Annotated in this window: 52 protein-coding genes (2 of these 52 cut by a window edge); 26 read left to right on the forward strand and 26 right to left on the reverse strand. The window is 54.9% G+C overall.

Translation table 11 applies throughout. The features are described from left to right. From ACZ5FM_RS11350 to ACZ5FM_RS11365, 4 genes are all read left to right on the forward strand, one after another. Window positions 1-359, forward strand: the 3' end of a protein-coding gene (locus tag ACZ5FM_RS11350; protein WP_464038710.1) for a choline ABC transporter substrate-binding protein. 598 nt of this gene lie to the left of the window's left edge; only the last 359 of its 957 coding nucleotides appear in the window; its start codon lies beyond the left edge, outside the window; it ends in the stop codon at window positions 357-359. A 62-nt stretch (window positions 360-421) separates the two neighbouring features. Continuing rightward, a complete protein-coding gene (gene choW, locus ACZ5FM_RS11355; RefSeq protein WP_250982397.1) occupies window positions 422-1306 on the forward strand; it encodes a choline ABC transporter permease subunit in 885 nt (294 codons plus the stop codon). Beyond that, the gene (gene choV / locus ACZ5FM_RS11360; RefSeq protein ID WP_192488370.1) at window positions 1303-2349 is read left to right on the forward strand and encodes a choline ABC transporter ATP-binding protein; all 1047 of its coding nucleotides are present in this window, start codon (window positions 1303-1305) and stop codon (window positions 2347-2349) included. Before choW ends, choV begins: the two co-directional genes overlap by 4 nt. 412 nt (window positions 2350-2761) lie before the next feature. After that, the gene (locus ACZ5FM_RS11365; RefSeq protein ID WP_192488369.1) at window positions 2762-3079 is read left to right on the forward strand and encodes an ArsR/SmtB family transcription factor; all 318 of its coding nucleotides are present in this window, start codon (window positions 2762-2764) and stop codon (window positions 3077-3079) included. Between the two features lie 226 nt (window positions 3080-3305). Here ACZ5FM_RS11365 and ACZ5FM_RS11370 read toward each other — a convergent pair whose 3' ends face one another. Then, window positions 3306-4466, reverse strand: coding sequence for a DUF3095 domain-containing protein (locus ACZ5FM_RS11370; protein WP_464040457.1), 1161 nt, complete (start codon window positions 4464-4466; stop codon window positions 3306-3308). A gap of 264 nt (window positions 4467-4730) precedes the next feature. Between ACZ5FM_RS11370 and ACZ5FM_RS11375 the strand changes: the two genes are divergently transcribed. After that, window positions 4731-5837, forward strand: coding sequence for a branched-chain amino acid ABC transporter substrate-binding protein (locus ACZ5FM_RS11375; RefSeq protein WP_192488368.1), 1107 nt, complete (start codon window positions 4731-4733; stop codon window positions 5835-5837). Between the two features lie 118 nt (window positions 5838-5955). Next, the gene (gene ade, locus ACZ5FM_RS11380) at window positions 5956-7650 is read left to right on the forward strand and encodes an adenine deaminase (protein ID WP_464038711.1); all 1695 of its coding nucleotides are present in this window, start codon (window positions 5956-5958) and stop codon (window positions 7648-7650) included. Between the two features lie 46 nt (window positions 7651-7696). Here ade and bglA read toward each other — a convergent pair whose 3' ends face one another. Further along, on the reverse strand, window positions 7697-9361 hold the full coding sequence (gene bglA / locus ACZ5FM_RS11385) for a beta-galactosidase BglA (protein ID WP_464038712.1): 1665 nt from the start codon (window positions 9359-9361) through the stop codon (window positions 7697-7699). Window positions 9362-9530: 169 nt separating this feature from the next. On the opposite strand from bglA, the gene ACZ5FM_RS11390 reads away from it, so the two are divergent. From ACZ5FM_RS11390 to ACZ5FM_RS11400, 3 genes are all read left to right on the forward strand, one after another. Then, the gene (locus ACZ5FM_RS11390; RefSeq protein ID WP_464038713.1) at window positions 9531-10451 is read left to right on the forward strand and encodes a sugar kinase; all 921 of its coding nucleotides are present in this window, start codon (window positions 9531-9533) and stop codon (window positions 10449-10451) included. A gap of 108 nt (window positions 10452-10559) precedes the next feature. Further along, window positions 10560-11609, forward strand: coding sequence for a bifunctional monoglucosyl/glucuronosyl diacylglycerol synthase (locus ACZ5FM_RS11395; RefSeq protein WP_464038714.1), 1050 nt, complete (start codon window positions 10560-10562; stop codon window positions 11607-11609). A gap of 283 nt (window positions 11610-11892) precedes the next feature. After that, window positions 11893-12642, forward strand: coding sequence for an SDR family oxidoreductase (locus ACZ5FM_RS11400; protein ID WP_464038715.1), 750 nt, complete (start codon window positions 11893-11895; stop codon window positions 12640-12642). Between the two features lie 61 nt (window positions 12643-12703). On the opposite strand, the gene ACZ5FM_RS11405 is transcribed toward ACZ5FM_RS11400, so the two are convergent. The 4 genes from ACZ5FM_RS11405 to ACZ5FM_RS11420 form a co-directional block, all read right to left on the reverse strand. Beyond that, window positions 12704-13312 carry a DUF2026 family protein gene (locus ACZ5FM_RS11405; protein ID WP_464040458.1) on the reverse strand — a complete coding sequence of 203 codons (609 nt, stop codon included), beginning with the start codon at window positions 13310-13312 and terminating at the stop codon, window positions 12704-12706. 167 nt (window positions 13313-13479) lie between these two features. After that, window positions 13480-14913, reverse strand: a complete 1434-nt coding sequence (der, locus tag ACZ5FM_RS11410; RefSeq protein WP_259143640.1) for a ribosome biogenesis GTPase Der — start codon at window positions 14911-14913, stop codon at window positions 13480-13482. 29 nt (window positions 14914-14942) lie between these two features. Then, a complete protein-coding gene (locus ACZ5FM_RS11415) occupies window positions 14943-15614 on the reverse strand; it encodes a tetratricopeptide repeat protein (RefSeq protein ID WP_192488360.1) in 672 nt (223 codons plus the stop codon). 190 nt (window positions 15615-15804) lie between these two features. Continuing rightward, window positions 15805-16389 carry an NnrU family protein gene (locus ACZ5FM_RS11420; RefSeq protein WP_464038716.1) on the reverse strand — a complete coding sequence of 195 codons (585 nt, stop codon included), beginning with the start codon at window positions 16387-16389 and terminating at the stop codon, window positions 15805-15807. A 211-nt stretch (window positions 16390-16600) separates the two neighbouring features. On the opposite strand from ACZ5FM_RS11420, the gene ACZ5FM_RS11425 reads away from it, so the two are divergent. Then, entirely contained in the window at window positions 16601-17605 is a 1005-nt protein-coding gene (locus ACZ5FM_RS11425) for a polysaccharide deacetylase family protein (protein ID WP_464040459.1), read from the forward strand. A 105-nt stretch (window positions 17606-17710) separates the two neighbouring features. Here ACZ5FM_RS11425 and sbmA read toward each other — a convergent pair whose 3' ends face one another. From sbmA to glpK, 9 genes are all read right to left on the reverse strand, one after another. Beyond that, window positions 17711-18988 carry a peptide antibiotic transporter SbmA gene (sbmA, locus tag ACZ5FM_RS11430; RefSeq protein WP_250981997.1) on the reverse strand — a complete coding sequence of 426 codons (1278 nt, stop codon included), beginning with the start codon at window positions 18986-18988 and terminating at the stop codon, window positions 17711-17713. A gap of 159 nt (window positions 18989-19147) precedes the next feature. Further along, a complete protein-coding gene (locus tag ACZ5FM_RS11435) occupies window positions 19148-20332 on the reverse strand; it encodes an MFS transporter (protein ID WP_312945517.1) in 1185 nt (394 codons plus the stop codon). Window positions 20333-20435: 103 nt separating this feature from the next. Further along, a complete protein-coding gene (locus ACZ5FM_RS11440; RefSeq protein ID WP_464038717.1) occupies window positions 20436-20984 on the reverse strand; it encodes an invasion associated locus B family protein in 549 nt (182 codons plus the stop codon). A 71-nt stretch (window positions 20985-21055) separates the two neighbouring features. After that, window positions 21056-23311 carry an autotransporter family protein gene (locus tag ACZ5FM_RS11445; RefSeq protein ID WP_464038718.1) on the reverse strand — a complete coding sequence of 752 codons (2256 nt, stop codon included), beginning with the start codon at window positions 23309-23311 and terminating at the stop codon, window positions 21056-21058. A 41-nt stretch (window positions 23312-23352) separates the two neighbouring features. Then, a complete protein-coding gene (locus ACZ5FM_RS11450; protein ID WP_464038719.1) occupies window positions 23353-23997 on the reverse strand; it encodes a hypothetical protein in 645 nt (214 codons plus the stop codon). Between the two features lie 327 nt (window positions 23998-24324). After that, window positions 24325-25077: a type I methionyl aminopeptidase gene (gene map / locus ACZ5FM_RS11455; RefSeq protein ID WP_250982001.1), complete on the reverse strand. Its 753-nt coding sequence runs from the start codon at window positions 25075-25077 to the stop codon at window positions 24325-24327. 56 nt (window positions 25078-25133) lie between these two features. Further along, complete coding sequence (locus ACZ5FM_RS11460) at window positions 25134-26195, reverse strand: LLM class flavin-dependent oxidoreductase (protein WP_464038720.1); 1062 nt, start codon at window positions 26193-26195, stop codon at window positions 25134-25136. 209 nt (window positions 26196-26404) lie between these two features. Further along, window positions 26405-26872 (reverse strand): SRPBCC family protein, encoded by a 468-nt coding sequence (locus ACZ5FM_RS11465; protein WP_464038721.1) that lies wholly within the window; start codon window positions 26870-26872, stop codon window positions 26405-26407. Between the two features lie 46 nt (window positions 26873-26918). Continuing rightward, window positions 26919-28415 carry a glycerol kinase GlpK gene (gene glpK / locus ACZ5FM_RS11470; protein ID WP_464038722.1) on the reverse strand — a complete coding sequence of 499 codons (1497 nt, stop codon included), beginning with the start codon at window positions 28413-28415 and terminating at the stop codon, window positions 26919-26921. A 161-nt stretch (window positions 28416-28576) separates the two neighbouring features. Here glpK and ACZ5FM_RS11475 point away from each other — a divergent pair, with 161 nt between their 5' ends. From ACZ5FM_RS11475 to ACZ5FM_RS11500, 6 genes are all read left to right on the forward strand, one after another. Continuing rightward, window positions 28577-29353, forward strand: coding sequence for a 3-hydroxybutyrate dehydrogenase (locus tag ACZ5FM_RS11475; RefSeq protein ID WP_464038724.1), 777 nt, complete (start codon window positions 28577-28579; stop codon window positions 29351-29353). 21 nt (window positions 29354-29374) lie between these two features. Then, complete coding sequence (gene xdhA / locus ACZ5FM_RS11480; protein ID WP_275641732.1) at window positions 29375-30844, forward strand: xanthine dehydrogenase small subunit; 1470 nt, start codon at window positions 29375-29377, stop codon at window positions 30842-30844. 4 nt (window positions 30845-30848) lie between these two features. Next, window positions 30849-33188, forward strand: coding sequence for a xanthine dehydrogenase molybdopterin binding subunit (gene xdhB, locus ACZ5FM_RS11485; protein ID WP_275641733.1), 2340 nt, complete (start codon window positions 30849-30851; stop codon window positions 33186-33188). A 12-nt stretch (window positions 33189-33200) separates the two neighbouring features. Continuing rightward, window positions 33201-34046, forward strand: coding sequence for a xanthine dehydrogenase accessory protein XdhC (xdhC, locus tag ACZ5FM_RS11490; protein ID WP_259143576.1), 846 nt, complete (start codon window positions 33201-33203; stop codon window positions 34044-34046). Window positions 34047-34063: 17 nt separating this feature from the next. After that, window positions 34064-34216 (forward strand): hypothetical protein, encoded by a 153-nt coding sequence (locus ACZ5FM_RS11495; RefSeq protein WP_464038725.1) that lies wholly within the window; start codon window positions 34064-34066, stop codon window positions 34214-34216. Window positions 34217-34304: 88 nt separating this feature from the next. Then, window positions 34305-35228, forward strand: a complete 924-nt coding sequence (locus ACZ5FM_RS11500; RefSeq protein WP_464038726.1) for a LysR substrate-binding domain-containing protein — start codon at window positions 34305-34307, stop codon at window positions 35226-35228. Here ACZ5FM_RS11500 and ACZ5FM_RS11505 read toward each other — a convergent pair. After that, complete coding sequence (locus ACZ5FM_RS11505) at window positions 35204-35500, reverse strand: hypothetical protein (RefSeq protein WP_250982400.1); 297 nt, start codon at window positions 35498-35500, stop codon at window positions 35204-35206. The two genes, ACZ5FM_RS11500 and ACZ5FM_RS11505, sit on opposite strands and share 25 nt — an antisense overlap. Window positions 35501-36136: 636 nt before the next feature. Between ACZ5FM_RS11505 and puuD the strand changes: the two genes are divergently transcribed. From puuD to ACZ5FM_RS11540, 7 genes are all read left to right on the forward strand, one after another. Beyond that, on the forward strand, window positions 36137-37381 hold the full coding sequence (gene puuD, locus ACZ5FM_RS11510) for a urate hydroxylase PuuD (protein WP_464038727.1): 1245 nt from the start codon (window positions 36137-36139) through the stop codon (window positions 37379-37381). Continuing rightward, on the forward strand, window positions 37378-38688 hold the full coding sequence (guaD, locus tag ACZ5FM_RS11515; RefSeq protein ID WP_464038728.1) for a guanine deaminase: 1311 nt from the start codon (window positions 37378-37380) through the stop codon (window positions 38686-38688). Before puuD ends, guaD begins: the two co-directional genes overlap by 4 nt. A 57-nt stretch (window positions 38689-38745) precedes the next feature. Beyond that, complete coding sequence (locus ACZ5FM_RS11520; protein WP_250982012.1) at window positions 38746-39243, forward strand: GrpB family protein; 498 nt, start codon at window positions 38746-38748, stop codon at window positions 39241-39243. A 120-nt stretch (window positions 39244-39363) separates the two neighbouring features. Beyond that, on the forward strand, window positions 39364-40119 hold the full coding sequence (locus tag ACZ5FM_RS11525) for a sulfite exporter TauE/SafE family protein (RefSeq protein ID WP_464038729.1): 756 nt from the start codon (window positions 39364-39366) through the stop codon (window positions 40117-40119). A gap of 126 nt (window positions 40120-40245) precedes the next feature. Next, window positions 40246-41379, forward strand: a complete 1134-nt coding sequence (locus ACZ5FM_RS11530) for an alpha-hydroxy acid oxidase (protein WP_464038730.1) — start codon at window positions 40246-40248, stop codon at window positions 41377-41379. Between the two features lie 131 nt (window positions 41380-41510). Further along, complete coding sequence (locus tag ACZ5FM_RS11535; RefSeq protein WP_464038731.1) at window positions 41511-41948, forward strand: hypothetical protein; 438 nt, start codon at window positions 41511-41513, stop codon at window positions 41946-41948. A gap of 96 nt (window positions 41949-42044) precedes the next feature. After that, window positions 42045-42695 (forward strand): glutathione S-transferase family protein, encoded by a 651-nt coding sequence (locus tag ACZ5FM_RS11540; RefSeq protein ID WP_464038732.1) that lies wholly within the window; start codon window positions 42045-42047, stop codon window positions 42693-42695. A gap of 1 nt (window position 42696) precedes the next feature. Here the strand turns inward: ACZ5FM_RS11540 and ACZ5FM_RS11545 are convergent, their stop codons facing one another. The 7 genes from ACZ5FM_RS11545 to ACZ5FM_RS11575 all read right to left on the reverse strand — a co-directional run bounded on the left by ACZ5FM_RS11545 (window position 42697) and on the right by ACZ5FM_RS11575 (window position 48015). Continuing rightward, window positions 42697-43437, reverse strand: coding sequence for a metallophosphoesterase family protein (locus ACZ5FM_RS11545; RefSeq protein WP_259143561.1), 741 nt, complete (start codon window positions 43435-43437; stop codon window positions 42697-42699). A gap of 6 nt (window positions 43438-43443) precedes the next feature. Further along, window positions 43444-43800, reverse strand: a complete 357-nt coding sequence (uraH, locus tag ACZ5FM_RS11550; protein WP_275641743.1) for a hydroxyisourate hydrolase — start codon at window positions 43798-43800, stop codon at window positions 43444-43446. Further along, window positions 43797-44312 carry an ureidoglycolate lyase gene (locus ACZ5FM_RS11555; protein WP_464038733.1) on the reverse strand — a complete coding sequence of 172 codons (516 nt, stop codon included), beginning with the start codon at window positions 44310-44312 and terminating at the stop codon, window positions 43797-43799. Before ACZ5FM_RS11555 ends, uraH begins: the two co-directional genes overlap by 4 nt. Continuing rightward, window positions 44313-44810, reverse strand: coding sequence for a 2-oxo-4-hydroxy-4-carboxy-5-ureidoimidazoline decarboxylase (gene uraD / locus ACZ5FM_RS11560; protein WP_464038734.1), 498 nt, complete (start codon window positions 44808-44810; stop codon window positions 44313-44315). Window position 44811: 1 nt separating this feature from the next. Beyond that, complete coding sequence (gene puuE / locus ACZ5FM_RS11565; RefSeq protein WP_464038735.1) at window positions 44812-45735, reverse strand: allantoinase PuuE; 924 nt, start codon at window positions 45733-45735, stop codon at window positions 44812-44814. Window positions 45736-45868: 133 nt separating this feature from the next. Next, window positions 45869-46612, reverse strand: coding sequence for a DUF1045 domain-containing protein (locus tag ACZ5FM_RS11570; protein WP_464038736.1), 744 nt, complete (start codon window positions 46610-46612; stop codon window positions 45869-45871). 203 nt (window positions 46613-46815) lie between these two features. Next, complete coding sequence (locus tag ACZ5FM_RS11575) at window positions 46816-48015, reverse strand: NAD(P)/FAD-dependent oxidoreductase (protein WP_464038737.1); 1200 nt, start codon at window positions 48013-48015, stop codon at window positions 46816-46818. Between ACZ5FM_RS11575 and mnmC2 the strand changes: the two genes are divergently transcribed. Continuing rightward, window positions 48014-48754 (forward strand): tRNA (5-methylaminomethyl-2-thiouridine)(34)-methyltransferase MnmC2, encoded by a 741-nt coding sequence (mnmC2, locus tag ACZ5FM_RS11580; protein ID WP_464038738.1) that lies wholly within the window; start codon window positions 48014-48016, stop codon window positions 48752-48754. The two genes, ACZ5FM_RS11575 and mnmC2, sit on opposite strands and share 2 nt — an antisense overlap. A 320-nt stretch (window positions 48755-49074) precedes the next feature. Then, the gene (locus ACZ5FM_RS11585; RefSeq protein WP_464038739.1) at window positions 49075-50256 is read left to right on the forward strand and encodes a flagellin N-terminal helical domain-containing protein; all 1182 of its coding nucleotides are present in this window, start codon (window positions 49075-49077) and stop codon (window positions 50254-50256) included. 298 nt (window positions 50257-50554) lie between these two features. Here the strand turns inward: ACZ5FM_RS11585 and ACZ5FM_RS11590 are convergent, their stop codons facing one another. Next, window positions 50555-54202 (reverse strand): response regulator, encoded by a 3648-nt coding sequence (locus tag ACZ5FM_RS11590; RefSeq protein WP_464040460.1) that lies wholly within the window; start codon window positions 54200-54202, stop codon window positions 50555-50557. 470 nt (window positions 54203-54672) lie between these two features. Between ACZ5FM_RS11590 and ACZ5FM_RS11595 the strand changes: the two genes are divergently transcribed. After that, window positions 54673-56250, forward strand: coding sequence for a DEAD/DEAH box helicase (locus ACZ5FM_RS11595; RefSeq protein ID WP_405049372.1), 1578 nt, complete (start codon window positions 54673-54675; stop codon window positions 56248-56250). A gap of 100 nt (window positions 56251-56350) precedes the next feature. Here ACZ5FM_RS11595 and ACZ5FM_RS11600 read toward each other — a convergent pair whose 3' ends face one another. Together ACZ5FM_RS11600 and ACZ5FM_RS11605 are read right to left on the reverse strand one after the other, a co-directional pair. Then, window positions 56351-57259 carry a DMT family transporter gene (locus ACZ5FM_RS11600; protein ID WP_464038740.1) on the reverse strand — a complete coding sequence of 303 codons (909 nt, stop codon included), beginning with the start codon at window positions 57257-57259 and terminating at the stop codon, window positions 56351-56353. A 165-nt stretch (window positions 57260-57424) separates the two neighbouring features. Further along, on the reverse strand, window positions 57425-57671 hold the 3' portion of the coding sequence (locus ACZ5FM_RS11605; protein ID WP_464038741.1) for a DoxX family protein. The gene runs 143 nt beyond the window's last position; only the last 247 of its 390 coding nucleotides appear in the window; its start codon lies beyond the right edge, outside the window; its stop codon occupies window positions 57425-57427.

Below are 57671 nucleotides of genomic sequence, written 5' to 3' on the forward strand. Positions count from 1 at the left end.
TCGTCTTCCTCGGCTGGGAACCGCACCCGATGAATGCCAACTTCAAGCTGACCTATCTCTCGGGCGGCGATGATGTATTTGGCCCGAACTTCGGTGGCGCTACGGTGCACACCAATGTTCGCGCCGGTTACACGCAAGAATGCGCCAATGTCGGCACGTTCCTGAAGAACCTGCAGTTCTCTTTGCCGATGGAGAACGAGATCATGGGCAAGATTCTGAACGACGGACAGGACCCGGAAGCTGCCGCAACCGCATGGATGAAAGCCAATCCGACAGCAATCGAACCATGGCTTGCCGGCGTCACCACCTTCAAGGGTGAAGAAGGCCTGCCTGCTGTAAAAACTGCTCTCGGCCTCTAAAAAACGCTGGATGGAAATCCTGTTGAAACTATAACCGGCCATCGCGGTATGGCCGGGTTTTTATAAGATATTTTATCACGAAAGGCTGTCTTTCTGTGGAATGGATCAGCGCATCTGAAAACCGTCTTCCTGTCGGACGTTATGCAAAAGACGCGATCGACTGGCTGACGACAAATCTGGCTTTCTTTTTTGACTGGCTGTCCTTCATCCTGAAGAGCGTCGTTGATGCGTTGCTGTTTGTTTTACAGGCGCCGCATCCGTTGCTGATCATTGCCATCATCACCGCGCTGTCCTGTTGGGTGCGCCGTTCGATTGGCGTACCGCTGTTTACGGCGCTCGGACTGCTGCTAATCGTCAATCTCGGCTACTGGAAAGCCACCACAGAGACGCTTGCACTGGTTCTGGCCGCAAGCGTTGTCTGCATGAGCATCGGTGTGCCGCTCGGTATTCTCGCCGCCCGTCGCAAATGGTTCTACGTCATTCTGCGTCCGGCATTGGACCTCATGCAGACCATCCCGACCTTCGTCTATCTTATTCCGGCGCTGATCCTGTTCGGGCTTGGCATGGTGCCCGGCTTGATCGCTACGGTCATTTTTGCCATTCCGGCCCCCATTCGTCTGACCCGGCTCGGCATTATCTCGACGCCGCCTGCCCTAGTTGAAGCAGCCGTCGCCTTCGGCGCGACACCGGCGCAGGTGCTGCGCAAGGTCGAACTGCCTTTTGCCATGCCGCAGATCATGGCCGGCCTGACGCAAACCATCATGCTGTCATTGTCCATGGTGGTCATATCAGCACTGGTGGGCGCCAACGGCCTTGGCGTTCCCGTCGTCCGCGCATTGAACACCGTTAATATTGCCATGGGCTTTGAGGCCGGTCTCTGCATCGTGATCCTCGCGATCATTCTCGACCGTCTGTTTCGCCTTCCAGGCTCGGAGGACGAGGCATGAGTGACGCAATCATCTTCGGCAATGTCGATATCATCTTTGGTGACAAACCGGAAAAGGCCCTTCCCCTGATCGACCGCGGCAAAAGTCGTGACCAGATCAACCGCGAAACAGGTCTTGTGCTGGGTGTCGCCAATGCCTCGCTGAGCGTCAAGGAAGGTGAAATTCTCGTCCTGATGGGGCTGTCTGGTTCGGGGAAATCCACCCTGGTGCGCGCGGTAAACGGCCTGGCACCGGTCGTGCGCGGTAATGTCAGCGTTCGCACCGACGATGGTTATGTCGATCCTTACAAGGCGTCGCCTCGCGTACTGCGCGCGTTACGCACTCACACGGTGTCGATGGTATTCCAGCAGTTCAGCCTGCTGCCCTGGCGCAATGTTGCAGATAATATCGGCTTTGGTCTGGAACTGGCCAATGTGCCGGAAGCAGAACGCAAACAGCGCGTCGCCGAGCAGCTTGAGTTGGTCAAGCTTGAACAATGGGCAAACCGCAAGGTTGGCGAGCTTTCCGGTGGAATGCAGCAGCGTGTTGGCCTTGCCCGCGCCTTTGCAACAGGCGCACCAATTCTGTTGATGGACGAACCGTTTTCCGCTCTCGATCCACTGATCCGCAGCCGCCTGCAAGATGAACTGCTCGAATTCCAGAGCCGCTTGAAAAAGACCATCCTGTTTGTCAGTCACGATCTCGACGAAGCATTTCGTATCGGCAACCGTATTGCCATGATGGAAGGTGGCCACATCATCCAGTGCGGCACACCGCAGGAAATCGTCAAAAATCCGGCCACCTCCTATGTCGCCGACTTCGTGCAGAACATGAACCCGATCTCGATGCTCACCGCAGGTGACATCATGAAGCCGGGCATATCGGAGCAGACAGGCAAACGTTCGATTTCCGGCACGGCGCGCGCCTCCGTTCCGCTCATCGACATTCTCGACGCTTTGAGCAAACATCCGGGCATGATTGGCGTGGTTGAAAACGGCGCCATCATTGGCACGATATCAGCAGATGATGTGGTGAGCGGACTGACACGGCACCGTAATCGCTAACGGCGTGACACTGATTCGCAGGTGATTCCACATCAGGACGCGGCGCTCTCTGGAATATGTGACATGTCTTTTTTATCATCAATAAAAGGAATATACGCAAAAATTCGCAGTTGTAACGTTTCAGTAGATGAAATGACCTAGCTGGGAAAAATCACATAATTTGTACACTGCACTGGATGAAACCGGCAAACCCAGCAAAAAATGGCATTTTCAAGCCCGAAACCGGCAAATAGAGTACGTTTTCTTAACAAAATTTGCTGATAAACTATTTTTACATGATAATATAAAACGAAACTAATAAAGTGGTCCTATACCTTAGATTTAGGTATATACAACATTGTGTCCATCTTGCTAAATTGGGCACATCAAATTTAATAAGCCAACGTGACGCGTTCGCAGGAGAGCCTCGCATATGAATACCCAATCTCTTTCAGAGCAATCCAACGCGGCTGCGGGGCTTTTGTCGGCAATGGCAAACCCAAAGCGGCTGATGATCCTTTGCAGCCTTGTCGAAGGTGAAGTCCCCGTTGGTGTTTTGGCAACACAGGTTGGCCTTAGCCAGTCGGCTCTGTCCCAGCACCTTTCCAAGCTGCGTGCACAGAGGCTGGTTAAAACCCGTCGCGACGCACAGACGATCTACTACTCCAGCTCATCTGAAGCTGTGAAGAAAATCCTGGCTTCGCTTGAAGAGATTTATTGTCAGCCGCAGAGCAGCAAGTCTGCTGCCTGAATGATAGCGCGAACATTGCAGCTTTCTTGTGAAAGAAGTCTGCAAAATAATTGCGCCAAATAAGTGTATTTCGATGAAAGCGGTCATTTTTCATGGCCGCTTTTGTCATTTATGGCCTAACGCAGAATAAATATTCATTTCAATCGATATAAATCACATTTTTTACTTCACGTTACGTGAGGTCATAGTCACGGTTGACGGCTACTTTGCCTCAACGCCAGTAGATTTACGCCATTTGCGCCTTGAGGCGGCTTGCCGCCGTGGCGTAACCGCCTGAAGCACCATCGACAAAATGCATGTGATCGTGACTAAGCGCAGTTGGCACGATACAAGTCATCAACGCTGCGTCCTGTTCGTGCATGCCATAATAACAAACGCCGTCGTCCGCCGCCTGCTTTAGCGTATCCTTTATACGAGCGAGACTGGATACCGAGACATCCACAGTCATTTTCAACCCGTCATCGAACTTACGGAAATCGGTATTGCTGGCCACTTCTCGCTTATAGTTTGCCGCATTAAAGCGTCCCAGCGATGCCCCGAAGGCATAAAGCACACGCACCAGAAAAACTTGGCCCAGAATAGACAGGGAGTGCCGCAGCCGCGCGGTCAGATCGCCTTGAGCGGATTGCGCCCGCGCCTCCAAGCCGAGCCCCTCGCGCACAAAACCGAGCTCCGGCCCATCCACGGGTACGGGATGCCCTCCCCGGCCATCTTCATTGGCAAGCATCACCACCCGCGCCACCAGCTTGCGAAAGGCGGTTGGGTCAGCTTTGGGGTGTGGAATGGCAATGATGGAAACAATCTGACCGTGGTTGGATTTGATCGGGTTCCAGCGACAGGAAAGCCCGGTCAGATCCGGCCGCGAACCAGAGGTGGCAGCTTCAATCGTATAAAGCCCTTCCTTCATGCGAGCTTCTGCCCAGCTATTACCGCCGCCCGAAAACATAGCATAGGTCGCATGTTCGCTGGCACGGTAACGGGCGACCCGTACGTCCAGACCATTCGCCCTGATTTCTGACACCGGCACCAGTGCTGCACGTAATACCAGATCCATATCGTCACGCACCCAGCTTTGGGCACGAGATAGCGCGTCTCGCGCTTGATCAAGACCGTCGGGCGGGATTGCAACCACGGCGCCATCGCCACCAAACACGAATGGAAGGTCGGCCTTGCCAAGCACGTTGGCGATGGCCGAGATGACGCCTGCACCCGCCATGTTGACGGCCTTGTAGCGCCCGCTTTCAATTGCCCCGGTAGAGTCGATAATATCAGCAACCGCAAGCGCCCAGCCATCTGGCAATGGCAAGTAGAGGGACGCGTCTGCCACATCCTCAAAATCGAGAATAACAGGCAGCTTTTCAAGGAAATCGTCTGTGGTTTGGCTCATCACTGAAATATCGGTCCATTTCAGTTCAAACACCAGAGGCTGCATGGGAATATTTATCGTGTCGAGCCGACGAAAGAAGCTGTCCAAGATACCACAAACAAAACAATAATCGGCACGAAACACCTTGTGGAATCGTGGTCTAATTTCCTAGACTGCGAACAGGATGCTGCCGAACGCAAAAATGAACGGAGCGACCAACGTCTGGTGGTGTGAAAACCGTCCAGACCACAAACGGGCGAAAAGCCCACCCCAAGGAGACAGCACATGAAAACTAAGCTACTGGCAAGCGTCGCTTTCGCCGCCTCGTTCGCCTTCGCGCCTCTGGCGCACGCAGAAATCGTGATCGGCCTTATCGCCCCATTGACCGGCCCGGTTGCCGCTTATGGCGAGCAGGTCAAGAACGGCGCACAGGTTGCCGTGAACGAGATCAACAAGAAGGGCGGCATTCTCGGTGAGCAAGTCGTGCTCAAGCTGGCGGACGATGCCGGCGAACCAAAGCAGGGCGTTTCTGCCGCCAACCAGCTGGTTGCTGAAGGCATTCGTTTTGTCGTTGGTCCTGTAACGTCGGGCGTTGCCATTCCAGCATCTGACGTCTTTGCTGAAAACGGCATCCTGATGGTGACGCCGACTGCAACGGCTCCAGACCTGACCAATCGTGGTCTCACCAACATTTTGCGCACCTGCGGTCGCGACGATCAGCAGGCTGAAGTTGCAGCTGCTTATGTCATCAAGAACCTCAAGGACAAGCGCGTTGCCGTGCTGAACGACAAGGGCGCTTACGGCAAGGGCCTGGCAGACTCCTTCAAGAAGACCCTGAACGCCGGTGGCGTAACGGAAGTGTTCGATGACGCCCTGACACCAGGCGAAAAGGATTTGAGCGCGCTCGTTTCCCGTCTGAAGTCTGAAAAGGTTGATGTGGTTTACTTCGGTGGTTACCACCCTGAAGCTGGCCTGCTGGTTCGTCAAATCAACGACGCTGGCGCCAAGATCACCGTAATTGGTGGTGACGGCCTCTCCAACTCCGAGTTCTGGAACATAGGTTCTGAAGCAGCTGCTGGCACCGTTTTCACCAACGCTGCTGACGCCCTGAAGAATGCAGACTCCAAGACTGCCGCTGATGCGCTCGCTGCTGCAAACATTCCTGCGGAAGCATTCACCCTGAACGCCTATGCTGCAGTTGAAGTTCTGAAGGCTGGCATCGAAAAGGCTGGCAGCGCGGAAGATTCCGAAGCAGTTACCACAGCCTTGAAGTCCGGTGAGCCTGTTGCAACAGCAATCGGCGCCGTGACCTACGGTGAAGCTGGTGACCTGACCTCGCAGGCATTCTCGCTCTACAAGTGGGAAGGCGGCAAGATCGTTCCAGCTGAATAAGCTGCAACTTTCGTCACTTACGACACAGAAAAGCCGGGTGTTGCAAAGCGCCCGGTTTTGTTTTTTCAGGAATTGTTCTAGGTTGAGAATCCATATTTTTTGAACAGATGAGGCTGCCGTGACCGCTACTCTTGAAAACAGGATCGATCAGGGCACAGGCCGCCAACCGGCAGATATCGTTCTGAAAGGCGGTCGTTTTTTCGATCTGGTCACCGGTGAACTCGTCGCCTCCGACATCGCGATCTGTGGTGATACCATCGTCGGCACCTGCGAAAACTATGTCGGAAAACAGGAAATCGACATCACCGGCAAGATTGTCGTCCCAGGCTTCATCGATACACATCTGCATATCGAATCCTCACTGGTCACACCGCATGAATTTGACCGCTGTGTGCTGCCCTATGGCGTGACAACAGCGATCTGTGATCCGCATGAAATCGCCAATGTGCTGGGCACGGAAGGTATTCAGTTCTTTCTGGATTCAGCGCTGCAGACGGTCATGGATATCCGCGTGCAGTTGTCATCCTGCGTGCCGGCAACCCATTTGGAAACCGCAGGTGCGGATTTGCCGATCGAACGGCTTTTGCCGTTTCGCAGCCATCCCAAGGTCATCGGCCTTGCCGAATTCATGAATTTCCCCGGCGTTATCCACAAAGACCCGGTTTGCATGGCAAAGCTCGAAGCCTTTCAAGGCCAGCACATTGATGGCCATGCCCCGCTTCTGTCTGGCACCGCGCTCAATGGTTACCTGTCGGCTGGCATTCGCACAGAACATGAATGCACCAATGCACCTGAGGCTTTGGAAAAGATCCGCAAAGGCATGCATATTCTGGTACGCGAAGGGTCTGTCTCCAAGGATCTGCACGCGCTGATGCCCATCATCACCGAACGCCTGTCGCCCTATCTGGCGCTCTGCACCGACGACCGAAATCCGCTAGACATCGCCGAGCAGGGCCATCTGGACTATATGATCCGCACGGCAATTGCCCATGGCATTGAGCCTCTGGCGATCTACCGTGCGGCTTCTATCTCCGCAGCGCGCGCCTTCGGCCTGCGCGACCGCGGCCTCGTCGCACCCGGGTGGCGCGCCGATCTGGTGGTGCTGGACAGCCTTGAAAACTGCAAGGCGGAAATGGTCTTTGCTGCCGGCAGGCGGGTATCCGACGCGTTGTTTGATGCCCGTAAACCAATTGAACCCGTCGGTCTGGATAGCGTGAAGGCAAGGCATGTTCTGGCTTCACATTTTGGCGTGCCGGTCAGCGAAGGTGAAACACCCGTCATCGGCGTTATGCCGGGCAAGATCATCACCGAACATCGCCGTTTCCGCCTGCCCTCCAGCGGCAATCAGACGGCCGTTGATCTTGACCGGGATATTATCAAAGTCGCTGTTATCGAGCGCCACGGCAAGAACGGTAACCATGCCAATGGTTTCGTGCAGGGATTTGGTCTGAAGAGCGGTGCGATCGCTTCTACGGTCGGTCATGACAGCCACAATATCTGCGTGGTTGGCGTCAATGAAGACGACATGGCGCTTGCCGCCAACCGACTGGGTGAGATCAAGGGCGGTTTTGTTGTGGTCGCAGACGGCAAGGTCACCGGCGAAATTGCCTTGCCTATCGCTGGTCTGATGAGCCTCGAACCGTATGAAAGCGTGCGCGACACGTTGCACACATTGCGCCAGGCGGCTTACGCACTTGGCACCACGCTCGAAGAGCCGTTCTTGCAGGTGGCATTCCTACCTCTGCCGGTCATCCCTCACCTGAAGATTTCAGACAAGGGCATGGTCGACGTGGATAAATTCGCCCTCATCTAAACGGAGCTGCTTAAATGGGGGCGAGCGAAGTTTCCTTCGCTCACCGTCAAGCGATCAGCGCAGAAAAACCGTCCAGCCCATCCAGCTTGACCACCTGCTGGTTCATCGTTGCGGAGAAACCGGGCATTGGCAGGATATCTTTCACCACGACGCCTTTCGGCAGCAGGAAATCCACTGGCTCCCTCGTCAGGTTGAACACGAAAAGCAGGCTTTCGCCCGCCTTGCTGCGGGTGAATGCCAGAACATCCTGATTGCTGTCCAGGAAGGTCATGTCACCATCAATCAGTGGACCATGGCTTTTGCGGAACGCCAGCGTTTCCCGGTAATGATGCAGCACCGTATCCGGCTTGCGCTCCTGCCCGTCCACCGCCAGCAGACCATGATCATAGGGCACCGGCAACCACGGCTTTTCCGCCGTGGAGAACCCGGCATTGGGGCTGCCTGTTTCCCAGACCATTGGTGTGCGGCATCCATCCCGGCCCTTAAATGCCGGCCAGAAGCGAATGCCATAGGGGTCACGCAAATCCTCAAAGGCAAGTTCGGCTTCCGTCAAACCGAGTTCCTCGCCCTGATAAAGGCAGATAGAACCGCGAAGGCTGGCCAGCACCGAAAATGCCAGTTTGGCAATATGCTCGCGCTCCGCACCGCTTTCGGTGAAACGGCTGACATGCCTGACGACATCATGATTGGAAAAGGCCCAGCACACCCAACCATCCGTTACAGCCTTGTGGAAACCATCGACCGAGTTGCGAATGTGCTCAGCGGTAAAATCCGGGCCTAGAAGGTCGAAGGTGTAACACATGTTCAGCTTGTCATTGCCGGATGTGTAGGCCGCCACAGTTTTGAGTGAGCGCGCACCGTCGCCAACTTCACCCACCGTCATGCGGCCGTCATAGCGGTCCAGCAGCGTGCGGAACCGCTTGAGAAACTCGATATTCTCGCTCTGGGTCTTGTCATAGAGATGGTTCTGCATGCCGTATGGATTGACATCAGGCGCATCCAGACCAAAAGCGCCTTCTTCATCCAGCGGCGGGTTGTTGCGCAGCGCCTTGTCGTGAAAATAATAATTCACCGTGTCCAGACGGAAGCCATCAACGCCGCGATCCAGCCAAAACCGGACGGTGTCCAGCAAGGCATCCTGCACTTCCGTGTTATGGAAATTCAGGTCAGGTTGCGAGGTGAGGAAGTTGTGCATGTAATATTGCTTGCGAACGCCGTCCCACTCCCATGCTGGTCCGCCAAACACTGACAGCCAGTTGTTGGGTGCCGTGCCATCCGGCTTCGGATTGGCCCATACGTACCAGTCCGCCTTGGAGTTCGTCCGGCTGGCTCTGCTGTCCACAAACCACGGATGCTGGTCGGACGTGTGGGATATCACCTGATCGATGATCACTTTCAGTCCAAGACGGTGTGCCTCGGCCACCAAAATATCAAAGTCATCCAGCGTGCCGAAAAGCTTGTCGACGTTGCGGTAATCGGAAACGTCATATCCCATGTCCGCCATGGGCGAGGTAAAGAATGGCGATAGCCAGATACCGTCGACACCAAGAGATGCAATATAGGGCAACCGCTTCGTCACGCCGGGAAGATCACCGTAACCGTCGCCGGTCGTGTCCTGAAAAGACCGTGGATAGACCTGGTAGATAACCGCTCCCCTCCACCAGTCTGCATTGATAACGGGCTTGATAGCGGAGGTATTCGGTTGCGTCATGAAAAGGCTCCCTGAAACAGTGAGGGTAACGATATAGGCGCGCCTCCCATCCGTAAACCACACTTAAGATTGAACAACGCAGAGACCGCAAGAAAATGCCTTTGCCCTTGTCAGCCGGGCCAAGGCATCGTAATGGCCACACGTTCAACATATGCGGGAGGACATGGTTTTGGGCGGACGTTTTCTTTCAATCGGCGAATGCATGGTGGAACTCTCGCAAGCTGGCGACAATCTGCTGCGCAAAGGTTTTGCCGGAGATACGTTCAACACCGCATGGTATGCCCGCGCCTGTCTGTCCCGTGATTGGTCGGTCGATTATTTCACAGCACTGGGTGACGACCCACTCTCCGAAGAGATGCTGGCCTTCATCAAGCAGGCCGATATCGGCACTGACGCGGTAACCCGCATTCCCGGCGGCACACCCGGCCTTTACCTGATCAACCTCAAGAATGGTGAGCGCACCTTCAGCTACTGGCGCGGCATGTCCGCAGCCCGGCAGCTTGCCGCAGATGCAGACCACCTGCGCCGCACGATGGACGCCGCCGACCTCATTTATTTCTCAGGAATTACGCTGGCGGTTCTGGCAACCCCTGCTCATGTCGAAACATTCCTGTCCGAACTGCGCCGCGCCCGTGCGGCGGGCAAGATCGTCGCCTTCGATCCCAACATCCGTCAGCGCCTGTGGGCCAACAAAGATGTGATGTTGCAGACAATCACCGATGGCGCACGCGCCGCCTCCATGGTCATGCCAAGCTTTGATGACGAAGCTACCAATTTTGGTGATGCATCGGTTGAAGCAACGATTGAGCGCTACCGCAGCCTCGGCGTTGCAAACATCGTGGTCAAGGATGGTGCAGCAGGTGCAACGCTGGACTTCGAGGGCGTTCGAAGCTTCGCGCCCGCCCATGAGGTCAGCGATGTCGTTGACACGACCAGCGCTGGCGACAGCTTCAACGGTGCCTTCCTGGCACGTCTCCTGTCCGGCGCGACACCCCAGGATGCAGCGGCATTTGCCGCCAAGGCCGCAGCAACCGTTATCGGCCATCACGGCGCCCTCATAAGCCCTGACCTGCTGCCTCTCATGGGCTAACAAGCCTACCGTTGCCCTGACATGATCCTGTAACACGCGCACGCCATAGAGGGATTAAATCCCGCAGGCGGATTCGCAAGCGCGGGTAAAAACAGGATCGGCGCAGCAATGACGAGAATTACCATTGTCACGGATGCCTGGCACCCGCAGGTCAACGGCGTGGTCCGCTCGATTGAAAACACCAATGCGGAACTACAGCGCATGGGTGTTGAGGTGTGCATGGTCACGCCGCAGAGCTTTCACAACGTGCCTTGCCCGACCTATCCGGAAATTCGCCTCTCGGTCACAAGCTACCGCCACGTTGCGCAGGAAATTGAAAAAAGCCAGCCATCCTATGTGCATATCGCAACAGAAGGCCCGCTTGGTTTTCTGGCACGCCGCTGGTGCATCAAGAACCATATGCGCTTCTCCACCAGCTACCACACCCGCTTTCCAGAATATGTGGCTGCCCGTTTCCCCGTGCCGGAAAGCTGGCTTTATGCCTTCGTGCGCTGGTTCCACAATGGTGGCAATGCCTGCATGGTGGCCACACAAAGCCTTGAAAACGAATTGGAAGATCGCGGCGTTCGCAATCTCAAGCGCTGGAGCCGCGGCATCGATCTGGCGCAATTTCACCCACGCCAGCGACGTGAAGCGCCGTTTGATCTGCCGCGCCCGATTTTCATGACCGTTGGTCGTGTCGCCGTTGAAAAAAACCTGCCGGACTTTTTGAAGCTCGACCTGCCCGGTTCCAAGGTGGTGGTGGGTGATGGCCCAGCCCGCACTGATCTTCAGGCACAATTCCCAAATGTTCACTTCACCGGGACCAAGACAGGTGAAGACCTGGCCGACGCCTATGCGCAGGCTGATGTGTTCGTGTTCCCATCCAGAACAGATACCTTTGGCAATACCATTCTGGAAGCACTGGCCAGCGGCGTGCCGGTTGCCGCCTATCCGGTCACCGGCCCAATCGATATTATCGGCCCGAATTCCAAGGCTGGTGCCCTGAACCGCAATCTGCGGCAGGCCTGCTTGGATGCGCTTGAGTGCTCGCCGAAGGACGCCATAGCTCTTGCCAGAACCTATTCCTGGGAAAAGGCATCCAAGCAGTTTCTGGACAACGTCACGGCTGCCGCCAACAATTGCCTTCCGGATTTTCGAGCAACGCCGGCGATCTAGGATCGTCTGTCAGCAGATTGCAAAATGAAGTGCTGGACGAAACGCTTGCGGGCTGTCACAAGACGGGCTGGACGCGACTGCCGTTATTGAGAACGGGGTCGGGCTGCTGATTGACGTCAGGCGGCTGCCACGAGATCACGATGGCCGTCCAACTTAACTCCCCTTTCCCTGAAAGCTCCGTCTTCTAAATCCCCTTGTTATGTGTGCAGCATGTAGCAATTCATGTGCTCGGCCCTATATAGAGAACCGTAGCTGATTGCGTAATAAAAACAGGGCCATGCATATGAAAGACCTTCAAGGGAAAACCGTTGTTGTCACCGGCGCAGCACGAGGATTGGGGGCGGCCTTTGCACTTGCGTTTGCCGATGCCGGTTGTGATCTGGTGCTGTGTGGCCGGCGTCTTGCCGACCTTGAAGACATGGCCGACATCATCACAAAGCGTGGCGGCACGCGCCCTTTAGTTGTCGTGCTTGATCTTGCCAATTCTGACAGTGTAAGCCGCGCGGTCACAGACATCAGTGAACGCACATCCAAGGTCGATATTCTCATCAACAACGGCGCCATGTGGCTCGAAAGCAGCGATACACCTTACGCCGCAGATGCTGTGCTGACCACGATCAACGCGGCAATATCAGGCACATTTCTGTTCACACAAGGCTTGTTGCCACGCCTGGAAAGCTCAGACAGACCAGATGTCGTCACGATAGGGTCAATTAGCGGCCTGCCCAATGCCGCACTGCAGAGTGTGTCGGTACCGTTTTATGCAGCCAAGCGCGGACAGACAGCGTTGGCTGATGGTTTCCGGCAGAGTTTTGCTGGCACAAGCATTCGCTCGATCGCCGTTCACCCGCCATACCTCGATGATATCAGCCCTGATCAGGACGATTGGCAGCAAGCGGCAGAGCGCCAAAAGGGTGAGCGCGGAACCAGCCGTGATGTAGTGGAAGCGGTGCTCTTTGCCGTGACCAGACCACGTCATGTGACGCTGAACATCACGATTGGTACGGATGATGGCGGTCTGTTTCCCGCTTAAGCCAGAGATCGAGACAATCGCGCGCCGTGTGAACAAATCCACGGCGCTCCACTTGCAGACATCACCAGGCGCCGGTCAGCGCATTACCAGACAGCGGAATGGTGTTTGTTTCACCATTATGATTTTTGGTGGAAATCGACGTCTGCATCTGCTTGGGCGATTTTCTGAACCATGTTGCGGCGATGCTGGCGAGATCACCGATCATCGCATGTTTATGCCAGTCAGCGAAGCGCTTGGCCGTTGCATCCGGTTCCGACTGGAAGAAGAAGTCGCCGGATTGGCCAAGATCGTTGATCGACTGCGCCATCGCGGACAGCGGCCGCTGAAACATCTTGGAAGGCAACGACAATTCTGGCGCAGCCTGGCTAAATGCCGGAGCCATGAAGTCGATCGCCCAGCCATCAGCCTCAACCCAGCAGTGAAAGTTTTCGCCAGCTCCAGTCACGTAACCATCTTCGCGATGGTCGGCAAACAACAGCATCGTCCCACCAAGATTAAAAGCTGCAAGGCCGCCCTTGGGTTTGGCCTTGACCTTGAATTGCTGTTCGAGAATGAACGCACCAAAGGTGCTGAAATACATCGATGCGGATGCCGGATTGGCATTTTCGTTGATCAGCAGACTGTTGATGACACGGTAAATCCGGTGATAGTCGCTCTGCTTGATCAGCATTGTCTTGTCTTCCGTTAGAATGGGACGGTCAGTCTGCACCACCATCATCCCCAGCCCTTTGCCGGGGTTTCGTCATTGCCATGGATCAAACCACCACTGATCTGCGGGTCGAACCCGCAGATGGCACTGAGTGTCTGGCATGCCTGAAGCTTAAATGAAGCGGCAGATTACCGCTTCTTTTTGGCCTTGTTCTCGAACGGGTTGTCCGAGCCACGGTAATGCACACGGATCGGCACACCCGGCATGTCGAAATCATTGCGCAGGTTGTTGACCAGATAACGCGTGTAGGATTCCGGGATCGACTCTGGTCGTGTGCAGGAAATCATGAATGCAGGTGGACGGGCCTTTACCTGCGTCATGTATTTCAGCTTCAGACGACGGCCGGAAACGGCTGGCGGTGGGTGATGCGTGGTCTGCGATTCCAGCCAACGGTTCAGCTTTGCTGTCGAGATACGGCGGTTCCACACCTTGTCCGTATCGACAATATTCTGCATCAACCGGTCAAGTCCGTAGCCAGTCTGGCCCGACATCGGAACAGCGCGAATACCACGCGCCTGTGGCAGCAACCGTTCGGTCTTTTCACGCAAGTCAGCAAGGTACGCCTGAGGGTCTTCAACCAAATCCCACTTGTTGAATGCCAGCACCGCTGCACGACCCTCGCGAATAACGAGGTCCACAAGCTGCAAATCCTGCTTTTCAAATGGGATGGTGGAATCGAATACGATCACCACGGTCTCCGCAAAACGGATGGAACGCAGGGAATCGGCAACCGAGAGCTTTTCCAGCTTTTCCGTAACCTTGGCCTTGCGGCGCATGCCAGCCGTATCAAACATCTTGATGCTGCGTCCGCGCCAGTCCCACTCGACAGAGATACTGTCGCGGGTAATGCCGGCTTCCGGACCAGTCAACAGGCGGTCTTCACCGAGGAAGCGGTTGATAAGTGTCGATTTACCGGCATTTGGGCGGCCGATGATCGCAACGCGAAGCGGCTTGGTTTCATCGTAAACCGGCTCTTCTTCGTCTTCGTCCTCGTCTTCACCGCGTTCGGAGCGAGGAATGACAACGTCGGTTTCCGCCTCATCGTCTTCAGACGGAAAGGCCATGTCTTCGCCAATGGCTTCGATGATCGCGTCGCGCAAATCATGCATGCCTTGGCCGTGTTCAGCGGAAATAGGTGTCGGTTCGCCAAGGCCTAGAGTGAAGGCATCATAATAGCCACCATCAGAACCGCGCGCTTCAGACTTGTTGGCCACCAGCACAACTGGTTTACCACGACGACGCAGCATGGTTGCCAGGGTTTCGTCTGCCGGTGTCAAACCATACTTGGCATCGACCACGAACAGCGTCAGGTCCGCCTCTTCGATCGCAGCCTCGGTTTGTGCCCACATGCGACCCTGCAGTGTCTCGGGGCCGGACTGTTCAAGACCTGCGGTATCAATGATCGTGAAGCGCAGATCATCAAGCCGTGCTGCACCCGGCCTGCGGTCGCGGGTCACGCCGGGCGTGTCGTCCACAAGCGCCAGCTTCTTGCCAACCAGACGGTTGAAAAGCGTCGACTTTCCGACATTGGGGCGCCCTACGATGGCGACGGTGAAGCTCATGGTGCGTTCTTCCTTGGGGTATATGTTTCTTACGGCGCCTTGCCGGAAGCAGCAATGTTGTCGAGCATGATCTGGGCGCGGTTGGCAACATTCCGCGGTGCCTGTGCGTCGGTGGTGATCTGCTGGAACCAGTCTCTGGCCTTCACGAAATCACCCGCCTTATAGGCGGCAAGACCAAGAGCCTCGCGTGCCGAGCTGCGGAACGCCTGGCTTTCGCCAGAGAGAACCTCAACCTGGGCAGACACCTGATCATAGCTGCCATTGTCGACCAGCAGCCATGCCGCGCGGATCTTGGCAGCGTCACGGAACACTTGCGGAGCAGATGTGTCATTGCCGATAGCGGTGAACGCTTCGGTAGCAGCCGTTGCGTCACCCTTCTGGGCCTGTAGTGTTGCCGAGCGGAACTTGGCCAGAACCGGGTAGGATCCGTGGCCAGCCGTCTCAAGTGCAGCCAGTGCTGCCAGTGCATCATCAGGCTTGTTTTCAGAAGCCAGCTTCATAGCAGCGATAAATTGGTCACCGGAGTTGGAGGCACGGTTGCTGTTCCAGTATTCGTAAATACCAGCGCCCGCAGTTCCCAGCACAATCAATACCGCGCCGCCGATAACAACGATGCCGTATCTGCTCCAGAAATTCGTCATCTTCTCCGAACGAAGCTGCTCGTTCACTTCGCGGATGAAGGTGTCATTTTCATTTGCCATCGAATTCTCCGTAGCCGCATATCCGCATCGATATCCATCGAGAAGGATGAACGGTTATGACTTCACGCTGAAACTTGCCTGTCGGGCACTGAACCGCAGGCATTTGTTCGGCCTTCTAGCGCATTTTGCCTTTTATGTAAGGGGGAAAGCGTCACTTTCCTGTCAGTGACGCCCCATCAGTACATAGATTTTAAAGCGCAAGCGGCTGAACGCCAATCAGCCATTCGTGCAACTTGAATATAAACGCCGCCCAAAGTGCAACCCCTCCGACCACGGCAATCAGGTCATAGCGAGCAGAAACGAAGCCCGGGCGCACCAGCAGACCTGCCCGCTCCCGCCGTTTCAGCGCAATACGCATCACCACACCCCAGGCCAGACACGCTGCAAACAGAATGACCGACGATGTTTCGCCATTGGCAAGCAGGTGCGACAGCGCCCAGATTTTAACCGAAAGAACCAGTGGGTGTTTGGTCTTGGTTGCAATGTGCCCCGGCGGAAGAAGGCTTGCCACAAGACAGATCATCGCGATCAACATCAGCGTCAGCGCAATGTGGCTCATCCAGACCGGTGGATAATACAGCATACCCGTGACCTGCCGGGCCTGACCGAAAGCATAGATCACCAGCACAAGCGTTATGACGCTGGCAACGGAATAAAGTCCCTTCCATGCACCAGCGCCCAATCTGGCAATTGCGGCATCCCGAAAGCCCGGTGCAACGATGCGCACCAGGTGGGTGGCGAAGAACAAGCAAAGACAGAGTACGAGCAGCAGCATGGGAAAATCCTCGAAAACAAGCGGCGTTTCAGCCGGATAATTGAGATCGTTAGCACGACCTTGCTATAAGAAAATCACAAAAATGCCAGACAATTCAAAGGTTCGCCTTATTCCGGCGGCACAAGGCCCTGTCACGGCAGTTTTTCTCCTGCTTCAAAACATGGGCGACTTCGCCCGCGCCTTTAGAACATGCATGTCGATTGGTCCTGAAATGTTGCGTAAAATCCTTGTTGCTTCGCTTCTCTGTTCGGTTTTCTCATCTGCGGCACTCGCTGAGGAACAGCCGCGCAAGCAATTTGTCATCGTGTCGTTCGATGGCGCAGGCGACAACACGCTGTGGGACCGCAGCCGTGCGACATCAGCCGAGACTGGTGCAAAATTTACCTACTTCCTGTCATGTACCCTCATCATGGACTACAAAACCGGCAAGGCGACCTACGAGGGACCGGGCAAAAAACTCGGCCGCTCGAATGTCGGTTTCGGCCAGACTGTTCAGGAGGTGGAAACCCGCCTCAACAACATCTGGCAGGCCCATCAGGAAGGCCATGAAATAGCCAGCCACGCCTGCGGCCACTTTGATGGCAAGGACTGGACGGCAGCCGACTGGGAAGCTGAATTCGAGACGTTCAGCAAAACGCTTGAAAACGCGTGGGAGATGATTGGCAAAAAAGATGCCGAGCCGCAAGGTTGGCGGGAATTTGCCAAAACCGACATCAAGGGTTTCCGTGCCCCTTACCTCTCGCAAAGCGATGGCCTGACTGCAGCCGAAAAGAAACACGGTTTCATTTATGATGCGAGCCTTGTGACCAAAGGCCCGCAATATCCTGTTACGGCCAAGGATGGCATGACCCGCTTTGGTCTGCCACTGATCCCCGAAGGACCGAACAGCCGCCCGATCATTGCCATGGATTATAATCTGTTTGTGCGCCATTCCGTCGGCGTAGAAACACCCTCCAAGGCTGCGGAATTCGAGGAGCGCGCCTATAAGGCGTTTCGCGCCGCTTTCGACAAACAATACAATGGCGAGCGCATTCCCCTGCAAATGGGCTTCCACTTCGTGAAAATGAATGGTGGCGCCTATTGGAATGCCTATGAGCGTGTATTGCGGGAAGTCTGCAAAATGCAGGATGTGTCCTGCGTTAATTACGCCAGCTACATGGAAACCTTGAAGGCTGAGAAGGCGGAACAAAAACCTTTGGCAGGTTCGTCTTTCTAAAACCGCATCCCCGCGATCATCCATTAGGGATTCTCAGAATTAATGCCTTGATACAAGGCAATAAAAAACCCGCCTCAAAGGCGGGTTTTTGTTTGATGGAGAGGCTTATGGGCGGTTGGCAGCCATTTCACCGTCTGCAGCTTCACGCTCCAGATAGCGCTGGTCGATCTCAGGCAGAGCATCACCTTCGATTGCAGCTTCAAACGCCACCAGACGTTTGCGGATCGACATGAGTTCGATGATCGTCGACCATGAACTGACCAGATACTGGAAGCTGTCGCTGACCTGACCGAAGGCCGTCGCAATCTGCTGCCAGATGCCCATGGTGATACGGCCTGCAACAAAGGTTGGAATAAGCATGAAGTTCAAGAAAATAGCGTCCAGCTGACCATACGTGTAACGGGCAACGTTAAAGTAGAGATAATGCCAGTACATGCGGAAATAGTTTTTACGCACGTTACCGAACAATTGCGTCATCGTGACAGGATCCGCACGATCCTCATGATCTTCGCCATAGACCAGTTCCTTGCGGAACGCCGCTTCCACGCGCTGATTACGGAATTGCAGACCTGGAAGCTTGATGCCGACTGCCGCCAGCAAAACCGTGCCGAATACAGACCAAATAATCGCCAGCCAGAACAAAGAATGTGGAATTGCACCAAACAGCGGCAGATCACCGACATGTTGTGACATGGCGAACAGAAGTGGCAGGAACACCACCAGCGTCATGATCGAATTAATCAGCGCAACGCCAAGCCCTTCGATGATATTGGCAAACCGCATCGTGTCTTCTTGCACACGCTGGGACGCACCTTCGATGTGGCGCAACCGGTCCCACTTGGACAAATAGAAATTATTCATCGCCGTGCGCCAACGAAAGACATAGTGGTTGGTGAAGAACGCTGTGATAACGTTGAGCGCCACGTTCACCATACCGATTTCCACGAAGCGCAATTGCAGATCGTAGAACTGCCCGGTTGTTATTCCCGGCTGCTTGGACAAGGCATTTTGTAAGAGATCGAAAAACGGACCGCGCCAGTTATTCAGCGCGACGGAAACCTGTACGCTGAAATAAGCAATAAAAATAATAAACGCCGACCCCCAGATAGACCAGTTGGTCCATGGATGATCTTTGGCAATTGTCTTCCACGCCGTTCCAAAGATCAGAACGAAAATGGTGAAGTACATGTAGAACCACAAATTGTCTGGCGAGATGAAATAGGCCAGACCGATCGGTGCTGTTTCACCTGGTGCCAGCGGCGGCATGCCAAGTGCCGCACCCATTTGCGGGCCGACCAGATACCACACGGCTATACATATGGCAGCCCATACGACGGCAGACGTGAAGAACAGTTTCGGATTTGGGAAAAATGAATGGAACACGTTTGGAACTCACGCGGACGTTAGGGAGCGGCCGGAATTGGCGAAGCAGTCAAGGTATGGAAAATACGGCAGAAATCAGCGTACAGCAATCAACCATCCGCATCCTTACCAACTTGTAACTGAAAAACCACCAAAACCTGATGTTTGACGCTTACCGCATCAATCCCGCATACGGGCAACCGGCACCATCAACAGCATGGCAACACCAAGTGCAGCAGCAGCCAATATGGTTGGTAGCGTGAAATTTCCGGTGAACTGCGCCACCCATCCGCCAACCAAAGGCCCGGTAATCTGGCCAATTCCAAATGCAGCCGTCATGAATGAAAAAACGCGCCTCGGGCTGTGCGGCGAAAACTGCCGCCCCAATTGCAGGCCATATGCTGTTACGACCATGAATGTCAGGCCAAACAATAGCCCGCCGAAAAGCGCACCCACGACAGGTGGCAACAGTACGGATGCAAGAACACCGACAACTTCAATTGCGAGGGCCATGACGAAGGTCCAGCGATGCCCGATGAGTTTTGCAACCGGTCGCCAGATGTAAAGAGAAATTGCACTGGCGCTACCCGTGATAAACCATGCCAGACATTCTACCAGTGCGCCCCCATCGGCCATTCGCACAATGGTGATCAGAAAGGTGGCGGTAATCACATAACCAAAACCGAACAGACCATAGGCAATGGTCAGCAACACCAATGGCATGCGCCAGCGTATTGGCGGCTCAACAGTTGCTACTGCGGTGCGAGGTGGACCAGAGGGTAAAACACGCGCCACGAAGATGAAGGCAATAAAAACGAACACCGCCCCGACAATCCATTCCGCTTGCCACGACGCGCCCTCCCCGTGCAGCAGCGAACCGATAACAAAAACGAGAAGTGACGAAACGGCAATGCCGACGCCAACGCCAGCAAAATGCAAAGACTGCACATCTTCCCGCCCGGCTGCAGTGGCGTGGCCGATAACGATCTGCGACGTGAAGATCATTGCCAGAGCGCTGGCCATACCGGCCAGAAAACGAATGAGAATAAAGACTTCGACTGCACGCGTCATGGCCATGGCCAACAGCAGCAGACCGGTGGCCAGCATTCCGCCAAGCGCCACCAGTTTTTCACGTCCGTTCGCCCAACCGTAAGCGGCAAGAATGGCACCCAGCAGATAACCGGCAAAGTTACCTGCGGCAATCAACCCTGCATCAGAAGCCTTGAGCGACAGGTCGCTGATCATGCCGGGCAGGACTGGCGTATACAAAAAACGCCCGAAACCTTGCGAACAGGCCATGGCCAGCGCGCCGGCAAAGCCGATCAGCAGGACACGCGAATGGGATTGTGCGGCACCGTCAGTCATGTCGCGTCTATGGCAGTGCAGCATGGGTCAGGCAAACCATTTATTTTGATGGCACCTGCCAATGCTATTGAACCCGATAAGTTGGCGCTGATAAGCAGCCAGCCTATTTCGAAAGTGCCACCAACCGGTCAAGCGCGGTGGAAAACCCTTTCAATGACAGGCCCAACAGCACATTCTGCCCGCTGTCATGGGCTTTGGCGACCAGCTTGACATTACTGCCACCCCGCAAGGTTTGCAGAGTGGGTGCATCAAGAAGCACTTGTACGATACAGCCCGTTGGCAAGCAGGTTGCAAAAGGTGACGGGTTCGACACCACGCCATCATCGACCTGAACCGTCACACCCGCCGCCAGCTGCAGTCCGAATGGCAGAATAATCGTTCCACGTATTTGGTCATTCTGGTCAGTGCTAATTTCGGCTGCAATGACCAACTGCTTGGTATCGTTCTTGCGTTGTTGTTGCGTCATCAAACAAATTTGTTTTGCCTCAGCCTTTGAACACAGCACGATCCAGTCGCCATGGGTTTCGTTGACGGAGAAGGCATTGTTACCTGCCGCCGCTGGTGTCTCTGTTTGCGCTACCACGATGGATGGCTGTGTCACGAACGACAGCAGAGCGACTGCGGCAGCCGCCTTTATGTTTTTTCCAAGCATGCAGGCACCTGTCATTATTCTGAACGTCCAGCGCCACCTATAAGCGACTGGACGTTCAGAATTGCATTAAATCAAAAACGAACCTGTAACTTGGCGTTGACGCCATGATCATAGGCTTTGGAGCTGAACTGCCCGGTATAGGATATGCTTAAGGTCGAGGCCGACGAAAGTGCAAAATCCATTTCCGTTTGCACAATCGCCGTATTTCTGTCCAGTGGCGTGCCAACCACTCTGAAGCTGTCGCCGGAGGAGAACCGGGCAGTGGTTTCAGGCTCCACATCACCAAAGGCGTAGATCCAGCCAAGGGAGCCACGCAGTGTGGCCGGAACAGACGCGACATCAAGATCGCTCGACGCGCGGACCCCAAGTGTCGTGTAGGTGGTGTTCAAATCGGTCTTACCCATGGTCAGGGCGGAAAGGCCACCGGTTTCGGTAAAGCCATCGGTCTTTACCCGCATATGGCTCAGGCTGACGAAGGGTTCGAATGATGCAGGTGCGACATCGATACGATAGCTCAGTTCGCCAAACATGTTGAGCGTGCTGGCATCATAGTCAGCTCTCAGCGTTTCACCGAGAAAATCAACCTCGCGCACCGTGTCGACCCTGTGCCAAGTGTAGTTGATGCCAGTACGAAACGAGATGGCATCCCATCGGCTACCGGCATAGACACCGAGATGGTAGTTGTTGCTGTCGCCGTCACTATCTGACGTGTCGAATGATGACCGGCTGTAGCCACCAAACACACCGACGCGCCAATTGTCGGAGATGCCAGCGTCGCCACCGATCAACACACCCGCATTGGAAATATCGGTATCGGGACTGCCAGTCAGACCATCAACCTTGCCCCAGGAACCAAAACCGTTTGTCCAGACGGAGAACCGGTCCTGATCGAAAACATCCGTTTTCTTCTCGAAGGATGCAAACTGGCCGCTTTTCGCCGGTCTTGTTTCTTCGGCGTAGCCGAGGGCTGGAACGGAGGGTGCAGCAACCCCATCGGTCATGGAGCGAATACGGCCATTCACCGTGTTGTTGACTGATTGGGCCGTCTGGAAAAAGGCGGCACGCGGTGCGGTATGAGTTTCGCCCGACAATTGCCGCAGTGCCTCTTCCTGCTCACTGTCAGGCACGGAACCGAGCGAAGACCACAGACCACCAGGCGCGCTACCGGATTGCAGAACAGACAGCACCGAAGACTGGTTTGGCGTCAAATCAGACCCGCCATTGCCAACACTGACGGTTGAGAGAAGCGAAACAATACCATTGTCATAGGAGATTTCGTAATTGGACAAGCCACCCCAATCAATGGTGGAAAATGTTCCGGTCACACTCGTTGCCTTCAGGATGGTGTATCGGCTGGCATTCGCAGCCCCGGAAAGCGAAATTTGCAGCGACGTGCCGGGATTGATGGTCACGGCCCCGCCAGTCAACACCACCGCATCGCTGCTAAGACCTGACACCTGCACGACATAGGTTGAGCCGGTCGAAAAGGCGAGATCACCCACAACCGACAATGTCCCTCTGGAACCCACAAGACCGGGCGATAGTGTGCCACCATTGCCGATCGAAAGCGTGGACCCTGACTTGCCAACAGTGCCCGTGCCGCCCAGTGTGCCGTTGCTCAAAACGTCTATCATACCGCCGAGCGAACCGGTAACCAGCGCCGTTCCGCCGGAAATACTGGTGATGCCGCCAAGCGTGGCACTGTTGCCGGAAAACGTCGTCACACCAGAGAGATGATTGATGAAGCCGGTGCCCGAGATAGCGGACGAAAAATCATAGCTAGTATTTGTGTGATTGAAAACGAGCGTGCCTGAACCGGGACCGAACACCACCTGGGGAGACTCGATCTGTCCAGCAACACCAGCCGTATCGCCTGCCGCAGCGCCGATATTCAGCGTACCGGTTGAGCCTGCCAAATATCCAATTCGAACACCAGCAGCACCGGTTACCGCAATGGTGGCCCCATCCCGCACAGTTGCTTCACCGATGCCATAATAACCAACAGCTATGTAATTGGTGTTTACAAATCTGGTATCGGCTCCAGTCAAATCGAGAGTGCCGTTACCGGATGCCAAGAAGCCCAAAACAGCCGTATTGCTATTGAACGATGCTCCATCAGCCAGTTTGACCGTGCCAACACCAGAACTACCGACGGCTAGATAAATGTCAGAGGTCGTACCGTTTATTGTAAAGCTGCTGTCGGCTCCGGTGACTGTGATTGTCCCCTCAGCAGTCGATTTGTCACCGACGATTACTCGCTTGAAAGTATTGGTCGTAGCGCCGCCACCCACAGTCAGGCCACCCTCGCCCTCGTAACCAACAACCAATGCGCCGCCGGTGATAGACCATGTGGAATCGTCGCCGTCGATCAGTGCGGCACCAACGCCCCATCACCATAACCAATCGTTACAGCGTAATCTGTCGCTGTCGCGCCACCGCTGACCGTAAACTTGCCCTCACCTGTATGGCCGATAATTGTGGCTCCACCGCTGGCAGTCCAGGAACTACCATCACCATCAACGGTAAACGTACCCGACGAGCCGGCAAATTGGCCAAGATGCAGTGCATTGACGGTACTTGCAGATCCGCCATCTTCAATAAGGATCGTACCATCGCCGTAAAATCCTGCTGTAAGCCATCCAGTGGCCAAGGATGCATCTGCGCCCGAGATCGTCAGAGTGCCGATTTCACCGACGGCTTCGCCTACATTCAGACTGGTGCCCGTCAGACTGCCGTTACCCGAAATATCTAAGTAAATTTCGCTCACCGAACCAACGTAAAGATTGTTATAGCTCGCGGCATCGGTGATGCTCGTTCGCCCGTCGACGCCGGGAACCTTGATGTTCACAGTGCTTCCCGCCACTGGAATGACACCGCCAACCCAGTTTGCGGGATTGTGCCAATCGCTTGACGTGCCGCCAGCCCAATCAATGGCATAAGCTGGGAAACCGCTGCTAACAGCGACGACGAAAATAGCTGCTGATCCCAGCAACCTGCTTCGGTAGAACCTCATGCTCCCCCCGGAATAGACGATACACAACGCTTAGTGGCTGTCCTCCATCAGGTTTAAATTGATTTAACCTGACCCAACCACTGATTGCGTTAAGGCTTGCATATTTGGAGAGCGGTTGAAAGTTAGCAAATGGGAATATTCACCTTCTGGATGTGGTTATCCGGCGCGTAAAATAGAATTTATTACGCCGACGACTGAACATCTTGATATCACGTAACGGAAGATGGCGCGTATAGACCGGCCAAAAATCGATACAGAAAAGCACAAGTCGAAACGTGAGTCGGTGCGTTCAGCACCGTCTCCATCTCAAATGCAATCACTGCAAAATCAGTCAGCAAGCGTCAAAACGAGCGGACCATTTTTGGTCACCACAATCGTGTGCTCGAACTGGACGGTCGGAGCACTGGGATCGCTGTAAAGCGTCCAGGGATCATTATCGCCGTCTTCCGCCCAATAGGCACCGGTAGACAGGAAGGGCTCTACGGTAAACACCATCCCCTCTTCCATGATCCGGGTTTCATCCTTGTCCGGCCATGTCGCAAGTTCGCGCGGCTCTTCATGCAATGAGCGGCCAATGCCGTGGCTGGCAAGGTTGGTGATGAGGGTGTAGCGGTTCTTGCGGGCAAAGGCGCCAATGGCATTTCCGATATCAGCCATCGGCTTGCCGGTCTTTACCTGCTGCAGACCGGTCCACATGGCGCGTTTACCATCCCGGCACAGACGCTCGATTTCCTTTTTCACGGGCGGCACGGCGAAGGACGCGCCAGTGTCACCAAAGAAGCCATCCTTTACCGCAGAGACGTCGATATTGACGAGGTCACCTGGCTTGATGATGCGCACGCCGGGAATACCATGCGCCACTTCTTCATTGACGCTGATACATGTCGCGCCGGGAAACTGATAACAGAACTCCGGTGCCGATTGCGCACCATTGTCTTCCAGTATTTTACGACCGATATCGTCCAACTCGGCCGTGGTGATACCCGGCTCCAGCGCATCAGCCATGGTATTCAGGGCAACGGCACACAGGCGGCCGATTTCCTTCAGCTTCACCAATTCTTCTTCGGACGAGACGATCATAAAACTACCCGGACATGCGGATTGCGGTAGTTTGGCGCCGCAACCCTATACTTACATCATGCGGTGGCTTTCACCCTATCAGCGCTGCCAGTCAATTCTTTTCTGACAATCGGCGCGACTTTCGTACCGTACAACTCGATACCGCGCATGATCTGATCGTGCGGCATCAGGCCGATGGCCATCTGCAGCAGGAAACGATCATTCTTGAACACGTCATGTGCTTTGATGATTTTTTCCGCAACCAGTTCTGGCTCACCTAAGAAGAGATTGCCTTCCGACCCACGCGCCATGTCGAAATGGGCACGGCTGGTTGGGCCCCATCCGCGTTCACGACCCAGCCGGTTCATAACCTCTGCCTGCGGACCATAGAACTGGTCAGCGGCAAGATCGGTGGTGTCGGCAATAAAGCCATGCACGTTAATGCTGGTTTTCTGTTTGGTCTCCGGCTGGCCAGCGCGGCGGGCCGCTTCGCGGTAAAGATCAAACAGCGGTGCAAACCGACGGTATTCGCCGCCGATAATCGCAAGCGCCACCGGCAGGCCCATTGCTCCTGCTCTTGCGACGGATTGCGGAGTGCCGCCAACGGCAATCCACACCGGCAACCTTTCCTGCAAGGGGCGCGGATAAACACCACGGCCATTGATCGGCGTGTGTTTGTTGCCAGACCATGTGACAATCTCGTTTTCACGCAGGGTCAGTAGCAGGTCGAGTTTTTCAGCAAACAACTCGTCATAGTCTTCCAGATTATAGCCGAACAGCGGATAGGATTCGATGAAGGAGCCGCGACCGGCCATGATCTCTGCGCGGCCATTCGACAGCAGGTCAACTGTTGCGAACTGCTGGAAGACGCGGATCGGATCATCGGAGCTCAAAACCGAAACTGCGCTCGACAGTCGGATATTGTTTGTCTTGACGGCGGCAGCGGCCAGCACGGTGGATGGCGACGACACCGCATAGTCCGGGCGGTGGTGTTCGCCAAGACCGAACACATCCAGCCCGACCTGATCGGCAAGCTCGATTTCCTCGATAAGATTTTTAAGACGTCGTGCACCTTCCGGTCCCTTGCCATCCGGTGCGTTCGGATCGACATCCGCAAATGTGTAAAGACCGAGTTCCATGATCGATGCTCCTGTTTCTTCACGCAGAGATAGGCATCGCAAAAGACTATGGCAATTTCAAAATATGGAACGATCCGTTCGATGAAATGGATAGGAAAACTTTGCCCCGAAGCGGGCCGTAAGATCAGAGATGCGATTCTGTTTTCAAACACTTGGCAGCGTAACTTGAATCACTCTGCCAAGCAGTTTAATCAGAATTTGAAGTCTCTTCAGATTTGCTCCAACAGAGCCTCCAGTTGGTCGGCGGCTTTGCCCCAGCCTTCGTCGAAACCCATTTCTTCATGAGTCTTCTTGTCCTCAGCCGTCCAGTGCAGCGCCTTGGCGGTGTAGCGTGTCTGGCCGTTTCCAGCCTCCTCAAAACTCACATAACCGGTCATGAATGGCTTTTCGCTGGGCACCCATCCATCCTGATAGGCATCGGTAAACACGAGAAGCCGGTTGGGGACAACCTCAAGAAAAATTCCGTTATTGGGATAAACCTCACCATCCGGACCGCGCATGGTTACGTTAAAAACGCCACCGGACCGCAAATCCATTTCCACGTCGGAAACGGTATAGGGTCGCGGTGTGAACCATTCTTTCAAAAGATCAGGATCGGTCCACGCCCGATAAACCTTATTAGGTGGCGCATCAAATATACGGGTTAAGGACAGTTCATGTTCTCCCAGTTTTGGCATGCTGCTTCCTCCTCTGTGTGATGTCGGCCAACCGATACAAGCGCCGTCAGACCTTAACGAGCGTCCTGCGAACGGCGTTCCTCCACCCCTTCACTTTTGTTTTCCGGATACTGGTTTCCATTTTGGGTTCAAACCGCTTATCTCGCGACCACGCCTTTGCAAATGCATCCATGTCTGGCCACACACCAGCCCGGCTGCCCGCAAGCCATGCAGCACCAAGTGCGGTCGTTTCCAGAATGACGGGGCGATCAACCGGCGCATCGATAATGTCCGACAGTCGCTGCATCGTCCAGTCACTTGCGACCATGCCGCCATCCACCCGCAATACAGTCTCACCGTCGCCGTTATTTTTCCAGTCCTTGTGCATCGCATCCAGCAGGTCACCCGTCTGGAAACAAACGGCCTCCAATGCGGCGCGCGCAAACTCCGCGGGGCCAGTGCCGCGCGTCAGACCAAAGATCGCACCACGAGCTTCCGCATCCCACCAGGGCGCACCAAGCCCGACAAAAGCCGGCACCAGATAAACCTCCTGCGAAGGATCAGCCTTGTCGGCCAACTCGCCGGTCTGCGACGCTTTCTCTATGATCTTCAGGCCATCGCGCAGCCATTGCACGGCGGCGCCAGCCACAAAAATCGACCCCTCCAGTGCATAGGTCGTCTTGCCGTCCAGCCGGTAGGCTATCGTCGTCAACAGGCGGTTCTTGGAGCGCACAATGTCCGCGCCGGTATTCAGCAACGCAAAACATCCGGTACCGTAAGTTGACTTCAACATGCCCGGCGCAAAACACGCCTGCCCAATGGTGGCCGCATGCTGGTCTCCTGCAACCCCCAAAATGGGTATTTCAGCACCGAACAGATCTTTTTCGGTTGTTCCGAAATCGGCCGCACAATCCTTCACCTCGGGCAGCATGGCCTGCGGTACATCCAGAATGCCGAGCAGCTTTTCGTCCCAACGGTTTTTTTCGATGTTGAACATCAGGGTGCGCGAGGCATTTGTGGCATCTGTCACGAAGGATTTGCCGCCCGTCAGACGCCAGATCAGAAACGTATCAATGGTGCCAAAGCACAGTTCGCCCTTTTGTGCGCGTTTGCGTGCGCCCTTGATGTTGGACAACAGCCAGGACAATTTGGTGCCAGAAAAATAAGGATCGAGTAGCAGGCCGGTCTTGGCTGTAAAGGTCTTTTCATGCCCGGCTCGTTTGAGCTTTTCACAATCCTTTGCGGTGCGGCGGTCCTGCCAGACAATGGCATTGTGTATGGGCTTGCCACTTTCCCGCTCCCACACCACGGTTGTTTCGCGCTGGTTGGTTATGCCGATGGCAGCAATGTCAGCCGCCTTGATACCGGCCTTTTTAATCGCCTCCCTGATCGACCACAGCACGCTTTCCCATATTTCTTCGGGATCATGCTCTACCCAGCCGGACTTCGGAAATATCTGGCGAAATTCCTTCTGCCCTACCCCGGCAACCTGCATCTTTGCATCGAACACGATGGCGCGGCTCGACGTCGTGCCCTGGTCGATTGCAAGAATGTATTCACCCATAATTTTGCTCCTCACATGTCCCGTCGCAGGGAAATGCGCCTCGCCGTCATTGTCAACCCGCAGCCATATTAGGAAGCTGTGAAAACCCGATTGCCAGCCGCCCCTGTTTGAGCATACCTTCGATGCTCGCAATGCGTCATCAAGCACGCAGGGGAACATATATGACGAGAACAGTCATCGTAACCGGCTCAACGAGTGGTATCGGCCTTGGAATCGCGCAAGCTTTTGCAAGGGACGGTGCGAACATTGTCATGAACGGACTTGGCGATCCCGGTGAAATTGAAAATATTCGCCTGATGATGGAGGCGGAAAATGGGGTGCATGTCATCCACCACGCCGCCAATATGACCAAGCCGGAAGAGATTGCCGACATGGTGGCGCAAGCCGAACAAAAGTTCGGACGCATCGACGTACTGGTCAACAATGCCGGTGTGCAGCATGTGGCCCCGGTCGACGAATTTCCGCCGGAAAAATGGGACCAGATCATCGCCATCAATCTGACGAGTTCTTTCCATACCATGCACCGCACTATTCCGGTGATGAAGAAGGCCGGGAAAGGCCGCATCATCAACATTTCGTCGGCCCACGGTCTGGTTGCCTCACCGTACAAGTCAGCCTATGTGGCGGCAAAACACGGTATCATGGGCTTGACCAAATCCGCGGCATTGGAGCTGGCGGAAACCGGCATCACCGTTAATGCCATTTGCCCCGGTTACGTGCTGACGCCTTTGGTAGAACAGCAGATACCGGACATGGCAAAAACCAGCGGCATCAGCGAGGAAGCAGTTAAAAATGAGGTGCTGTTACGGCTGCAGGCCACCAAAGAATTTGTCAGCATTGAAGACATCGCAGCAACGGCAATATTTCTTGCCAGCGACGCAGCATCACAGATCACCGGAACACATATCTCGGTGGATGGCGGCTGGACCGCCCAATAAACCTGATAAAGAAGGCAATGCATGAACGACGCGATAAGCTTCATTCTTAATAGTCAGACCGTTTCCCTTGATGACTTCGGGCCAACGGACACTCTCCTTGACTATCTACGGCTGAACCGCAAACTGACCGGCACCAAGGAAGGCTGTGCAGAGGGCGATTGCGGCGCCTGTACGGTGTTGGTAGGCCGACTGATCGACGGATCGCTGCGCTATGAGAGCGTCAATGCGTGCATCCGCTTTATAGGCTCGCTGCACGGCACCCATGTCGTGACAGTGGAACATCTGGCATCAAAGGACGGCACTCTTCATCCGGTACAGCAGGCGATGGTGGATTATCACGGTTCGCAGTGCGGTTTCTGCACGCCCGGTTTCATCATGTCGCTTTACGGCCTGTGGCTTTCCGATGAAAAGCCTTCGCGCGCAGCGATTGAAAAAGCACTGCAAGGCAATCTCTGTCGATGCACCGGCTATGAGCCAATCGTGCGCGCCGCTGAGCACGTCTCCTCTGCCCGTCCAAGCGCCCTGTTCGATCCGCTGCAGCGTGACCGCTCGGAGATTGTCAGCCGCCTTTGGGCCATTGCGCAGAACGGCACGATCACCGTGGCCAAGGGAAATGAGCGCAGCATCATTCCCGGCTCGGTCACCGAACTTGCCGAAATCCTGAAGCAGGAACCGAAAGCCACCATCGTTGCTGGCAGCACGGATGTGGGCCTGTGGGTCACCAAACAGATGCGTGCCCTCAACCCTGTCGTCTTCATCAACAATCTCGCGGAACTGCAAACCATCGCAGCGGATGAAAATACCATCACCATTGGTGCCGGCGTAACCTACAGTCAGGCATTTGAAACCATCGCGGCCCGTATTCCGGCCTTCGCCCGTTTGATCGACCGTATTGGTGGGCAGCAGGTCCGCAACATGGGCACGATCGGTGGCAACATCGCCAATGGTTCGCCAATCGGCGACACACCGCCGGCCCTGATTGCACTTGGCGCGACACTGACACTGCGTGCAGCCAATGGTCCGCGCACCCTGTCGCTCGAAAAATATTTCATCGACTACGGCAAGCAGGATCGCCTGCCCGGTGAATTCGTGGAGAAGGTGACCATTCCTCTGCCCAAACAGGGCAGTCACTATGCGGTCTATAAAATCTCCAAACGGCGTGATGAAGACATCTCCGCACTTTGTGCCGCATTCCATCTGACGCTTGGCGAGGACAATACCGTCAGCGATCTCCGCCTTGCTTTTGGTGGCATGGCCGGCACCCCTAAACGGGCAGCCAATCTGGAAGCTGCACTTTCCGGCAAACCATGGACACAAGCCACCATCGACGAGGTCCGTGACACGCTGGACGAAGATTTCACCCCGCTGACCGACTGGCGCGCCACGGCCGCCTATCGCCAATTGACTGCCAAGAACCTGCTGACCCGCTTCTTCCTGGAAACCTCCGGCACCCCGCAGGAGATCAAGCGTTTCGAATTGCAGGAGGCCTGACCCCATGGACACCACAACATTCGACACCGCAAAAACCACGGTCGAGGGCCAGATGCACGGCTCGCTGCGACATGATTCAGCACATAAGCATGTGACGGGAAGTGCCGAATATATCGATGATATTCCCGAACCCGCAGGCTTGTTGCACGGCGGGTTGGGCATGTCCGATCGCGCCCATGCCACCATCACATCCATCGATCTTTCCGAGGTGGAAAGCGCGCCAGGTGTGGTCTGGGTCATGACGGCAAAGGATATTCCCGGTGAAAACGATGTGTCCTCCGGTGGCCGTCACGATGAACCCCTGCTGGCAGAAACCAAGGTCGAGTTTCATGGACAGTTGATTTTTGCGGTCTTTGCCGAGACCCGGGATCAGGCACGCCGTGCCGCCCGCAAAGCCAAGATCACCTATGAAGACCTGCCGCACTGGAGCGATATCGACAGCGCGCTGGAAAACAATGCCCCGCTGGTTGTTGACCCCATGACGCTGAAGCGTGGCGAAGCGGCACTCGAGATGGATGTTGCGCCGCGTCGCCTGACCGGCACGATGCGGATTGGCGGACAGGAGCATTTTTACCTCGAAAGCCATATCGCCATGGCCATTCCGGGCGAAGATGACGAAGTCACGGTGTGGAGCTCGACCCAGCACCCCAGCGAAATCCAGCATATCGTCAGCCACATCATGCAGGTGCCGTCCAATGCCGTCACCGTGCAGGTACGCCGCATGGGCGGCGGTTTTGGTGGCAAGGAAACGCAGGGCAACCAGTTTGCCGCCCTGTGTGCCATTGCCGCCAAGAAGCTCAACCGCGCCATCAAGATCCGCCCTGATCGCGACGAAGACATGAGCACCACAGGCAAACGTCATGATTTCCGGGTCGATTACGAACTGGGCTTTGATGATGAAGGCCGCATCCATGCTGTCGATGCCACCTATGCGGCACGCTGCGGTTTCTCCTCGGATCTTTCAGGCCCGGTCACCGACCGTGCCCTGTTTCATGCTGATTCCAGCTATTTCTATCCGCATGTAAGACTGACCTCGAAACCGTTGAAAACCCACACCGTTTCCAACACCGCCTTTCGTGGGTTCGGTGGCCCGCAGGGCATGCTGGGTGCGGAACGTTTTATTGAAGAAATCGCCTATGCAGTCGGCAAGGACCCGCTCGAGGTCCGCAAGCTGAACTTTTACGGCCAGCCGGAATCGGGGCGCACACTCACCCCCTATCATCAGGAGGTCGAGGACAACATCATCGCCCGCATCGTTGAAGAACTTGAACAGTCCAGTGACTATCAGGCACGGCGACAGGCGATCATCGAGTTCAACAAGACCAGCCCGATCATTCGCAAGGGCATTGCGCTGACACCGGTCAAATTCGGCATTTCCTTTACGCTGACAGCCTTCAATCAGGCCGGGGCATTGGTGCACATCTACAATGATGGCTCCATTCACCTGAACCATGGTGGCACGGAAATGGGCCAGGGCCTTTACACCAAGGTTGCCCAGGTCATTGCCGATGCATTCCAGGTCGATATCAGTCGGGTGAAGATTACCGCGACAACGACAGGAAAAGTGCCCAACACCTCGGCCACCGCCGCTTCATCCGGCACCGATCTCAACGGCATGGCCGCCTATGATGCTGCCCGTCAGATCAAGGAACGCCTTGTCCAGTTCGCCTGCGAAAAGTGGAATGTCGGACCGGAAGAGGTAACCTTCCTGCCAAACCGCATTAGAATCGGTTTGGAAGAAGTTGCCTTTAACGACTTCATAAAACAGGCTTATTTCGGTCGCGTGCAGCTCTCTGCCGCCGGCTTCTACAAGACCCCGAAAATCCACTGGGACCGTGCCGCCGGTCGAGGCAAACCGTTTTATTATTTCGCCTATGGTGCGGCAGTCTCGGAAGTTTCCATCGATACGCTGACCGGCGAATATATGGTAGAGCGGGCCGATGTGCTGCATGACGTCGGCAAATCCCTCAACCCTGCCATCGACATTGGCCAGATTGAGGGTGCCTTCGTACAGGGCATGGGCTGGCTGACCACGGAAGAACTGTGGTGGGACAACAAGGGGCGTCTGCGCACCCATGCACCGTCCACCTACAAGATACCGCTGGCATCTGACCGTCCCAAGACCTTCAACGTCAAGCTGGCGGAATGGGCTGAAAATGCCGAGCCAACCATTGGTCGTTCCAAGGCCGTAGGTGAGCCACCATTTATGCTGGCCATATCCGTGCTGGAAGCATTGTCCATGGCAGTTGCCAGCGTGGCCGATTACAAGGTCTGCCCACGACTTGATGCACCGGCCACACCGGAACGGGTGTTGATGGCCGTCGAACGCTTGAAGAAGGTATAAGGGGGAGCCTTGATGCGCGACACCTCCCTTGCAGCCTTTCTGGATGGCGCAGAACCAGTCATCCTGATCGAAATTGAATCCGTGAAAGGCTCGTCGCCGCGCGAGGCGGGTACCATCATGCTCGTCTCCAAGGACGGCATCTGGCAAACCATTGGTGGTGGCCAGTTCGAATATATGGCCATTGACCACGCGCGTGCGATGTTGAGCGGCAAGACGGTGGCCGGCAGCATGGACATTCCGTTGGGGCCGGAAATTGGCCAGTGCTGTGGTGGGCGCACACTTTTGCGTTTCACCGAGGTCAATGACACGGTGGCGGCAGAATTAAAGGCAAGGCTTGAGCAGGAAAACCGCGCGCAGCCATCGGTGTTCATCTTCGGGGCCGGTCATGTCGGAAAGGCACTTGCCCAGGCGTTTTCGCTTTTACCCATGTCAACCAGCATCATCGAGACGCGGCAAGACGAGTTACACGACCTGCCGGATGGCGTGGCAACACATCTCAGTGCCATGCCAGAGGCGAAAATTCCCTCCATTCCTGCTGGCAGCGCCGTTATCATCGTCACTCATGACCACGCACTGGATTTCCTGATTGCGAAACAGGCCTTGGCACGCGCAGACCTCGCCTATGTCGGCATGATTGGCTCAAAGACCAAACGCGCCACCTTCGCCCACTGGATCGAGCGGGAAAGCGACGCCGAGGCGTCCGTCAATCTTGAAAGGCTGACCCTGCCAATCGGCGGATCAACCGTCAAAGACAAACGCCCGGCGATCATAGCGGCCTTGGTTGCCGCAGAAGTGCTTCACGCATTTCATCGCTCTGCCGCTCCCGTGGAGAGCCAAGCCCTCGCCTTCCATCCATAAGACCGAGATCACGTTTGATGTCGTCACTTAGGCTGTCATCGACAAGGTTCTGGGGTCGTGTTGTCGCGCTTTTAATCCGCATGGACCTGACAAGTTCCAACAGCCGCGAAACCGCAAGCATAGGGCTTCGCACGCGCAAGGTTGCTGCACGCATCGTCGTTTCCTCATAAACTGAATTGTTGTATGAGATGAGAATGCCGTTGTTTTCTTTCAAAAACCAATGAAATATCGCAGGTAGTAAATAAAGAGAAATTATCCATGAAACTGTCACGCCAGTTGCCGTTGAATGCCTTGCGGGTTTTTGAGGCCACCGCCCGCCATATGAGTTTCACCAAGGCGGGTGATGAGCTTGGCATGACGCAGACCGCTGTAAGCTATCAGATAAAACTGCTCGAAGACTTCATTGGCGTGGCGCTGTTTGTGCGCAAACCTCGACAGGTTACCCTGACGGAAAGCGGGCAGAAGCTGGCGCCAAGAGTGGCCGAGGCTTTTGGCGCGTTGCGCAATGCGGTGGCCGATGCGAAGCAGATCAAAAGCGACACGCTCTTTATCCACACCACCCCAACCTTCGCAGCCCGTTGGCTGTCACGCCACATCGGCGCCTTCCAGCTTGAAAATCCCGGCATTGCAGTTCGGCTGGAAACATCGCAGGAATTTGTCAATTTCAGCCAGACGGATGTGGATCTGGCAATCCGCGCTGGCGTGGGTGTCTGGCCGGGCTTGGACTCGCATCTTCTGATGCGCGGTGGGTTTTCACCGATGTTAAGCCCGGCACTGGCCGAGACCATTGGCGGCGTGAAGACACCGGCCGACCTTTTGAAGCTGCGCCTTATCGATGCAGGGGATCCATGGTGGCAACAATGGTTTCATCAGGCCGGAGTAAGCGACCCGCCCTTGCAAAACCGCACAGGCAGTCGTCTTGGCGCGCAAACATTCGAGGCTGCTGCCGCCATCGCCGGTCAGGGCGTTGCCATTCTGACACCCGAGTTTTATACCGATGAGGTGGCGCTTGGGCGCCTCATGCAACCCTTCGACATCACCAGCCACGACGGCGCGCATTATTGGCTGGTCTATCCCGAAAACCGCAAGAACGCGCCAAAGATCAAAGCCTTTCGCGAGTGGATTTTCAAGCTAATGCCATCAGTTGATCAACAGGGTCAAAAACCCATATCCGGCGCGTAAAAACAGCGCGGCGTATTTTCATCCGGATAAAGGCACAGGTGATATTCACCATCATCGGAACGGCGGGTTTCCCGTTGCGTCCAGTTAAACACATGTCGTCTCGTGACCAATCGATGATCACCGGGCGCCAGTGACACCTCATACCCACCCTGCACGACCCGCACGCTTTTTGTCGGGATCATCTGGCAATCACCGGTCTCGGAATTGCCATTGCAGCAATAGCTCTCATATTTGAATCCCTTGTGGGATTCATGGGCAGACACACTCGGCACGAGAGCAAAAACAAGGGTAAAGACGGCGTAGAACCAAACCGGCCTGAATCCGGAAAATTTGTAAAAACAAGAAGCTAACGCATTTGCCTGATTCAACTTCGCATGCAAACGCTCAATCACAGTCACAGTATGGCGCATGGGCATTGTCTCCGTTGAAGATAACGGCAGTCACCCGAAACGCATTGCGTCCTCACAAAAATTACGACTTTAGACCAGATTTAAAAATCAACATCGGGACGCAATGCATGCATTGGCATATCTGCAAATCCCTCCCCTTGAACCACCCCCGACCCAAGGATATGCAGCATTGCGATTTCGGAAAACCGCCACGCGAACCATGAGAGCGCCGTGCGTCCTTTGGATCGCACACAAGACACTCTGACTTTCTGAACAACGCATCATGCTCTCACGGAAATCGGCGCCGCGCGGCCTGTTGCGTGCAACAGATTTTAGCTGAGTCGTGGGTAGTCGGCTAACGGCATTTGCGCAAAACAAAATCCGCCACCATGCAAATTTGCAAGAGCAGATAAAGCTTGCGTGGAGAATGAGAACAATCCGTCGTTCGCACCGGCTTTTCTCTTTTCAGAGACTGTTTTTTTTCGCAATGTGCAATGCAATAAGCATAAGGGGAACTGCATGTACGAATACGCCATTGCCTGGGAATGGATGGCCTTCGCCGTCCGTTGGGTGCACGTCATCACCGCCATTGCCTGGATCGGCTCATCATTTTATTTCATCGCGCTGGATCTGGGCCTGGTACAACGCGCCCATCTGCCACCGGGTGCCTATGGCGAGGAATGGCAAGTGCATGGCGGCGGTTTCTACCACATCCAGAAATATCTGGTCGCACCGGCCCAGATGCCCGAGCACCTGACCTGGTTCAAGTGGGAAAGCTACGCCACCTGGGTCACCGGTTTTGCCATGCTGTGCGTGGTTTATTATGGTGGCGCAGACCTGTTCCTGATTGACCGCACGGTCATGAACCTTTCGCCAGTTCAGGCCATCTGTCTTTCCATCGCCTCTCTGGCCATTGGCTGGGTGTTTTATGATCTTCTGTGCAAATCCCCGATTGGAAACAACACCTGGGGTCTGATGATTGTGCTTTACATTGCACTGGTCGCCATGGCCTGGGGTTACACGCAGGTCTTTACAGGTCGTGCCGCCTTTCTGCATCTGGGTGCATTTACCGCCACCATCATGTCGGCCAACGTGTTCATGATCATCATTCCCAACCAGAAGATCGTGGTTGCGGACCTGATTGCCGGACGCACGCCAGACCCGAAATACGGGCGCATTGCCAAGCAGCGGTCTTTGCACAACAACTACCTGACCCTGCCCGTCATCTTCTTCATGTTGTCCAACCACTATCCGCTAGCCTTTGCCACGACCTATAACTGGATTATCGCGGCGCTGGTGTTCTTAATGGGCGTCACCATTCGCCACTGGTTCAACACCACCCATGCTCGCAAAGGCAAACCGACATGGACATGGCTGGCAACAGCGGTGATCTTCATCATCATCACGTGGCTTTCAACCGTGCCGAAGGTTCTGACCGGCGAGGAAGAAACCACATCCTCGCTGACACCCGTGCAACAGATGTTTGCGAGTGACGTCCATTTTGCGTCAGCGCGCGATATCGTGCAGGGACGCTGTTCCATGTGCCATGCCGCCGAGCCGGTTTGGGAAGGCATCAGTTTCACACCAAAGAACGTCAAGCTGGAATCGGATGCGGATATCGCCGCCCATGCCCGAGAGATCTATATTCAGGCAGGCCGCAGCCATGCTATGCCGCCCGGCAACATCACGGATATAACGCCCGAAGAACGCAAGGTGCTGACCGCCTGGTATGAAAGCGCCTTGTCACAAGGAAAAACAGAATGAGCATGCTTCTGCTGCGCGGTCGTCTTTTGAGTTTTCGCCGCGCACCACACTCCATCGATGACACGGCAAGTTATCTTTACATCGAAGATGGCGGCCTGCTGATTGATGATGGCAAGATTGTCGCGATTGGCGACTATAGCGACATCAAGAAATCCGCGCCCGAAGATGTGGCAGAAAAAGACCATCGTCCGTACCTTATCGTGCCCGGCCTTATCGACCTGCACCTGCATTTCCCGCAAATGCAGGTCATCGGCTCCTACGCCGCCAATCTGCTGGAATGGCTGAATAGCTACACCTTCCCGGAGGAATGCCGCTTCGTGGAAAGTGCGCATGCGCAGCGAATTGCCACGCATTTCTACGATGAGTTGCTGCGCCACGGCACCACCACGGCTGCCGCCTATTGTTCGGTACACAAGACCTCAGCTGACGCCTATTTCGCAGAAGCCATGAAGCGCAACATGCTGATGGTTGGCGGCAAGGTGATGATGGACCGCAACGCACCGCAGGGTCTGCTCGACACACCTGAAGTGTCCTACGATGAAACCAGAGCGGTTATCGCAGACTGGCACGGCAAGGGCCGCAACCACGTCGCCATCACCCCACGTTTCGCCATCACCTCCACCCCCCAGCAAATGCAGGCGGCACAGGCGCTGGCGCAGGAATTTCCTGATCTGTTCATCCAGACCCACCTGTCGGAAAACCTGGAAGAGATCAAATACACCTGCGAACTTTATCCAGAGGCGACCGACTATACCGACATCTACGTGCGCTATGGCCTGATGCGCGATACCACCCTTTTGGGTCACGCCATCCACCTGTCGGAACGGGAAGCGGATGTATTGTCGGAAACCGGCGCAGTTGCCGTTCATTGCCCGACCTCAAACCTGTTCATTGGTTCCGGCCTGTTCCCGATGAAGAAGCTGCAGCGCCGCGAAAAGCCAGTTCGTATTGCCGTTGCCACAGATATTGGCGGTGGATCCAGCTACTCCATGCTGCGCACCATGGATGAGGCCTATAAAATCCAGCAGCTGCTGGGTGAACGTCTGAACCCGCTGGAAAGCTGGTTCCTGATGACGCTTGGCAATGCGCAGGCACTGTCGATGGCAGATCGCATCGGTACACTGGATGTTGGCACCGATGCCGACATCACCGTGCTCAATGCATCGTCAACGCCCGCCATGGCGTTGAAAATGGAAGTGGTCAACAGCCTGACCGAAGAATTGTTCCTGATGTTGACCATGGGCGATGACCGCACAGTCAGCGAAACCTATGTGGCTGGCAAGGCGATGAAATCGACATTGGCCTGAAGACCATCACGCTGTAACCTCATGCATGCGACACAGCGTGCATGAGGAATGGCCGTCATGGCACTGACCAGCAAAATCACCGCCTATGACGCGAATTGGCCGAGCCTCTACCAATCAGAGGCAATACGCCTGCGACAGGCATTTGGTCCCGCCCTTCTGGAAATTCACCACATCGGCAGCACCGCCGTTACTGGCCTTGCCGCAAAACCGGAAATCGACATCCTCATTCTCGTCAAGGACAGCGATGTGGCTGAGAACATGACGCCAGCACTCGTTGATCTCGGTTACCGGCGTGGCGGAGATCTGTCCGCTGGTCACAGCTTTTTCAAGCGGGATGTGGATGGTGTCAGAACTCATAAGCTGCATCTCTGCCTTGCTGGACACGAAAAGGCTATTGAGATGCTCAAATTCCGCGATCATTTGCGGCAAGACAGCGAGGCGCGTGATGCCTATGGTCGCCTGAAACTGCAGCTTGAACAGGAAAACACCAAAGGGATCGCAGAATATCTGCGGGGCAAGGAGCCCTATATCCAGCGCATCGTTGCCGGGCTTTAGACCAGACACATGACGTTAATGTGGAAGAGGATACATCGGCCGTCACCGTAACATCAGGTGGGATATCCGGTTAAAAAAAGCCATACCCGCCACTCACCGCACCGGATGCTCATGCCTGAAATGACAGCTGACTTATCTTTCGCCGCAATCGCCCTCATCACGCTCACCTTCTTTCTGGCCGGCATCATCAAGGGTGTAACCGGCATGGGTCTGCCAACTGTTGCCATGGGTGTGCTTGGGCTGTTCATGCCACCGGTTGCGGCGGCAAGCCTGCTCATCCTGCCTTCCTTAATCACCAACATCTGGCAGTTGCTGGCCGGGCCATCCTTCATCGCTTTGCTGAAACGGCTGTGGACCATGATGATGGCCATCATCATTGGCACATTGCTGAGCGCTTCCTTCATGGCAGGAAATTCAGGCGTCTGGGCAACGGCGGCTCTCGGCGTCGCGCTCGCTTCTTATGCAGCCTACACGCTGTTGGCCCCACCATTTTCCGTGCCTGAAAAAATCGAGACCTGGTTGTCACCGATCATCCGTCTGTTGACCGGTCTGATGACAGGTGCAACCGGCGTTTTCGTTATTCCGGCCGTTCCCTATATTCAGGCACTCGGTTTTGACCGGGAAAATCTTGTTCAGGCCCTTGGCCTCTCTTTCACCGTCTCCACCATTGCGCTGGCCATCGGCCTCGGCTCCCAGAGCGTTTTCCAGCTGCAGGAACTGGCAACCTCGACAGTGGCTGTTGCGCCCGCTCTTCTTGGCATGTGGGCAGGCCAGATCGTGCGCCGCGCCGTCAGCCCCGCCACCTTCAAGCGATGGTTCCTGATCTGCCTGCTGCTGATTGGTTTGCAGCTTGCCCTGCGGCCATTGATGGGTTGAACGGCGTCATCGAGCGGTACTTTTAAAGTGCCGCACAATCCGTTGAATCGACTCTGCTTTACCGTGGCAGTTTCGGCAAAGCATGCTAGTCATGGACGCTGAATTTGAACTGTGAAGGCATCATCCATGAGCAAACCACTCGAAATCGCGGACCTGAAAAAGCTGGCGAAAAAGCGCGTGCCAAAAATGTTTTTCGACTATGCCGATAGCGGCGCATGGACGGAAAGCACCTACCGCGCCAACGAAGATGACTTTGCCAAGATCAAGCTGCGTCAGCGCGTTCTGGTGGACATGAGCGATCGGTCGCTGGAAAGCGAAATGATCGGTCAGAAAGTGGCCATGCCCGTTGCACTATCCCCCACCGGCCTCACCGGCATGCAGCATGCCGATGGTGAAATGCTGGCAGCACAGGCGGCCGAAGAATTCGGCGTTCCGTTCACCTTGTCCACCATGAGCATCTGCTCGATCGAGGATGTCGCATCCGTCACCAAGAAACCTTTCTGGTTTCAGCTCTATGTGATGAATGATCGTGACTTCGTTTATAATCTGATTGACCGGGCCAAGGCCGCCAAGTGCTCGGCTCTGGTGCTGACGCTTGACCTGCAAATCCTCGGTCAGCGTCACAAAGACATTCGCAACGGTCTGTCCGCCCCGCCAAAATTCACGCCCAAACATATCTGGCAGATGGCCACGCGTCCGGCATGGTGCCTTGGCATGCTTGGCACCCAGCGCCGGACCTTCGGCAACATTGTTGGCCATGCCAAAAGCGTGACCGATCTTAAATCCCTTTCGGCCTGGACCACGGAACAGTTTGATCCGCGCCTGTCTTGGAAGGATGTCGAGTGGATCAAGGAACGTTGGGGCGGCAAGCTCATTCTCAAGGGCATCCTCGATGAGGAAGATGCACGCGCCGCTGCCGGTTCCGGCGCAGATGCGATCATCGTTTCCAACCATGGTGGTCGCCAGCTTGATGGTGCACATTCATCCATCGCCATGCTGCCGAAAATCGTCGAAGCTGTCGGCGATAAAATCGAAGTGCATATGGATGGTGGCATTCGCTCTGGACAGGATGTGTTGAAAGCTCTGGCTCTCGGCGCAAAGGGCACCTATATCGGCCGCCCATTCCTCTACGGCCTCGGCGCCGGTGGCAAACAGGGCGTTACCACCGCACTCGACATCATTGCCAAGGAAATGGATATCACCATGGCTCTGTGCGGCAAACGCCGCATCGTCGACGTCGGCCCCGATATCTTGGCTTGAGCGCAGAATAACAAACACGGGCTGCGACAACCTGCAGCCCTTTTTAGCCACGAAAATTACAACCATTTATTGAATATTCGAGAAAATAACCTCATAAGAGCAGCAGAGTTCTGCATTTTTAAGGGGTATGGATGAGGCACATTTCAACAATCCTCACAGTTACTCTCTGCACATTATTATCCTTTGGATCGGCAAGTGCCGAAAACGATAACCTTGCTGGCCAATGGAAACAGGTTTACTCGAATGCCGGCAATTGTTCGACTTGCTTCATCGGCATCATGCAGCATGGTCGGGTGTTTACGATCAGCGCCAACAATGACTGGACAGCGGCGCTCGAAATAGAACGTTATGGCCCAGCCAGATATGCGTTCGGAGAAGGCAAGTGGCGCCAACGATCGGGACCATACAGCGACAAGAGATTTGAAATTCTCGTCACTCTACGCGCCGGAAAACTTCACATGATCATGATCGTCAATGAAGCCGACGGGCGTACTCAGACAATCGAAGCGACATTCACGAAGATGTATCCCGAACCTCAACGCCTGCCCCTCCCTGTCATCAAGGCCTAAGTCAACATCGACCTCACAAAACAGGCTCGAACCAATTGGCACCAAAACTCGTTTAGCTGATCATCCAGCCTTAGAGGCAGCTGATGGAGTACCGCCATGACTATCACCATTACCGCTTTTGAAAACTCTCCCGATGGCGGCAAGGGCATGGCGCGAGACATGCGGGTGCGCTGGGCCCTTGAAGAGGTTGAGCAACCCTATGACGTTCGGCTTTTGTCGTTCAAGGCCCTGAAAGAGCCGGCGCATCTTGAGCAGCAGCCCTTCGGACAAATCCCCACCTATCAGGAAGATGACCTCACCCTATTTGATTCAGGCGCAATCGTTTTTCATATCGCCGACCACCACCCCGGGCTGCTACCGAAAGATGACAATGCTAAGTCCCGTGCCATTACTTGGATGTTCACCGCAGTTAGCACCATGGAACCGCCGATGCTGGAACGGGAGGTTGCCCGTTTTCTTGAGGGCGATGAAAGCTGGCACGATGCACGTCTGCCGCTGATCGACAAACGGATCCGCAAACGACTGGGCGAGCTTTCCGCCAAATTCGGCCAATCTCAATGGCTCGAAGACACATTTACGGCCGGTGATCTCCTGATGATATCGGTACTGCTGAGAACTCGCTCGTCAGGCATATTGGCCGAATTTCCCAATCTTCTGGCCTATGTCGAGCGGGGAGAAAAACGCCCCGCCTACCAGCGCGCCTTTGCGGCGCAACTGGCAGTATTTAATGCGGGTCTGAAAGGATAAATTACTTCACCCAACCGCCGGTCAGGGCATTGGCAAAGCCGTCCATTCCCTTGTTGCGGGCGAGTTCGGCCATGGCAAGGTTGTCATAGCGCACCTGACGGAAGGTGGGCTGCCAGCCGCGTGAGGTCTTTTCAAGAACCGCGTAGCTTGCAAACGGGGTCGCCGTTTCCACCGTGTGAAAAACCGGTTTGTCATCCGTGTAACCGGGGCAACCAACACTGCCAGGGTTAACGATCAAACGCCCGTCGGAAAGCTGCACAGAGCGTGGAATATGAGTGTGGCCACACAGGATCAAAGGTTGCTCGATCCCTTCTGCCAGAGCCTCGATTTCAGCAAGCGGGCGCAGATGCATGATACCCTCTGCACTGACCGTTTCCAGCCAGTACTGATTATCGTCTTTCGGCGAGCCGTGGCAGCAGAACACCTCGTCCTTGTAGACCATGCTGAATTGTAGCGTCTGCAACCAGTCGAAATGTTCCGGTGACAACTGCTGATACGCCGGTCTTTCCCAGTCGCCCATGTCTTCATAGGCACGGTCAATCAGTGCACGGTCGTGATTGCCGCGCACGGTCGGTACCCAGTTCTTGAGCAGGAGATCGGCTGTCCAGCCAGCCTCCAGCGGCCCGCTGAAACAATCCCCGAGATTAACGACATCCTCAATGCCGAGCTTTTCTATATCCGCCAGCACCGCTTCCAGCGCGGCGCAGTTTCCATGAATATCGGCGATCGCAGCGAAGATCATGAGTGGTCAACTTCCCCGATAAGTCGAATAGCTGAAGGGTGAGAGCAACAGAGGAACATGATAATGTCCCTCTGTATCAGCAATGCCAAAACGGATCGGAATAATGTCGAGAAACGCGGGTTCCGGCAATGTAATGCCCTTGCCACGTAGATAATCCCCGGCATGAAACACCAGTTCATATTGTCCGACTTGAAAACTGTCGCCAATCAGCAAAGGTCCGCCATCGACGCGGCCGTCATTATTGGTGAGCACGCTTTTAAGCTTGGTTCGGCCTTCCCCGTCCAGCCGGTAGAGGTCGATTTTCAAACCTTCTGCCGGAGTGCCATGGGCAGCATCAAGAACATGGGTCGTAAGACCGGTCATAACGTTGGCTCCGCAATGATATAGGGCGACTCGAAAAAATACTCTTCCAGATTGTTGCCCGGACCTTCCCGGTCGGCAACCAGAAAATCACTGACGACATCCAGTGCCATTAACGGATGATGCCAGACATTGCGTCGATAATTCACGCCCTGATCAGCCCGGGCGAGAAAAACCCTGGGCCTGCCCGGCTTGCCGTCCTCATCTTCCGAGACCACGACCAGAAAGGGACGCCCGGAAAGGGGCGAGAAACTCTGGCTGCCAAGCGGATGCCGTTCCATCATATCAACTGAATAGGGAAAGGTGCGCGGTTGGCCGCGAAACATGTTGATGACAACCCGTGCGCCCTCACCGACTGCCTCTGGCACGAACAGAGCATGGTGGCGTTCTGTGGTGCCACCATTGATCATCCTGACAGATGATGGTGTGGCCTCGATCACCTCACCGAACGGCGAAAATGCCGCGCTGCTCAACGGCTCGATGTCGAGACGTTCACCTTTGATCTGCGTGGTCATTCAGGCCTCCGGCAGCATGGATGTCAAACGAAGCAGCGCAATTTTCTCAACCTGTGCAGTTGCAGTCGCAAACTCCGTTTCATGATCATTGCTGATGCGCTTCTCGAATGCCGCGAGAATGTCGTGTCGGTTCAGACCCTTCACCGCGATAATGAAGGGAAAACCATGTTCGCTCACATAGGCCGCATTCAACTCGGTAAAACGGGCATGCTCCTCCGGCATCAGACGGTCGAGCCCGGCACCGGCCTGCTCATTACGGCTGTCATCCGTCAGCTTGCCCGCGATGGCCAGCTTGCCAGCAAGATCGGGATGGGCGCGCAGAACTCCAAGCCGCTCTTCCTGTGAAGCAGTTCGGAACATGGCGACGAGCGCGCCGTGCACACCCGGCGCAGTCAACGGCTCGACAATAGATCCGGCATCATAGGCCCGTTCGGCAATGAAAGGGGAATGCTCAAATACACCGCCAAAGCGGCTGACGAAATCCTCACGTGATACCATCTCAAACCGCCCCGGGCTTATGGTGTTCATGCCAGTGACGGGCAATGTCGATACGCTGCGGTATCCATACCTTTTCGTGTCCGAGCACATATTCGATGAAACGGCGCAACGCAGCCGCACGGCCCGGACGACCGACAAGGCGACAATGCAGGCCAACGCTCAGCATCTTCGGCGCACCTTCCTGCCCTTCCTGATAAAGCACGTCGAATGCGTCTTTCAGATAGGTGAAGAACTGGTCGCCCGAGTTGAAACCCTGGGGCGTAGCAAAGCGCATGTCATTGGTTTCAAGTGTGTAGGGAATAATCAGGAACGGATCGTCCTTCGCGCCCCTCACCCAATAGGGCAGATCATCGGCGTAAGAGTCCGAGGAATAAAGGAAACCGCCCTCTTCCATCACCAGCTTCAAGGTGTTGTCGGACGGTTTGCCCTGGTACATGCCATAGGGACGCTCACCCGTCAGTTCAGTGTGAAGACGCACCGCCTCGACAATGTGCTGGCGCTCTTCTTCTTCTGAAAAATCCTTGTACTCAAGCCAGCGGTAGCCATGGCTGGCAATCTCCCAACCGGCCTCTTTCATCGCGGCAACAGCGTCCCGATTGCGGGCCATGGCAGAGGTTACGCCATAAACTGTGGTCGTTACTCCAAGACTGGTAAACATGCGCCACAGGCGCCAGAAGCCGGCACGCGAGCCGTATTCATAGATCGATTCCATATTTAGATTGCGCTGACCAGCCCATGGCTGCGCACCAACGATTTCCGACAGCAGCGACTCAGATGCCTTGTCATTATCAAGAATGCAGCTTTCCCCGCCTTCTTCGTAATTGATGACGAACTGAACTGCTATTTTGGCCCCACCGGGCCATTTCGGATCGAAACCGTTACGACCGTAACCAATCAAATCACGCGGGTAATTATCGGATATCATTCACTCACCTTCCGCAAATCTCGCAGAACGGTAACATTCACATTGGGAAAGTCGAGATGAATAATGTCCTCATCCCGATCTCTTTTTTCATGAGATCAGGACGCGTGGGGATCAATGAAAACGGCGGGGCTCATCAGGCAGGCTGCATCACGTCAGAAGCAGGTTCTTTGCGTGCCACACGCCTGGCAGAAACCCGGCCCACGGGATGAAGTGAATGCACGCGGAACGGCGCACCCGGTTCATCCTCCACAAACAGCGCAAGATTGTTGAAGCTCAGCTTGCGTGACAAATGCGGCTCAAACACCACGCGTACGGCATGTTCAACCCGCACGAAATCAGATTGCGACACACTTCCGGTCAACGGCATCTGAAAGCGGAAATCCTCCATCACATAGGGATGACCCCAGCGATGCAGATTGGTCAGCTGCGCTGCCGACAACTGGTCAGGGTCGGCACGATCAATTTCCGCATCGCTCAGCGGGGCGCGGTAACGGTCAAATGCCTGCACGACACTTGCTGCCAGGAAGCCCAGCTTGTCGCATGGCCATGATGGAATAAGGCTGAACACCGAACCGATGCGGGCAATTTCAAGCGGCGGCAGTTCGAATGGCTGCTGCAAACCGGCAAAGCACATCAACTCGCGCAGCAACATAGCTTCAGTAACATCATCGTTTAGCCGGAACGGCGCCTTGACCAGACCATGAAAACCATAACGTCGCGGCAAAGCCGTGTGATAAGAAATTTCCTGCATACCAAGACCGGTCGCAGGCGGCGGATCGACACTCTCACCGGAATAGACATCACGGCCAAGCCAGGCCGCAGCAACCGCCGTCAACGGATCGTTGGGGGTCGGAGTGAAATGAATGGCGTATCGCATGCGTCGTCACCTCGCTCCACTGGCGATTTGCTCAGACCTCGCTTCAACACGCCGCCGCATTCAATATCCATTGAATGCCAAATGCCGCTACATGCATTGAACCGAAGCATCGTACTCTCTGAAAATCGTGGCTCGACTTTCAGGCCGATGATTTAGCGATAGGTGATTTGCATGACAGATTAACGACGCGAAACGCCTGAAAATCATGAAGACTTTGTGGCCACGGCAATGTGACTTTCAAGCAAGAAGCTTTGCGGTAGCTTTGGCTCAATGCCTTGCACGACCGAAAGAGCAGCATCCGCCAACCGGTGTGCCAGTCCAAAACTGACTTTGAAGCCGCCGGTCAAGGCGACAAGACGCGGGTGCTCTGGCAGGCTACCGACCATTGGATCACGGTCAATCGCCTTGGGCCGCAGCCCGGCCCACCGCTCCACCACCTCAGCATTCCCCAAAGCAGGAACAAGGTTCCGGGCTTTCTCTATGAACACGTCGAGTTGGGCATCGGTTGTGAATGGTTCTGAAAAACTCTCCTCGCTGGTGCTGCCAACCGCTACCATGCCATCATCATGCGGCACGACATAAAGCCCCCCAAGAAACAGCACCGGCATTGCGGGGTCAATATCGGCCTTCATCAGTGCAGATTGCCCTTTGACCGGCTGACCAAGTGGCGCTGCACCCACCAAATTCAGGCTTTGCTGAAGCAGCGGGAATGATTGATAACCGGCAGAGACGATGACATGGCCGAATGATACGGTTTCACCAGTTGATAATGTGGCTTGTGCCCGATCAGGATCGAGAGAACTGACGCCAACCCCTTCAACCACAGTCACGTTTTGTGCGGTTTTGAGAAATGCAGAGAGCGCCCGTCCCATGGACCGCGGCGACATGCGTGCAGCAAGCGTGTCATGAACAAATCCACCCGCCATTGACGCATCTGCCAGATAACCCGCAACCGGTGGCGCATCCAGAACATGCCATTGGAACTGACGCCCATCCCGCATCCAATTCGTTTTGGCATCCTGCTCATGACGCAGCGCGATGTCGCGCAAATGCGGTTTGGGCAGAGGAATGATGCGTCCGCAACGGCGATACCCGGCCGAAAACCCGGTCGCAGCCTCCAGCTCGGCGATCTCGGCTTCCAACGCTACCAGCGCATCAAACTGGAATTGCTTTTTCTCTGACCATCTGTCCGGCATATGAGCCATGAGAGCGCCGATAAGGCCACCACTGGCGCCCTGCCCCAAACGAACTTGCTCGACCAGCACTGTCTTGAGACCAAGTCGCTCTGCTTTTACCGCAGCCCACAGCCCCATAACGCCGCCACCGACGATCAAAAGGTCGACAGAGGAAGGAGAGGAATGAGATTGACCCGCAGCACTGGCCAGATTATCGGCTTTATTCATGACACATCCAGACGAAAGCACACCGGCCAACCAGAGCCAACCGCAGGATAACACACCAACCACGCTCGATTGGCGCGAGGGCGATATGCCCTATTCGCTTGCCTTTGGCGACCACTTTTATTGCCAGACCGATGGCCGACTGGAATGTGGACATGTGTTTCTGTCTGGTAACGGACTACCAGAGCGCTGGCAAACAGCAACCGATACCTTCCGGATAGGCGAGCTTGGTTTCGGCACGGCCCTTAATCTTTGCGAAACCTGGCGACAGTGGAAACAAACGCGTCCGGCAGGCACATCGCTGCATTTCGTTTCCTTCGAGCTTTATCCAATGAAGGCAGAAGAAATTGACCGCGCCCTTTCCCGTTGGCCGGAAGTCGATGAAGAACGGAACGCTCTGGTCAAGTTGTGGCCGGAGGAACCGCAGGGTCATGTCGATCTGCAACTGGATGAACAAACTCGCCTGACCGTGGTCTGTGGTGTGGCTTTTGACGGCATTCAGGCCAGCCCCCACACATTCGACGCCTGGTATCTGGATGGTTTTGCACCCGCCCGCAATCCGGACATGTGGTCGATTGAAATCATGACCGCATTATTCGACAAAACGGCGGAAGGCGGCAGTTTCGCCACCTACGCCGCAGCCGGTTTCGTACGCCGCAATCTCATTGCCGCCGGTTTCAATCTGGAACGGCGTAAAGGTTTTGCTGGAAAACGTGAAATGCTGTGCGGAACCAAGCCATAACCACAACACGTCCAGGTTTACTTTTGAGCTGATATCGGTCGCGATCTGTATAATGGTGCTGATCGCCGCCTGATTGCATTTGATCTCTGTTGTTCAAGCCGCCAGCCATGACAAATAAATACAGGCGTTAACGGCTATACGGTAGAACTTTCTATATAAGAAACATATAAATTTATTTTATTTCAATGACTTAATAAAATCTCATTTATAGTATCCCGAATTTCAAAACGTCAAGAACAAAGCCGCTGGTTAACGTATTGTTTATAATATCCGCATAATTTTATGCATAATTTCTTCTGCTATTTCTCTCGGAAATTGTTATGACGTCGATATTGACCAACATCGCTGCACAATCAGCCCTTGCGACATTACGCACGATCAATTCGCAAATGCAGAATACGCAAGAAGCGGTTTCGAGCGGCCTTCGGGTCGGTGAAGCGAAAGACAATGCCGCCTATTGGTCAATCGCCACAACCATGCGCTCAGACAATGGCGCCATTAGCGCAGTTGAAGATGCCCTCGGCCTGGGTGCCGCAAAAATCGACACGGCCTATTCCGGCATGGAAGCTGCGATTGATGTCGTCAAGGAAATGAAGAAAAAGCTGGTTACGGCAACGGAAAATTCCGTCGACCGCAGCAAGATTCAGGAAGAGATTTCCCAGTTACAGGATCAGTTAAAATCCATAGCTGATTCAGCCTCCTTCTCCGGTGAGAACCTTCTGAAAGCCACCTTTGTGGGATCACTTGGCGCTACAAACGGCTCTATGCTTTCGTTCGCGGTGAAAGACGTCAAAACGATCGTCACAAGTTTTGTCCGGGATTCGAATAACAACGTATCTGTCAAAACAACCGAAGCTGTTCAGACATCTGACACGGTCTTGTTCGGCAACCATACCGAAGGCATGGCGCACGGGATACTCGACATCGGCCTGATCTATGACGGTATTCCGTATGAAGAGGGAAATGGCGGCTGGTTTATTAAAACATTTCAGTACGATTCAAGCTGGACCGTCAATGAAAACGGCGTCTACAGCGACGGAACCAACTACTACACCCGACGTGACGGCCTGTTCGTTAAAGCCCTCGATGCCAGCGGTGGCTTCGATAAAAGCAGCACGACAAACGTTATCATGCACTCCAATGCCAGTATCACCACAATGGATATTACCCAACTGGGCACCTACAGAGACCAGATATTTGGGCCAGACGGTGATGAAGACATGGTGATCGATGTCTTCATTTCCCATACCGATAAACAACTTGCGAAAATGACCGATGCCGCTTCATCTCTGGGCTCATTATCAAAACGCATAGAATTGCAAATGGATTTTGCCTCTAAATTGTCGAACGCCATCGACAGCGGCATTGGCCGTCTGGTGGACGCAGACATGAATGAACAGTCCACGCGTCTCAAGGCGCTGCAAACCCAGCAGCAGCTCGGCATTCAAGCGCTGTCGATCGCCAACACCCAGCCAGAAAACGTCATTCAGCTATTCAGATAATCACTCAGAAACTTATGCCGGTCCACGACCGGCTTAAGTTTTTTAATCGTAGAATGAGCTATGACGTCAATATTGATCGACATCGCGGCGCGGTCGGATGTTGCAACCTTGCGGACGATCAATTCCCAAATGCAGAATACGCAAGCACAGATCTCAAGTGTCGTCGTTTCAAACCAGTTCAAGACAATGCCGTGTACTGGTCTATCGCGACCACAATGGGTTCCAACGATGACGCCATCACCGATGCTGAAGACGCTCTTGGTTTAGGTACGCCAAAGTAGACACCGTGGCTGAGGTTTCAGATCGCTCCAGCCCGTGGGATAGCATTTTCACCCAGCCACTGCTTTAGTTTGGCTTCTAGCAACTCAGGACTGATTGGTTTGGAAACATAATCATCCATGCCAACCTCAAGGCAGCGTTCTCGATCGCTTTCCTGTGCATGCGCAGTCACCCCAACAATCGGCACATGCCGCCCATCACCAGCCTCTTCTTCGCGCTCACGAATAAGCTGCGTGGCCTGATGGCCGTTCATAACGGGCATGGAGACGTCCATCAGGATCACTGCCGGATTATGTTCCTCCCATGCCGCTACGGCCTTTTTGCCATTATTGACAATTTGGAACCGCAAACCGGTCCCCTGCAGGATTTGTGAAAATACAATCTGGTTGACGTCATTGTCTTCAGCCACAAGCACATCGAGAGTGGACGCAACGACCGGCCGAACAACCTTCGTCACCGGCTTACGTGTCTCCGGCTTCGACAAGACAGGAGCCGCAGGTGCATCTGTGACTGCTTCCTGGCGTCTCGTCAGCATGCGTCCACGCCGTTGTAGGCGCGATGCACGCACGATTTCGCCAAGGGTGGAGCGCAGCAGCTTGGCGCGGGCCGGCTTCATCAGATGTGCCTGAACATTCATATCATTCAGCAGACTGTCATCACCAACCACCATATCCATAGAGGTCAGGAAAACGATGCCCATATCCTGCAAACGGTCGTCCGAACGGATTTGCCGAGCGACATCGATGCCGTTCATAACGGGCATGTGATAGTCAAGGATGACAGTATCGATGACGAAGCCAAGTTCGGCGGCCTGCTGAATGATCGCCAGACCAGCTGCACCACTTTCAGCGGCATAGCTGTCGTACCCCCATTGCGACAACTGTTCGCTGAGGATCTGGCGGTTGATTTCATTGTCGTCTATCACCAACACGCGTGCACCGCCAAGATCACCGGCCGGAAGCGTTATGGTTTTGTTGCCGCGCAGTGCTGCCGCCTCAAGCGGCAACTTGATGGTAAACAGCGTCCCCTGCCCGACAGCACTTTCGACGTTGATCGATCCTGCGAAAATACCGACCAGACCAACGGTAATGGCAAGACCAAGTCCGGTGCCTTCGTGTCTTCTGGTGGACGAAGAATCCACCTGGCTGAACTTGTCGAAAATCGACGCCAGCTTGTCGGCGGGAATACCGATGCCGGTGTCCTGAACCTTAATGGTCAGCAGAACCTCACCCGCCTCCAGCGTCTGTTCGGCAAGCTCGATCAACACGTAACCAGTTTCGGTGAATTTGACGGCATTGCCAACCAGATTGGTAATGATCTGCCGAAAACGGCCGGCGTCACTTACCACCATGTGCTGCACGGAAGGATCAATGCGGATGGCAAGCTCGATGTCTTTTTCCGACGCCGTGGATGACAAGAGCGAGGCAACATCCTCAACCGCTTCAACTGGATCGAAAAGCACCTTGCGTAACTTCATCTGACCGGCATCGATCTTGGAGAAATCGAGGATGTCGTTGATGATTGTCAGCAGCGCATTGCCGGATTTGACGATGACATCGGTAAAGGTTTTCTGGCGGGTATCGAGATCGGATTTGGCAAGCAACTCCGCCATGCCAAGCACACCGTTCATCGGCGTACGGATCTCATGGCTCATATTGGCCAGGAACTCGGACTTGGCGCGGTCAGCGGCTTCCGCTCTCTGCACCAACCGCTCTAGCTCGGCCTCACGGCGCTTCATCTCCGTCACATCGGTTACGGTGATGACCCAGTAACCGGTGGAACTGATCGTCGCTTCGAGATTAAACCAACTGCTGTTGGCACGTTGGAACAGCCATGTAAACGGCTTTGCATTGGTAACATTGTCCCGCCAGGTGGCAAGCGTTGCGGACGCCTCCTCCGGACCGCCGAAATCGCCCCGGTGCGCACAGAAGGCAAACATGTCCGCCCAGTCCTGACCCGGCTCGAAATAGCTGGTCGGTACATCGAGCATGCGAGGCAACGCATCATTGGAGGTTATGATAACGCCATTCTCGATCAGCAAAAGACCCTGCGCCATGGCGCGGGTGGCTTCCTGCATATATTCACCGACACGTGCCAGCTCGGCCCTTGCCAGGCTGATTTCATTGTCGCGCTCACGCACGCTCGTCACGTCGGTATAAGTGATCAAAACCTTACCGCCGGCAATACGGGCAGCCGAGATAACCGTGACCTTGCCAGACACGCTGCGCATTTCCAGCGGCTCAAACTGATCCGGTACTTGCAAACGTGCGATACGGTTGGAGTAGACCTCATCAAAGGACTTGCTGCCGTAATCGTAAATCTCTTCCCTGAAGGTCATCTCCAGAAAATCACGGTAGCTCATACCAACCAGATCGACTGTGGCACGGGTATCCAGTGTCTGGTAAAATGACTTGTTGGCGTATTCAATGACCAGTTCCGGGCCAAGCAACAGAACACCAACAGGCAGAGAGGCAAGAATGCCTTCCAGTTCTGCATGCAGGGCTTCGGTCTCTTTTTGCGCCTGCACGACCCGCGTTTCGCGGTCTTTCAGCACAGAAACATCAGTGATGGAGCCAACCAGATAACGTTCGTCATCAGGCGTCACAATCCGGCCAAGACGGGTGATGACCGGTACGGCATGACCTTCGCTATGGAAGGAAATACTTTCTTCCTTCTGCAAGGCGGTTCCGCTTAACAGAACCTCTTCATCCTCCTTGCGAAATGCCTCACGCATTTCCGGGAACATGTCTTCCGCAGTCTGACCGATGAACCTGCGGCGGTCACCGCCCAGCAGACGCTCATAGGCAGCATTGATGAAGGTCAAGCGACGGTCACTGTCGCGAAGGAATACCGGAACCGGCAATTCTTCCAGAGCTTCGCGATAGAGCCATGTTTCGCGGATGTGGCGGCTGAGCAAAACCTCATGCGCCTTGAACTCAGTCACATCGACGCGCAGACACACCAGCAAACCGCTTTCGAGCCGTTTGTTGACCTGACGCAACCAACTGCCATCACACAACTGCTCAGTGGATTCGAAATAAGGCAGATTGTATTTTTCGAGCCGATCGTTCAGCCAGGCACGCCGGGCAGCCGGATCTCGGCTGACACCCTCTTCACCGTTATTGGCGGCATGGTCATAGATAGCGCCCTGCACTTCCGAGAGGCGCATACCTGGTTTCAATTCCAGATCGATCATCCGATAGAAATCAGACAGCCGAGCATTGTGATACAGCAGACGGTTTTCTCGGCTGTAAATGCAAATGCCGACATCGATCAGGTCAAGAACACCGCTGCCGACCAGAATTTCAGCCTCATGCCGCCCAAGCGTTTCCAACTCGAAAGCAGGCATGTTCTCAAACACTTCGTAGAGGAACATGGCACCGTCATCGGCGATGAAACGTTCACAACGAATGGCGTGACGGCCGAGCGAAACTGCACCTTGGCAGGCCGCTATTTCTTCTGTCGCGAAAACCAGAGAACGACGTTCCTTATCCTCGCGATCGATATCGCTTGGATTACCCGACAGTTCGTATGTTCCCTTTCCGGGAAAGTCCTGAGGAGGTCTGCCGATAAAACGGGCGTAAGACTCATTGACGGCAACGTAGCGCAATTCGCTGTCTTTGATGCACGCAGGAAGATCCAGGTCGCGGATCCCTTCACACGCCATCGCCAGCAATTCGCCGTTAGTGCTCACCAATAGGCCCTCGTTCGGTCACTACAATCACAACCAGCCTTATTCCATCGAATCAATCCCACACGGATTGCGCAATTCCATTGAATCTATGGATTGATATGCAGGATGGCCAGAACCAGCAGCTGGATAAACAGATTAAATTTAATAAAAATGTATATAACTGAAAATATGTTCAAAGGGTAAAGTAGTCCCTGAGAATAGGTCTCGGATAGCGTATCCAGAAACAATTGCTTGACTTTTGGTCTTGAAGAGCCCAAATGCACACTGCTTTCACCTTCCGGCAGCCGCGTGAGCTGCATGACGCATACGATTTAAGCGCAGGAAGGAAAAGCGCAGATAGCAAGCAGATGGTCTTCGTGACCGCACTTAACGCGCAGAAAGTCATTCCAACCCACAAGTTCCCAATTCACGCGGGGTTCTTGACGCCAAGACAACCGGACAGCATGGGCTGTTCCGGCGACAGCGTTTTGGCGCCCCGAAAGGTTATTTTATTGACCAGTTTTAACGAACTCGGCCTATCCGAAAAGCTCGTGGCTGCTGTTACCCAGCTCGGCTACACCACTCCGACCCCAATTCAGGCAAAAGCAATACCGCTGCTGCTGGAAGGTCGCGACATGATCGGTCTTGCACAGACCGGCACCGGAAAAACGGCAGCTTTTGGTCTGCCAATCATCGAAATGCTGCAGAAGCATGCGGATCGTCCGGCAAATCGCACAACCCGCACCCTCATCCTCGCGCCAACCCGCGAACTGGTAAACCAGATCGGTGAAAGCCTGCGCTCCTTCGTGCGTAAGACCCCACTGCGCATCAACCAGGTTGTTGGTGGTGCATCGATCAACAAGCAGCAACTGCAGCTTGAAAAGGGCACTGACATTCTGGTGGCAACACCGGGCCGTCTGCTCGATCTCATTGCACGCAACGCAATCAGCCTTTCCAAGGTAACACACCTCGTTCTCGATGAAGCTGACCAGATGCTGGACCTTGGCTTCATTCACGACCTGCGCAAGATTTCGCGTATGGTTCCGTCGAAGCGTCACACACTGCTGTTTTCGGCAACCATGCCAAAGGCAATTGCCGATCTGGCTGGCGCCTATTTGACCAACCCGGTCACCGTTGAAGTCACACCTCCCGGCAAGGCTGCCGACAAGGTGGAACAGTATGTTCACTTCGTTGCCGGCAAGAACGACAAGACCGAACTTCTCAAGAAGTCGCTCAACGAAAACCCCGATGGCCGCGCTATCGTGTTCCTTCGCACCAAGCATGGCGCTGAAAAGCTGTCCAAGCATCTGGAGCATATTGGCTTCAAGGTTGCCTCCATTCACGGCAACAAGAGCCAAGGCCAGCGTGAACGTGCGTTGAAGGGCTTCAAGGACGGCGAAGTCAAGGTTCTCGTCGCAACCGACGTTGCCGCTCGCGGCATCGACATTCCAGCCGTTACCCACGTCTTCAACTACGACCTGCCTGAAGTACCGGATGCATACGTTCACCGTATTGGCCGTACCGCTCGTGCTGGTCGTGATGGTATTGCAATCGCCTTCTGCGCACCGGACGAAACCCGTTTGCTGCGGGACATCGAACGCCTGATGAACATTGATATCACTGTTGCATCTGGCGAACGGCCTCAGGTTCTTGCGAGCCCCACTCGTGGCGACAATCGCAACCGCAATAATGGCGGTCCGCGCCGTCAGGGTGGCGCAGAACGCGGCCATGGCGAGCGTAATGATCGTGGTCATCGCGAAGGCGGTGCTCAGCGCAACGGCGGACGTCGTAACGGCGATTTCCGCGGACAGCGCGCTGGAGAATTCACTCCTGCAGAGCGCGACAACGATCTGGAAGTCACGTCCGATTTCAAGCGCGTAAAGCAGGTAGAAGGTGAAACCGGCAGACCCGGTGGTCCTTCCAAGAAGCGCGTAAACCGTCCGGCCCGCAAGCCAGGCGCAAATCGTCATTCTCCAGCCGGCGGCAACGCTGGTGAAAAGCGCGCCTCCGGCAATGGTGGCAACCGCGGTCGCACTCGCTAATTAATTTCGTCGTGGGGCGTCTTTCGTGACAGGCCCTGCAATTGAATTTCAGTAGTTTAAAAGCCCGGCAGGTGCCTCACCTGCCGGGCTTTTCTTGTGTTCAAGCCTCTTGAGCGGGACGAGGCTGGCGTTTGGGCAATGTCATCGCAATCACCCCGACTAGTACGCACACCATACCAATCCATGCCTCAGCCGTTGGCATTTCTCCCAGAAAAATCATGCCAACCACAACACCAACTGGCACACGCAAATAAGCCTGAGACGTTGCTCCAACGGAACCAAGCGTCTGCATCAGCCGGAAATAGATGATGAAGGCGAGAGCCGTGGAAAACACCGACAGCCCCAGCAATGCCAGAATGGAATGCAATGAGGGATGCAAGGTCCATGGGTGATCAACGGCAATACTGAGCGGCACCAGCATCACCGCGCCACAGATAAGAGACCCGGCAGCCGGGATCATCGGATCAAAACCTTTGAACCCCTTGCCGAAAATGGCTGCAGCGCCATAACACATGGTCGCAACAATCACCGCAAGTTGCGCCCACAACGCGTCCCCCAGCCCGGAAAGCGCCTGCACGCCGATGATCAGGCAGGTTCCCGTCATGCCGACAATGATACCGAACAGTTTGCGTCCGGTAACGATTTCGTGTCGCGTGACGAAAGCGGTCAACAGTAGCGTGAAGATTGGCGTTGTCGAATTGAGGATAACGGCGAGGCCCGCGTCAATGGTCTGTTCAGCCCAGGCAATCAGCGTGAAGGGAATGGCGCTGTTAAGGCAGGCCTGAATAATGAACCTTCGCCAAACTGCCCTGTCCTTTGGTAGACGCACACCACGCAGATAAAGGACAGCAAGAAGAACCATGCCGGCAATCAAAGTTCTGGCGGCGATCAGAGTCACCGGCGGTATTGTCTCCACCCCGATCTTGATGAACGTATAGGAGGCGCCCCAGAATGTGGACAACAAGGCCAGAAGTGCGAGCTCTCGAAGAAGACTGTTTTTATTGATCACAACCGATTCCCTGTCTGAATGAATGCCATCCTTCTAGGGCCAAGCGCAGACGTGATGTTTCGGCGCTCACCGAAGTTTCGAAAAAAATCCGGATACGAAAAACCCGCATGGAAAACCATGCGGGCCTGTTGTCAAACCGCTGCAAGCGATGCCGTTTAAGGCAGGTCAGGCGCGCCGTTCATCCAGGGAGAAGGCACCGGGACCCGACAGGGCCATGTAAAGAAACACAAAGCAGAAAAGGATTGCCGCATCGCCACCATTCAACGCCGGGAAAAAGCTCGATGGGGCATGGGCCATGAAGTAGGCGACAGCCATCTGACCGGACAGAATGAAAGCAACGGGACGTGTGAAAAGCCCGACCAAAATCAGAATACCGCCAACCAGTTCAAGAACTGCTGCAACCATCAAAAGC

This window comes from Agrobacterium sp. 5Ca50 (assembly GCF_055381905.1).

Coding starts and splice junctions, on each gene's coding strand:
- ACZ5FM_RS11370 (WP_464040457.1), bottom strand. CDS start 4,466: ATGAGCCAAACCACAGACGATTTCCTTGAAAAGCTGCCTGTTATTCTC.
- ACZ5FM_RS11375 (WP_192488368.1), top strand. CDS start 4,731: ATGAAAACTAAGCTACTGGCAAGCGTCGCTTTCGCCGCCTCGTTCGCC.
- xdhC (WP_259143576.1), top strand. CDS start 33,201: ATGCGCGACACCTCCCTTGCAGCCTTTCTGGATGGCGCAGAACCAGTC.
- ACZ5FM_RS11475 (WP_464038724.1), top strand. CDS start 28,577: ATGACGAGAACAGTCATCGTAACCGGCTCAACGAGTGGTATCGGCCTT.
- ACZ5FM_RS11450 (WP_464038719.1), bottom strand. CDS start 23,997: ATGAGGTTCTACCGAAGCAGGTTGCTGGGATCAGCAGCTATTTTCGTC.
- puuD (WP_464038727.1), top strand. CDS start 36,137: ATGTACGAATACGCCATTGCCTGGGAATGGATGGCCTTCGCCGTCCGT.
- ACZ5FM_RS11590 (WP_464040460.1), bottom strand. CDS start 54,202: ATGGCGTGTGAAGGGATCCGCGACCTGGATCTTCCTGCGTGCATCAAA.
- ACZ5FM_RS11400 (WP_464038715.1), top strand. CDS start 11,893: ATGAAAGACCTTCAAGGGAAAACCGTTGTTGTCACCGGCGCAGCACGA.
- ACZ5FM_RS11540 (WP_464038732.1), top strand. CDS start 42,045: ATGACTATCACCATTACCGCTTTTGAAAACTCTCCCGATGGCGGCAAG.
- bglA (WP_464038712.1), bottom strand. CDS start 9,361: ATGACGCAACCGAATACCTCCGCTATCAAGCCCGTTATCAATGCAGAC.
- ACZ5FM_RS11465 (WP_464038721.1), bottom strand. CDS start 26,872: ATGCCAAAACTGGGAGAACATGAACTGTCCTTAACCCGTATATTTGAT.
- map (WP_250982001.1), bottom strand. CDS start 25,077: ATGATCGTCTCGTCCGAAGAAGAATTGGTGAAGCTGAAGGAAATCGGC.
- uraD (WP_464038734.1), bottom strand. CDS start 44,810: ATGGTATCACGTGAGGATTTCGTCAGCCGCTTTGGCGGTGTATTTGAG.
- ACZ5FM_RS11405 (WP_464040458.1), bottom strand. CDS start 13,312: ATGCTGATCAAGCAGAGCGACTATCACCGGATTTACCGTGTCATCAAC.
- uraH (WP_275641743.1), bottom strand. CDS start 43,800: ATGACCGGTCTTACGACCCATGTTCTTGATGCTGCCCATGGCACTCCG.
- ACZ5FM_RS11500 (WP_464038726.1), top strand. CDS start 34,305: ATGAAACTGTCACGCCAGTTGCCGTTGAATGCCTTGCGGGTTTTTGAG.
- ACZ5FM_RS11420 (WP_464038716.1), bottom strand. CDS start 16,389: ATGCTGCTGCTCGTACTCTGTCTTTGCTTGTTCTTCGCCACCCACCTG.
- ACZ5FM_RS11585 (WP_464038739.1), top strand. CDS start 49,075: ATGACGTCGATATTGACCAACATCGCTGCACAATCAGCCCTTGCGACA.
- ACZ5FM_RS11440 (WP_464038717.1), bottom strand. CDS start 20,984: ATGCTTGGAAAAAACATAAAGGCGGCTGCCGCAGTCGCTCTGCTGTCG.
- glpK (WP_464038722.1), bottom strand. CDS start 28,415: ATGGGTGAATACATTCTTGCAATCGACCAGGGCACGACGTCGAGCCGC.
- xdhA (WP_275641732.1), top strand. CDS start 29,375: ATGAACGACGCGATAAGCTTCATTCTTAATAGTCAGACCGTTTCCCTT.
- ACZ5FM_RS11530 (WP_464038730.1), top strand. CDS start 40,246: ATGAGCAAACCACTCGAAATCGCGGACCTGAAAAAGCTGGCGAAAAAG.
- ACZ5FM_RS11495 (WP_464038725.1), top strand. CDS start 34,064: ATGTCGTCACTTAGGCTGTCATCGACAAGGTTCTGGGGTCGTGTTGTC.
- ACZ5FM_RS11575 (WP_464038737.1), bottom strand. CDS start 48,015: ATGAATAAAGCCGATAATCTGGCCAGTGCTGCGGGTCAATCTCATTCC.
- puuE (WP_464038735.1), bottom strand. CDS start 45,735: ATGATATCCGATAATTACCCGCGTGATTTGATTGGTTACGGTCGTAAC.
- ACZ5FM_RS11570 (WP_464038736.1), bottom strand. CDS start 46,612: ATGCGATACGCCATTCATTTCACTCCGACCCCCAACGATCCGTTGACG.
- ACZ5FM_RS11395 (WP_464038714.1), top strand. CDS start 10,560: ATGACGAGAATTACCATTGTCACGGATGCCTGGCACCCGCAGGTCAAC.
- ACZ5FM_RS11535 (WP_464038731.1), top strand. CDS start 41,511: ATGAGGCACATTTCAACAATCCTCACAGTTACTCTCTGCACATTATTA.
- ACZ5FM_RS11595 (WP_405049372.1), top strand. CDS start 54,673: ATGGGCTGTTCCGGCGACAGCGTTTTGGCGCCCCGAAAGGTTATTTTA.
- ACZ5FM_RS11460 (WP_464038720.1), bottom strand. CDS start 26,195: ATGGAACTCGGTCTTTACACATTTGCGGATGTCGATCCGAACGCACCG.
- ACZ5FM_RS11520 (WP_250982012.1), top strand. CDS start 38,746: ATGGCACTGACCAGCAAAATCACCGCCTATGACGCGAATTGGCCGAGC.
- ACZ5FM_RS11425 (WP_464040459.1), top strand. CDS start 16,601: ATGTTGCGTAAAATCCTTGTTGCTTCGCTTCTCTGTTCGGTTTTCTCA.
- ACZ5FM_RS11435 (WP_312945517.1), bottom strand. CDS start 20,332: ATGACTGACGGTGCCGCACAATCCCATTCGCGTGTCCTGCTGATCGGC.
- guaD (WP_464038728.1), top strand. CDS start 37,378: ATGAGCATGCTTCTGCTGCGCGGTCGTCTTTTGAGTTTTCGCCGCGCA.
- xdhB (WP_275641733.1), top strand. CDS start 30,849: ATGGACACCACAACATTCGACACCGCAAAAACCACGGTCGAGGGCCAG.
- ACZ5FM_RS11415 (WP_192488360.1), bottom strand. CDS start 15,614: ATGGCAAATGAAAATGACACCTTCATCCGCGAAGTGAACGAGCAGCTT.
- der (WP_259143640.1), bottom strand. CDS start 14,913: ATGAGCTTCACCGTCGCCATCGTAGGGCGCCCCAATGTCGGAAAGTCG.
- mnmC2 (WP_464038738.1), top strand. CDS start 48,014: ATGACACATCCAGACGAAAGCACACCGGCCAACCAGAGCCAACCGCAG.
- ACZ5FM_RS11555 (WP_464038733.1), bottom strand. CDS start 44,312: ATGACCACGCAGATCAAAGGTGAACGTCTCGACATCGAGCCGTTGAGC.
- choV (WP_192488370.1), top strand. CDS start 1,303: ATGAGTGACGCAATCATCTTCGGCAATGTCGATATCATCTTTGGTGAC.
- ACZ5FM_RS11525 (WP_464038729.1), top strand. CDS start 39,364: ATGACAGCTGACTTATCTTTCGCCGCAATCGCCCTCATCACGCTCACC.
- ACZ5FM_RS11365 (WP_192488369.1), top strand. CDS start 2,762: ATGAATACCCAATCTCTTTCAGAGCAATCCAACGCGGCTGCGGGGCTT.
- ACZ5FM_RS11545 (WP_259143561.1), bottom strand. CDS start 43,437: ATGATCTTCGCTGCGATCGCCGATATTCATGGAAACTGCGCCGCGCTG.